We start from the raw sequence: 57015 nt of genomic DNA, 5'->3' as shown, positions 1-57015 counted from the left end.
CAATCGGCGCAGTACAGGGTGGTATTGGAGGTGGAAGAGTCGTACCGTCGCAGCCCGGCGGCACTGGATCATATCTACGTGCGCACTGACTCGGGGGGCACCATTCCGCTTGGCAGCGTGGTGACCGCCACACAGCAATCGGGATTGCTGTCGATCGAGCGGCTGGGTCAGTTTCCGGCCACTACCCTGTCGTTCAATCTGGCGCCTGGCGTAGCGTTGTCGGACGCGGTCGATGCGATTACCCAGGCTCAGGCAGAGCTCGACATGCCCATCACGACTGAAATGAAGTTTCAGGGTGCCGCCCGTGCATTCGAGGCCTCGCTGGCCAGCACATTATGGCTGATGCTCGCCGCCGTGGTGGCCATGTATATCGTTCTGGGCATCCTGTACGAAAGTTATATCCACCCCGTGACGATTCTGTCGACGCTGCCGTCTGCCGCCATCGGAGCCTTGCTGGCATTGCTTCTGACCGGCAAGGCTCTCGACATGATCGGCATCATCGGCATTATCCTTCTGATCGGTATCGTGAAGAAGAACGCGATCATGATGATCGATTTTGCGCTGGATGCAGAGCGTCAGCGAGGGTTGGCGCCGCGCGACGCGATCCATGAGGCGGCCCTGCTGCGTTTTCGTCCTATCCTCATGACCACGTTGGCAGCGCTCTTTGCGGCAATCCCGCTCATGCTCTCGACAGGCGCCGGGTCCGAGTTGCGTCAACCCCTGGGCCTGGTGATGGTGGGCGGACTGGTTTGCAGCCAATTGCTGACTTTATTCACTACACCGGTCATTTACCTGATGTTTGACAGGCTTTCGCGGCGCTATTCGGCCAGTCGTCGCGCGCGCGCCGATGCGCAGCAGGTAGCGCCATGAGATGGCTGACCCTGTTCATCCTGCGGCCGGTAACCACGACCCTGCTGTGCATCGCAATGGTGTTGTCGGGGGTATTGGCGTATAGGCTTTTGCCGGTGGCCCCCTTGCCACAAATTGATTTCCCGATGATTTCGGTCAATGCCCGCATGGCGGGGGCCAGTCCGGAAACCATGGCGTCCAGCGTTGCCATGCCACTGGAACAGGCGCTGGGTTCCATTGCGGGCCTGTCGGAAATGTCGTCGCGAAGTTCGGAGGGTTCGACAAACATCACGCTGATGTTCGACATGGATCGCGACATCAATAGTGCGGCGCGCGATGTTCAGGCTGCCATCAATGAAGCGCGTGCGATGCTCCCTTCGGGATTGCGTAACAACCCCACCTATAACAAGGTGAATCCGAATTCGGCGCCGGTCATGGTACTGGCGCTGACATCAGACATTGCCACACAAGGCCAGCTATACGATCTGGCCTCTACCGTCTTTGCGCAGAAGCTTTCTCAAGTCACGGGCGTGGGCGAGGTGACCGTAGGCGGCAGCTCCTTGCCCGCTGTCCGCATCAGTCTGAATCCCAATGCCCTTAATAGCGCGGGAGTATCGCTGGACGAAGTTCGGGCCGCCCTGTCTGACGCCAACACCTTGCGGCCCAATGGCATTGTCGAAAATGACCGGCATCATTGGCAGATACTGTCGAGCCCGCAGATGACACGCGCGGCCGAATATGCGCCGCTGATCGTAGCCTGGCGGGATGGAGCACCCATTCGCCTGGGTGATGTGGCGAAGGTCGAGGACTCGGTTGAAGAGCTGTACAACGTGGGGTATTTCAATGACAAGCGGGCGGTGCTGCTGATCATTCGCCGCCAGCCCGACGCCAATATCATTGAAACCGTCGACGCCATCCGCGCGCAGCTTCCGATTTTTCAGGCTATGGCGCCGGCCCATGTGACTCTTACTGTGGCGCAGGACCGCACACCCAGCATACGCGCATCGTTACACGAGGCGGAGCTGACCCTGATTATCGCGGTTGTGCTTGTCGTGCTGGTTGTGTTGCTGTTCCTTCGCAACTTCAGGGCCGCGCTGATTCCAAGCGTTGTAGTGCCGGCCTCTCTGATCACGACCTTCGGGCTGATGTGGTGGTTTGGATTCAGTCTGAACACCATTTCGATCATGGCGTTGATCGTGGCAACAGGCTTTGTCGTCGATGATGCCATTGTCGTGCTAGAAAATATCTCGCGGCACATCGAACGCGGCATGTCGCCATTTCGTGCAGCGGTGCGGGGTGTCCGCGAGGTTGGTTTCACCGTAATGGCGATGAGTGTCTCGCTGGTGGCGGTGTTCATTCCCATCCTGTTGATGGGCGACCTGCTGGGACGTCTTTTTCGCGAGTTCGCCGTTACCTTGACTGCAGCGATCATGGTGTCGTTGGTACTGTCGCTGATTCTGACGCCGATGATGTGCTCGCGACTGCTCAAGCGCCAGAATCAGGCAGAGCGCCGGCCGTCAGCATTCAGACGTTTCGTTCAATCACTGGGAGACCGTTTTTGGCGTGGGTACAAGGCATCGCTTGAGTGGGCGCTGCGCCATAGCCGCTTCATGCTGTTGGTGCTTGTGGCAACGATCGGCCTGAATGTGTATTTGTACTCGGTAGTACCCAAAGGGTTTTTTCCTCAGCAGGACACGGGCCAGCTGATGGGTTTTTTCAGGGTCGACCAGGGCACTTCCTTTCAGGCTGCTCAACCCAAGCTTGAAAAATTCCGCCGGATTCTTCTTGAAGACCCGGCCATTGAAAGTGTCACGGCGTTCATGGGCGGGCGAGGCGGTACGACATCCAGCTTCATGATGATCCAGCTCAAACCGCTCGAAGAACGAAAGGTCAGCGCGCTTCAGGTCGTCAATCGACTCCGTCCTCGTTTCAGTAGCGAGCCCGGGGCAAGGCTGACGTTGATTCCAGAGCAGGATCTGCGTGGCGCGGGTCGTCGCGGCTCGGCGTCCTACGATTACACGTTGCTCGCAAGTGATCTGCCGTTGTTGCAGACGTGGGTCACACGATTACGCGCGGCCATGTCCCAGTTGCCGGAACTGGTCGATGTGGAAGACGGGATCGAAGACAGGGCGCAGCGGGTTGAGCTTGTCATAGACCGGGACGCAGCCACTCGGTTGGGAGTGGATATGTCCTTGATTTCGTCTACGCTGAATAATGCGTTCAGTCAGCGTCAGGTGTCGATTATTTATGGTCCGCTGAACCAATACCACGTGGTGATGGCCGTGGACCCAAAGTTCGCCCGTGACATCGAGTCGCTCAAACAAGTGCAAGTAATTACTGCGCAGGGCAACCGCGTGCCGCTCGCTTCTTTCGCGCGATTCGAATCCGGAAACGCGCCGACCAGTGTTCGGCATGAAGGGCTGCTGGCGGCGGAGAACACCTCGTTCAACCTGGCACCGGGGGTTACCCTCGAAGAAGCGGCACAGGCAATCGAGCGGGCAGTAGCGCGTATCGGGCTGCCCAGCGACCAGATCCAGGCAGGGTTCCTGGGTGATGCGCTGGATTTACAGAAAGCTGTAAGGCAGCAGCCCTGGCTGATCCTGGCGGCGTTGGTGACGATGTATATCGTATTGGGCATGTTGTACGAAAGTTATATCCACCCCATTACCATTTTGTCCACATTGCCTTCCGCCGGCATCGGCGCGCTCCTTGCCCTGCAATTGCTGGGTCATGAATTTACCCTGATCGCGCTCATCGGGGTTTTCTTGCTGATTGGCATCGTCAAGAAGAACGCCATCATGATGGTTGACTTTGCGCTGCAGGCTGAACGCCAGCGTGGTCTGTCGACGCGCGACGCCATATTCGAAGCATGTCTGGTGCGCTTCCGGCCCATCATGATGACGACAATTTCCGCCTTGTTCGGAGCACTGCCGCTGATATTCGCGACCGGCGCAGGGGTGGAAATTCGCCAGCCGCTGGGAATCACCATTGCGGGTGGGCTGATTCTGAGCCAGGTGCTTACCTTGTACACGACGCCGGTTGTGTATCTGTATCTGGATCGATTGCGTTTGTGGTCGAAGCGGCGCAGGCAGCCACGCGGTAGCGCCCCGCGAGAATTGACGCAGCAATGAACGGGCGAAAAACAAGGAGTTTTTTGGCGGCTTTCGCTTTGCAAGGGCAAGGAAACGAATGACGGGAAACGATATCACTCTCAAGTTCACCGGGGCGCGGCTTGGCACGGTGCTTTTGTGCGCGGTTTTGGCGGGTTGTGCTGTCGGCCCGGACTATCGCCTTCCAGTCGTTGAGGTGGGTGGCGAGTTCAAGGAAGCAAAAGGCTGGGTACAGGCGCGCCCCAGCGATCATGTGCCTCGACCCGACTGGTGGCGCGATTTTGAAGATGAAGATCTCAACCACTTGATGAGCCGGATGCTGGAGGCGAATCTTTCCATTGCGCAAGCGGAGGCGCGCTATCGGCAAGCCCAGGCGTTGGTGCGCTCAGCGGGCGCGGGATTTTTCCCCACCATCGGCACGTCGGCATCCGCGACACGCTCGGGCGGTGGAGGCGGCAATGCCGGGCAGGGCGCTGCCACCGGGAATCAGTATTCGCTATCGGCGAACGTAAGCTGGGAGGCGGATCTATGGGGCCGGATACGTCGTACGGTTGAAGCGGGCGAGGCCGGTGCGCAGGCCAGTGCGGCCGACCTTGCGAATACGCGTCTCAGCATGCAGTCCACGTTGGCCCAGACGTATTTTCAGCTGCGTGCGTTCGATGCCGAAAAGGCATTGTTCGCCCAGACCGTGGCTGCCTACGAGCGGTCACTCGAGATGACGCAGAATCGCTATGCGGCGGGAATCGCCGCGCAGGTGGATGTGGCATCGGCACGGACCCAGCTCGAAAACGCGCGCACGCAGATGCTTGCGCTGGAGCGGCAGCGGGCGCAGCTTGAACATGCATTGGCTGTCTTGCTTGGGCAGCCTCCGTCGCAGTTTGGTCTGGACGAGGGCAGGATGCCGGGTCTGGTCCCTGTGATACCCGCCGGTCTGCCGTCCCAGTTGCTTGAGCGTCGTCCGGACGTGGCTGCAGCCGAGCGGCGCACGGCGCAGGCAAATGCGCGCATTGGCGTGGCTCAGGCGGCGTGGTTTCCAGACCTGACTTTAAGCACGCAATATGGCTACCGGGGTAGTCAGTGGGCACAGTGGCTCAGTGCACCGTTTCACTTCTGGTCTTTGGGGCCGGCGCTGGCCCTGACGGTGTTCGATGGTGGAGCACGGCGGGCCCAGCTTGAGGAAGCTCGGGCCATTTACGATGAGCAGGTCGCGAATTATCGGCTGACGGTGCTGCAGGCCTTGCAGGAAGTCGAGGATTTCCTGGTCCAGCTTCGGGTGCTGGAACAGGAGCAGGAAACGCAGGGACGTGCTTTGGCCGCAGCGCGTGAATCGCTGGAACTGACGCGAAATCAGTACAACGCGGGCATGATTGATTATCTGAGCGTGGTGCAGGTCGAGGCGACGGCACTTAGCACGGAGCGGGCGGCCCTGTCGCTTCGGCTTAGTCGGCTGTTGGCCTCGGTGCAGTTGATGGTGGCGTTGGGAGGGGGCTGGCAGGTGGATGCGTTGCAAGACGTGCCGCCTGTGCTGCCGTAGTCGAGGTTTGGCAGCGTAGGCGGTTCACGTTGCGAGTCACTCAGCCAGAAACCGGATTCCCGCGATGCCGTGAGCGCCGTGCTGAATAGCAGTGGACAGTGTGCTGGAACTTTGTCCGCCTATGGCATACACGGGCAGGCCGCCTTCGAAGGCAAGGGTGCTGAATCGCGGCCAGCCCAATGGCTCATGGTCGGGATGCGAGGGGGTTTCAAGGACATGGCCAAGTACGGCGAAGTCGGCACCCAGGCTGCGGGCGGATTCCAGTTCGTCTGCGTTATGGGCCGAGACGCCGACGAGTCGTCTGGGGGCGAGGTGGGTGGCGCTGCGCGTAAGCGCGTATTCGCGGCTGTTACGGTCGATGCCCTGGGTGTCGTCGCCGGCTGAATAGAGAATGCCTTCGGGAACCGGGCGATCTTTGTTGAGGATGGCGATGGCATCCTGGGCGCGGAAATGGACGCCGTCGGCCTGGTGCCACCAGGATTCGGGATGGATGCTGTTGACGAGGCAGGGTGAACCAGCCTGGCGGCAGGCATGCAGGACTGCGTCGAAGGCGGCCTTAATTTCAGTGGAGCTTGCCCGGCTTGCCCATTGGGGCTCACGAAATTGCACCAGCATCTTGCCATGGCTCAGGGCGCGTTCAAGTCGCTGCAGGAAGTTTGCGAGGTTGTCGGCATTGCCTATTGAAGTAATGAGGTAACGGTCGGGCAGCTGAAGCCAGCGCAATGGAGGCTCGGTGGCGGGCAGGAGGGGGCCGACGTCTAGCGGACGGTCGGTGCGGACCCAGGCGAGCCGTTGTCCCTCGATGCCGGTGGGGGTGCCTTCCCAACCGGTGACCTTGCAGAAGGACAGTCGCACGATGGTCTTGGGATACTCGTGCACATGCGTTACCCACCGGGCCGATTCGGTTACCTGGATGTCGAGTTCTTCCTTGAGCTCGCGCGAAAGGGCCTCAAGAACGGTTTCGCCGGGTTCGATCTTTCCGCCGGGCAGTTCCCACCAGCCCGACCAGGGTTTGTCGCCGGGTCGTTCGGCCAGCAAGAGCTCATTGTTGGAACGCAGGATCAGGCCGGCGGCAACGTCTACAAACGGTTTAGACATGGCGTGCGGCCCAGTCCCGTGCGAATTGGCGGGCGACGCGGCCGGAGCGGGAGCCGCGCTCAAGGGCCCATTGAAGCGCTTCGACGCGCGATTCCGCGATGCTCTCGGGCGAGCAGCCATGCACTCCCAGCCAGTAATTGACGATGTCGAGGTAGTCGTCTTGCTTGAAGGGATAGAAGGACAGCCACAGGCCGAAGCGCTCTGAAAGAGAGATTTTTTCTTCGACGGTCTCGCCGGGGTGGATTTCGCCATCGGGCTGGTGCTGTGCGGCCAGATTTTCGCTGAGGTACTCGGGCATGAGGTGACGGCGGTTGGACGTGGCGTAGATAAGGACGTTGTCGCCCGCGGCGCTAAGGGAACCGTCCAGCACGGACTTGAGTGCCTTGTAACCGGCTTCGCCTTCTTCGAACGAGAGGTCATCGCAAAAGATGATGAAGCGTTCGGGGCGCTTGCTGATGAGCTCGACGATCTCGTCGAGGTCGGCCAGATCGGATTTGTCGACCTCGATGAGCCGCAGGCCACGGTCGCCGTACGCGGCCAGCATGGCCTTGACGAGGGAGCTCTTGCCGGTGCCACGCGCACCGGTCATCAGCACGTTGTTGGCCGGCTTGCCTTCCAGGAAGTGACGGGTGTTGCGGTCGATGATGGCTTTTTGCCGTTCGATGTGCTGCAGATCGTCCACTTCGATGCGTGAGACTTGCCTGATGGCGTCAAGCCATCCCTTGGAGCCGCGCTTGCGCCAGCGAAAGGCGTGGGCGGTCCAGTCAATTTCGGGCGGCGCGGGGGGCAGCCAGGCTTCCAGTTGCGCCAGCACGCGCTCCGCGCGTTGCACTAGTGTGGTCAGGTCCAGGGCAGTCAAGCGAATCTCCAGGTGTTTCCGGGCAAACCGCTATTATCGCCAATTTCGGCAGTGCGAGCCTGTGGCAAGCACGTATAATCTAGCCTGGCCCGTGCGGTTGCCCGGCATCCGTCAGCGGTCTCATACCCGCCCCTCAGGCTTTTTGTAGCGGACTCCCTTTGAACTTAGCCGATTTGCTTGCGCCCATCTCTGACGACATGAAGGCCGTCGACGCGGTGATCCGGGCGCGTCTGAATTCCGACGTCGTATTAATCCGAACTGTGGGTGATTACATCATCGGTGCCGGGGGCAAGCGCATGCGCCCGGCGCTGCTGTTGATGATCGCCAACGCGCTGGGCTATCAGGGCGAGCGCCATCATCTGCTGGCGGCCGTGGTCGAATTCATTCATACCTCGACCTTGCTCCATGATGATGTGGTCGATGAATCCGATCTGCGACGTGGCCGTAGCACGGCCAATGCGGTGTTTGGCAATGCCGCCAGCGTGCTGGTTGGCGATTATCTTTATTCCCGGTCGTTCGAGATGATGGTCGAGGCCGACTCGATGCGCATCATGCAAGTGCTGTCACAGGCCACTACCATCATTGCCGAAGGCGAGGTGTTGCAACTCCTTAATGTGCACGACCCGGCGGTTTCCATCGAGCGGTATATGCAGGTGGTACGCTACAAGACCGCCAAGCTGTTCGAAGCGGCCTGTCAGGTTGGTGCGATCATCGCGGGGGCCGATAGCGCCCAGGAAGAGGCTGCCGCGGCGTATGGTCGCCATATCGGCACCGCCTTCCAGCTGGTAGACGATGTGCTGGATTACAGCGGCGATGCAGGAAACCTGGGCAAGAACGTAGGTGACGACTTGCGAGAGGGCAAGCCCACGATGCCGCTGATTCGTGCGATGGAAGTGGGCACACAGGTTCAACGCGAGCTGATTGCCGGGGCGATTGAATCGGGCGACGGTGATTTCGACGCTGTTGCACGTGCCATTCACGACACCGATGCGCTTGAATACACCCGTCAGGTCGCTGTGTCGGAAGCGGATATTGCACGCGATGCACTGAAGGCATTTCCGGCCTCCGCACATCACGATTCTTTGTTAAAATTCTGTTCTTTCGCGGTCGAGCGAGATCGCTGAAAATCTTCGGGGTGTAGCTCAGCCTGGTAGAGTACTACGTTCGGGACGTAGGAGTCGCATGTTCGAATCATGTCACCCCGACCACGATATTGTTCAAAAAGCCCTTGTTTTTACAAGGGCTTTTTGTTTTTGCGCCCGGCATGGGCGCACTTTTTGTGGGTGCAACTCCCGCAGGCCGGTGCCCGATGGGCTTAAGGTCTCTGGTCTGGTGTCGTTATGACTTTGTGCCGAGTCTGCGGGCAGGTCTGGGCAAGCGGCACGTTGTTCATTTTCTTTGATTTGGATTGCAGGTGGTTTTAATGTGGAAGCGTTGTCGGGTTGCTATAGTGTTTAGCGTTGCGGTGTTGTTGGCAGCCTGTGGCGGAAAAGGTGTCGACAAGTCGATCGCTACCGACAGCGAGGCCGCCTATCGCAAGACACTCGATGAAGCCTGGGCTGACATGACGGTTGAGCAGCAAAATGCCTATAACTGGGCTGTCAGTACTTACACGCTCGAAGGGCTGATCCAGGCTTACCCAAAGATCACGCCGCGCAAGGTCATTGACGCAGAATCAGACGCTTATATCGCGCTGCACACAAGGAAGATTGCGTCGATTACGGCTGAGATGGCCGCTAATGCCGAGCGGCTGGCAGCGGATGAGCGTCGCCTGAAGGAAGTCTCTGAGGAACTGGCAAAAATCAGGCTCGAGCCGGTAGCCATCAAGGAAGACAAGTACTTAAAACGCCCGAAATTCGAATATGTCGTTCATAACGGCAGTCAGTACGACATCAGTTCCCTGAGCTTTCATGCCTGGTTGTATGTGGATGACGAAGACCACTCGGATCGCAGATGCAGGGTAGCCGAGCATTATCAATCCAGAAATGGTCTGCCACGGGGCGCGTCGATCCAGGGCGATTGGTCAGTTTCCAGATGCAGTTTCTGGGACACACTCGAGGTAAGAAATGCAAAGAAGCTTTCCTTTCGAGTGCAACTTCTGCCTGATAGCGTCAGAAATTACGCCGAGAAAAAGATCTTGCCGGTACTGTCGTCACCCACCCGCCAGGATTATCAGCAGCAAATCAAGTTTTCAGAAGAGGCAATAGCGCAGGCACTGCTGGCCAAGGCATCGCTGGCTCCCGTAGCGCCGGCGTCAGCAGATTAAGCCGAACTCTTCGTAAAGCGGCCCTGCGTTGACGATTTTCTTTGTTGATAAGCACCGGTCTTCCGCCCGCTGCGGGCCTCAGGCTCGCAGCGACCCTTCCTTGACGATCTCCCTGCAGGGATTGAACCCCATCGCGTAGGCCAGATCGCTCGGCCGGTCAATGTCCCACAGGGCAAAGTCGGCCTTCTTGCCAAGCTCGAGGCTTCCGTGCGTATCGTCCATGCCCAAGGCCTTTGCGGCGTGGAGGGTTGTTCCGGTAAGGGCCTCCAGCGGTGTCAGGCGGAATATCGTGCAGGCCATATTCATCGCCAGCAACAGGGAGGTCAATGGAGACGTGCCGGGGTTGCAATCGGTTGAGACAGCCATTGCGACTCCGGCATTGCGCATGGCCTGAACAGGAGGCAGTTGAGTGTCTCGCAGGTAATAGAAGGCCCCCGGAAGCAGTACGGCAACGGTGCCTGCCTGGGCCATGGCTGCGATGCCTTCGGCAGAAAGGTGTTCCAGGTGATCCGCAGAAAGCCCGCCATAGCGTGCGGTGAGTTGCGCCCCGCCTTGGTCGGACAATTGTTCGGCATGAAGCTTGACGGGCAGACCATGTTGCCGGGCAGCCTGAAACACCCTTTCGGTCTGGGCCGGTGTAAACCCGATGTTCTCGCAGAAGGCGTCGACGGCATCCACCAGACCTTGTTCGACCAAGGCGGGCAGCATGACGTTGCAGACTTCGTCAATGTAGGCATCGGCCCGCCCGGCATATTCGGGCGGCAAGGCGTGGGCACCCAGAAAGGTTGTGCGAACGGTTACGCCCAAACGTGCCTGGATTTCGCGAGCTGCACGCAGCATTTTTTCTTCGTTGGCCAGATCAAGGCCATAGCCAGACTTGATTTCCAGGGTTGTAACGCCTTCTGAAATCAGGGCTCGGACCCGTGGCAGGCTTTGGTTCAGCAACGATTCCAGATCGGCCTCGCGCGTGGCACGTACTGTAGAGACAATGCCGCCGCCTTCGCGAGCAATCTGTTCGTAGGGCACGCCATTCAGTCGGGCTTCCCACTCGTTGCTGCGGTTGCCTGCATAAACTATGTGTGTATGACAGTCGATCAGGCCCGGCGTAATCCAGCCACCCTGGCCGTCGTGTTCTTGTGAAACTTGAACACCGGCAGGTAAATCGCTGCGTTTGCCAAGCCAAACGATTTTGCCGTGGCGGGTGGCTATGGCTCCGTCGGTAATTTCGCCGTAGCCCTGGCCATGTTGCATTGTGGCCAGGTGCACGTTGACCCACAGCTTGTCCCAATAATGACCGGTTTGGCTCATAGTTCGCTCGAATGGTTGGCAATGCGTGTCACCAGCCGGGCGGCGACACGCGCACTGCGATGGTCGATATCGAAATCGGGATTCAGTTCGGCGATGTCGGCCAGACGCATCTTGCCCGACGCTGCCACATGATCCGTGATGGCTTCGACGATATCCAAAGGCACGCCTCTGGCCGCAGGGGCGCTGACCCCCGGCGCTACGTAAGCCGGCAGGACGTCCAGGCAGATCGTGAAGTAGAGGTGGTCGACCTTTTCAAGGAAGGCGTCGAGGCGCTCGAGCACGGCAGTGCGTCGAGTGATGTCCATCTCTTCATCCAGAAGCCAATCGACACCCAAGGAGGCTGCACGGTCGAACAGGGCCTGGGTATTGGCGAATTCACTGACGCCCAGGCAGCAGTAGTTGAACGCCCAGCCGCGTTGCCGGCAGCTTTCAGCGATCTGCCGAAAAGGTGTGCCTGAACTGGCGTGCTCAGCCTGACGCAAGTCGAAATGTGCATCGAGATTGAGGATGCCGATTCGCGGAGATGCTTCGTCGCCTGCGCTCAGGTGACGAGCCAGACCTTCGAACGATCCGAATGCAATCTCGTGCCCGCCGCCCAGGGTGATGGGCATATGACCTTTGGCAAGGATACTGGCCAAATGGTCAGAGAGCTGGTCTTGCGCCGGCTCCAGGCCATCGGTGGCATCACTGGATTGCGGAGCGATGTCGCCCGCGTCGAATATGTCGCTGCGCTGGCGCACAGGCATATTGCTCAGCATGGCACGAATGGCGGCAGGCCCCTTGCGGGCTCCGGGCCTGCCGTGGTTGCGCTGTACTCCGGCGTCGCAGGCAAATCCGGTAAGCACCACGCCTGGGGCAGAGTTGTTGTCGAAGGGGCGAACCACTTGATGCCAACGTTGTCCCGTGGGGCCCTCGGCCGCATCGACGCGGCCTTTCCATTGGTTCATGTCAGCAGGAGTATGCATGTCGTCCGTTTGCTTACTTGATCATGGGAAGCTTCAGCCCGAAGCGCTTGGCGCATTCGATGGCGGCTTCATAGCCGGCATCGGCGTGACGCATGACGCCCGAACCGCAGTCGTTGATCAGAACCCGTTCGAGTCGCTTGGCCGCCGCGTCGCTGCCGTCGGCCACGATGACCATGCCGGCATGTTGAGAATAACCCATTCCAACTCCACCGCCGTGGTGGAAGGAAACCCAGCTTGCTCCGCCCGCGGTATTGAGCAGAGCGTTGAGCAAGGGCCAGTCAGAGACCGCGTCGGTGCCGTCGCGCATCGATTCCGTTTCGCGGTTGGGGCTGGCTACCGAGCCGGTGTCGAGGTGGTCGCGGCCAATGACGATTGGAGCCTTGAGCTCGCCGTTGCGAACCATTTCGTTGAAGGCAAGGCCTGCAATGTGGCGTTCGCCCAGACCCAGCCAGCATATGCGCGAGGGCAGGCCCTGGAAAGCGATGCGGTCGCGGGCCATATCCAGCCAGCGGATAACCGATTTGTTTTCGGGGAAAAGCTCTTTGATCTTGGCGTCGGTTTTATAGATGTCCTCGGGGTCGCCGGACAGTGCTACCCAGCGGAAGGGGCCCTTGCCTTCACAGAACAGCGGACGGATGTAGGCGGGCACGAATCCCGGGAAATCGAAGGCGTTGGACACGCCGGCATCGGCGGCAACCTGTCGGATATTGTTGCCGTAGTCGACAGCGGGAATGCCCATCGCGTGGAAGTCGAGCATGGCTTTGACATGAACGGCGCACGATTCGCGTGCGCGCTCGGTCAGTTCAGCGTGTTTCGAGGCGTCTTTGCGTGCAGCCTCCCATTGCTCGACTGTCCAACCCATGGGCAGGTAGCCGTTGACCAGGTCGTGGGCGGAAGTCTGGTCAGTTACCAGGTCGGGTTTCATGCCGCCTTCTTTGGCGCGACGAACCAGCTCGGGCAGAATTTCGGCCGCGTTGCCCAGCAAGGCTATGGAAACCGCTTCCTTGCGTTCGCAATGGTGACGGATCATGGCAAGCGCGTCATCCAGGTCTTTGGCCTGCTTGTCGACATAGCGTGTGCGCAGACGGAAGTCGATTCGGCTTTGCTGGCATTCAATGTTTAGCGACACGGCACCGGCCAGTGTCGCGGCCAAGGGTTGTGCTCCGCCCATTCCGCCCAAGCCGGCGGTAAGGATCCAGCGTCCGGCCCAGTCACCGCCGAAGTGCTGGCGTCCGGCCTCGACGAATGTTTCGTAAGTACCCTGAACAATGCCCTGGCTGCCGATATAGATCCAGCTGCCGGCGGTCATCTGGCCATACATGAACAGGCCCTTGCGATCGAGCTCGTTGAAGTGCTCCCAGTTGGCCCACTGCGGAACCAGATTGGAGTTGGCGATAAGAACCCGGGGCGCGTCCGGATGGGTCTTGAAGACACCGACCGGTTTGCCGGACTGCACCAGCAGGGATTCGTCTTCTTCGAGGTTTTTCAGTTCAGCCAGAATCTGGTCAAAGCATTCCCAGTTACGCGCTGCCCGGCCAATGCCGCCGTACACCACGAGATGTTTGGGGTCTTCGGCGACTTCAGGGTCCAGGTTGTTCTGGATCATGCGGTAGGCGGCTTCGCTGATCCAGTTCTTGCACGTCAGCGTATTGCCGCGGGGGGCGCGGATGGTACGGGAGGCGTCGTAGCGGGGGTCGGCAGCGTGTTGGTCTGTTGCAGTGTTCATTTTCGGTTCCTCTTACTTTCTAGCCCGGGCACGCGGCATAAGGCTGCCGCGCGAGCCCGCAATGAAGTTCGTTAATGCAAGCCCAGATAGGCGGCGGCCAGGTCCGGATCTTTTGCGGCAGCGTCGGCAGTGCCTTGCCATACGGTGCGACCCGATTCCAGGACGCAGACCTGATCCGCCACGCTAAGCGCACGGTCGGTGTTCTGCTCTACCAGAAGGATGGTCATGCCTTCGGAGCGAAGCTGTTGAAGCGCGTCATAGCAAAGATCGATGACCTTGGGCATGAGGCCCAGCGAAAGCTCATCGATCATGATCAGTTTCGGGCGGGTCATGAGAGCGCGGCCTATGGCCAGCATCTGCTGTTCTCCGCCCGACAGGTTGCCGGCCAGCGAATTCAGGCGCTCGCCCAGGCGCGGGAACAGGGTAAGGACCTTATCGCGGTCTTCCTGAAAGTCTGTCTTGGGCCGGATCAGGCCGCCGACGCGAAGGTTGTCCTCAACACTAAGGTCTTTGAAAAGGCGACGGCCTTCGGGCGAGATGGCGATGCCAAGCCGGACCCGGTCGGGCGGTGCCATGGTGCTGATGTCGCGTTTTTCGAACAGGATCGTGCCGCGCTGCAGTTGTACGTGGCCGGCAATGCACATCAGGGTGGAAGACTTGCCTGCACCATTGGCGCCCACCAGCGCGGTAATCGTCGCCGGCTGCAGGATTAACGACAGATCGGACACGGCCTCGAAAGTGCCGTAGCCACAAGTGAGGTTTTTTAATTCAAGCACCTTGTTCCTCCGTGATGTCGGCAGATTTTTCTGCGCCCAGATACGCAGCACGCACTTGGGGTTGCTGCATGACCTCACGCGGAGGGCCGTTGGCGATGTTTCGTCCGTTATCCAATACGACCAGTCTCTGGCAGATGCGCATGACCTCACCCAGATTGTGTTCGATCAGAATGATGGTGACCCCTTGGCGATTGATCTGGGCAATGGTGTCGGCAAGCGTCGTGGCTTCGCGTGAGTTCAGGCCTGCCAGGGGTTCGTCCAGCAGCAGAAGCTTGGGTTCTTGTGCCAGGGCGCGAGCCACCTCCAGACGCTTGAGCACGCCCAGCGGTTGAATTCCGGGCATCTGGTCGGCGTGTTGGGCTATGCCCACCCGCTCCAGCATGCTTCGGGCGATGTCTCGTTCACGGGTGGAGTCAGTGTGCAGCAACGCTTTCAAGGGCGAGCGCGTGTGTGCGCTACCGGCTGCCAGCGCGACGTTGTCCAGCACCGAGATTTCGCGAAAGGGTCGAACCAGCTGCTGGGAGAAGGCCAGGCCGCGGCGTATGCGCTGATGTGTCGGCAAACCTGTCAGGGCCTGATCACCAAGATGAATCGAGCCCGAGTTGGCAGTGACCACGCCGGTAATCGCGCGCATCAGCGTTGTTTTGCCCGCGCCGTTCGGCCCGATCAGTCCGAGCAGTTCGCCTTGCTGAACGTCGAACGACACGTCGTCGACAGCCTTGAGGCCGCCGAACTGCACGGTAATGCCTTTGACGCGTAATAAGGTGTTTGCGGTCATGGGCGTGCTCCTTCAGCTTGCTTGCGGTTACCGCGGCGGCGCATGAGTGCGCGCACCATGCCCGCGACACCACCCGGCGAAAAGCGCATCATCAAGAACAGGACGCCGCCGTAAACCAGCAGCTTGTAGTCGCCGATTACCTGGAACCATGCCGGAAGGGCCGACAGCAAGGCCGCCCCGAAGATCACGCCAGGAACCGAGCCTATGCCGCCGAACACCACCATCGACAGCACGGTGATCGATTCGATGAAGCCAAAGCTTTCCGGCCCTATGTACTTGAAGTGCTGACCGTAAAGCCCGCCAGCCAGGCCGGCGATTGCCGTACCCATGGCAAATGCAGCCAATTTGTACCGCGGTACGTCAATGCCAAGAACCCGCATGGTGTCTTCGTCTTCGGCAATGCCGTTAAACACGCGGCCCATCCATGATTTCTGGATGTAGATGCAGAAAATGGCAACCAGAGCAGCCAGGCCAAGCGAGAACCACATGAACTCCACACGGTCCAGCCCCGATCCCGGAATGCCGGAGATGCCCATTTCGCCGCCCAGCCACTCTTGCTGACGGACGACGCCGACAAACAGGAATACGGCTCCCATCGTGGTAATGGCCAGGAAGTCGGCGCGTACCCGCAGGCTGGTGAGCCCAACGATAATGCCCACTATGCCGGCAAGCAGCATGCCGACGGGCAGGGTGGCAAAAAAGGGTACGCCTGCTTTGCATAGCATGGCCGAGGTATAGGCCCCGATACCCAGAAAGGCAGCGTGACCCAGACTGATCTGGCCACAAAAGCCCGTGATGAGATTGAGGGACAGCGCAAAGATGACGCTGATTCCCATGGCTGTGAGCAAAGAAATTTCGTATGCCATGTGCGTCTCCTAGCGTCGAGCGAAAAGTCCCTGGGGACGGACCATGAGTACGAGAATGAGCAGGGCGAATGCCACCGCATTGCGGTCAAGCCACTGGTCGAGGTAGATGGTGCCAAACGATTCGACGACTCCGAGTACCAGGGCGGCCATCAAGGTGCCGCGGACAGATCCCATACCGCCAAGAACGATAATGGCCAGAGCCTTGTATGAAGGCACGCTGCCCATGGTGGGTTCGACGAGGTTGTTGAGCAAGGCTACCCAGACACCGGCAAAGCCGGCCAGGGCCGAACCGACGAAGAAGTTGAGGTCGCGGACCGTGCGCAGGCGAATGCCGAAAGATTGAGCCATCTGGGGGTCGGAGACGGTTGCCTGACAGGCGATACCAATGCGGGTGTGCGTTTGGAGATATCCCAGGGCGGCAATGATGGCCAGCGAGCTGCCCATGACCATCAGTTCGGCCAGGCTGAAATGAAGCCCGCCGAAGACATGCACGTACTGCTGCAGTGGTGGGGAGTCATAGGTGAGGCCGGCCGCACCAAACAGTATGCGGAACGCTTCTTCAAAGGCGATATACAGCCCAATGGAAGCAATCAGCGCAACGAAGGGGGGCTGATTCAATATGGGTTCGTAGCAGAGGCGATAAATGATCACGCCTACGATGCCGGCGCCAATCATGGCGGCAATACAGGCCAGCGTAAGGCTGCCTGTAGCGTTGGTGGCGATAACGCCGATGTAACCACCCAGTGTAAACAGGGCGGCGTGGGCAATGTGCAGGATGCGCAGCAGTCCGTACACCAGGGTCAGGCCAAGGGCGATGAGGGCGTAGATGCTGCCCTGCACCAGTCCTTGTGCGACGAGCTCGACAAAGAGCATAGCGGCTCCTGGATAGGTCTTATTGAAGGAAGCCGCCCCTGCTGGGGCAGCCTTTTGGCCTTCTTCTTTGGAGAATAAACGCGCCGCCCCGCGCGGCGCGTCATTTAAAGCAACTTACTTGCTGGGAGGTGCAAGAAGCTCGGGATCGTGCAGGACAGAGTGGCGACGGAAAGCGCCATCCTTGACAACCTGTACCTGCAGGTCTTTGCTGACTTCATGCAGATCGTTGAACTTGAGTTCACCGATAGGCATGGTGTAGGTGCCCTCTGCGATGGCGTCGCGCAATGCTTCGCCGCCCTTGCCATTGGTCTTGCGCAGACCTTCGATCAGAATGGCGGTGGCAGTGTAGGTGGATGCGCCCACCATGTCAGCACCAAAGCCGGCCTTTTCGCGGAACTTCTCGAGGAACTCCTTGGTTTCGGCGACATCGGAATCGCGATCCAGCGACGTTACCAACAGCGTTCCTTCAGCGGCCTTGCCGGCGATCTCGATGAACTTTTCGCTGTCGTAGCCTTCTTGGCCGATGATGGGTACTGTTACGCCGGCAGCACGCATTTGCGACACGAGGGGACCGGCGTTGAAGTAATAGCCCGAAGCATAGATGACTTCCGGGTTGTCAGACTTGACCTTGGCGATCAGGGAGCCGAACTGGCGATCTTTGATGTCGTATTCATATTCGCTGACGATGTCCAGGTCGAACTTCTTGGCAGCGTCCTTGAAGCCGCGCGCCAGGGTCTGGCCAAAATCGTTCTTTAGCGTAACGAGCACGACACGCTTTTTGCCCAGCTCATGGACCAGCTTGGCACCACCACGTCCCTGGACTTCGCCCATGGATGAAACGCGGAACATGTAATCGCCGGTTTGCGTGACGCTGGGGTCAATCGAATAGGCAACCACGTAGGGAACCTTGGCCGCCTGGAATATCTGTGCAGCAGGGCGGGTGGCAGCCGAATACGAACCTGATACGGCACCCACGACCTGATCGCGCTCGATCAGCTTGGTGGCAACCGGGGTCGCTTCCTTGGCAGAGGCCTGATCGTCATAAGCGATCAACTGGATTTTCTCTCCGTTGATGCCGCCTTCTGCGTTGGCTTTCTCGACGGCAAGCTGAGCTCCGATATGAGCGGAATTGCCGTCAAAGGCTGCAAAGCCCGTTAGCGGGACATTAAGCCCGATCTTGATATCGGCCATGGCCGAAGGGGCGGCGAAAGCGGCTGAAACAGCCAGGGCCAGCGCCAGCTTGCTGGTGGTTAGAAGACGTTTCATTGTTGTCTCTCCTGTTAGTTGACCACGTCGCTTGAAAGTTGTTAAGTTGTATATACAACTTTATCATACAGAACTCTATCAAATAAGATTGGTTGCATCAATAGTGGTTTACGGAGGCAGCGTGCGCAGCAAGAAACGGGACATTCCCCGCTATCTGGAGATCAAGAACTACCTGATTGCGGGGATCGAAAAGGGCAAATGGAAGGAAGGGGACGTAGTTCCCACTGAAGAGGCTCTGGCCAGGAAGTTTGGCGTCTCGCGAATGACAGTCAACCGCGCGGTCAAGGAGCTGACTGCCGAGCGGGTGCTGACACGTGTGCAAGGCTCGGGCACCTATGTGGCCAAGCAAAAATACCAGGCCACGCTGATTGCGATCAACAGCATTGCGGATGAAGTACGCGAACGCGGTCATGAGCATAGCTGCGAGGTACATCTTCTTGACAGTCTCAAGGCGCAGGATCCGCTTACCCAGAAGTTTGAGGTCGCTGCCGGGCATCCGCTGTTTCATTCGGTGATCGTGCACCTGGACAACGGCGTTCCGATCCAGGTCGAGGACCGATGGGTCAACGCCGTGGTGGGCCCCGACTACCTGGAGCAGGACTTTTCTGTCACTACCGCCAACGAGTACCTGATGATCGTGGCCCCCTTACAGGGTGTACGCTATAGCGTCGAGGCCATGAGTGCGCCTCGGGATATCGCGCGGATGCTGCAGATTCCCGAGGGTGAGCCCTGCCTGGTTCTGAATCGAACCACGTTGTCGGGTGATCAGGTCGCATCGGTGGCGACCATGTGGTATCCCGGCAGCCGCTACCAGCTGGAAGGTACGCTTTGAGCGGCTTTTGGGCTAGGTGGCGATGGTGTCTTCTTTTTTGGCGCGGCGATCGCTGTTTTTGCTTGTATGTAGCGAGATCATGGGCGGCTGGGCTTGTTCTGCGCGCTGCTGCACGAGTCGTGCTTCGGGGGAGAGTGTGTAAGGCTTGACTTTCCAGGTGCGGTACGGAGCAAGAGTTTTATTCGTTGCGGACATTGAGATTCCTGGTTGAACATCCGGTTGTTGAAAACATGGCCGGCGTTACGAAAGCCCTTATCGTTGCACAGGCAGATTGCAATTGTGCGACTGGGTCGAAGTTTGCTGGAAAGCACAAGGGCCACCGTGGCAAACCTGCCCTAGCATGACACATGCATCTACGTTCGCGCATCGGTGATATCCCTTGCAAAACAGCTTCAGTCTTGTGTAAGACTTTTCTTAATTACAGCGTGTACGCCTGATAAAAGATTAGTGTACGTATTATTTGACTAGACATAATGTGGCCTGGTGCGTATACTCATGCCTTTGTTATTTTACGGCATCAGCTGTTTAAACGCTTTTATTCGAGCCTAAGTTCGTTCTATTTCTTGGGCTCTGTCAATTGCCATCGTGCGATGGCTCGGCGGTATCCGTCGATATCAACGGTTCTATGAACCGCACAAACGTACGAATCACGTACGGTCAAGGTACTCAATAAGTACTCGCAGGAGCGTCATGCACGTATACGTGACTGACGCTGCCTTGGTGTGGCCGTCGACAACGTGCCTTTATTGTTGCGGGCCCTGGTGGGCCCGCCCTGCGTTGTGTCGTCCATAGAAAATCAATCATAAAAGGATCTTGTTTCATGCAGGACACAGAGCTATTTCAGTTATCAGGGTTAACGGCCGTATTGCTGCTGGTTGGCTTTTACGCAATTACCTTCTTGATGTCGTTGACCATTCGGCAGAAGCAGGAAAACGTTGACGGCTACATGGTGTCGAACAACGCCATCGGATTCGGCCTGTCGGCGGCGAGCATGATTGCCACCTGGATCTGGGCAGCCTCGTTTTACGCCAGTGCCAGTGCAGGCTATCGATATGGCGTTTCCGGGCCGATCCATTACGGCTTGTGGGGTGCCTTGATGATTCTGTTCATTTATCCGTTTGGCCGCCGGTTCCGGCAACTTGCGCCAAAGGCCCATACCCTGGCCGAAGTCATGCATGCGCGCCACGGAAAGTCCAGTCAACTCATAATGGCCGTGTCCAATCTTGTTGGCAGCTGTATCAGTCTTATGGTGAACTTCACGGCGGCTGGGGCACTGGTTTCCATTCTGAGTCCTCTCAGCTTCGTGCAAGGGGTCCTGATCGCGGGTGTGGGCGTGCTTTCTTACACGATCTGGTCGGGTTTCCGGGCCTCGGTCATGACGGACTTTGCCCAGCTTGCTGCCATGATCGTCTCGGCCGTGGTCATCATTCCCATCATCTTCTTCAATGTGGGGGGTACCGAGATGCTGGCGGCAAATATGTCAACACTGACCGACCAGCAGGCGAGTTTCTTTTCTTCCGAGGCGTTCCTGAATCAGGGTGCGCCGTATCTGGTTGCCGTTCTTGCCTATGCCATTGGGAATCAGACGATCGCGCAACGCTTGTTTGCAGTGCGCGAAGACCTGATCAGGCCGACCTTCATCTCGGCGACCGTGGGCTACGGAGCCATCGTCATCGGGCTGGGAATGCTGGGTCTGCTTGCCTTGTTCGTCGGTCTTGAGCCTGCCGACGGAAATCTCAACAACATCATTCCGCAGATGGCTTCGGCCTATTTGCCACCATTTGCAATTGGTCTGTTCTTCATTCTGGTGATCGGATCATTGTCATCGACGGCAGATTCCGACCTTTCAGCCTTGTCCGCGATTGTGATGACGGATATCTATGGCAAGAACCTGGCCAAAGGACGGCCGGATCCGGCTCGCATGCTTTTCTGGGGTCGCATGACCATGATCGTGGCCACTATGATAGGAATCATATTTGCCAGCCTGCGCATGGATATTCTGGTGATGCTGGTGTTCGTCGGAGCTCTTTGGGGAGCCATCGTGTTCCCGGTCATCATGAGCTTCTACTGGGACCGCATCACCAACAAGGCTTTTACCTGGGCAGTCATCTGCGCCGTCACCGTGTTTACCTTGTTGCGCTTTGAACTTCTGCCCCTGCAGGGTCTTGTGGCCGTCGTATTCGAACTGCTGGCTTCAGTCGGGGGCGGCATCGTCATCGGTCTGATGGCTTTTGGATTCTTTGGAAAAACCGCGGGCCTTGTGATGGGCGGCCTGACGATGCTGGTGCTGGCGCCCTTCAGCGTCGGATTCTTGCGTGATTATGTTGTCTTGCTCAGCTCGCTGACCGCCTACGGCGTAAGTGCCATCGTTTGTGTCGCCATCAGCCTGCGCTCGAACGAGCGTTTTGATTTTGATCTGCTTGACGAAAGGGTCGTGGCTTTTCAGCAATAAATCCTGCAACCGGAGAAAATTTATGAATGCATTGGGATTAAGCGTCTACATTTTGATCTGGCCCGTTATCTCAACGGGTATCCTGATCATGCTCATCGTTGCCCTTATCCGTGACATGCGGGCTGCACGCAGAAGCGGCGAAGAAATGGTCTGAATGTAAATTGGTAAACTTGGTGCTACCCGTAACCTGCTTAGAGCCTTCAAATGCCGCAATATCGTTCCCGTACCTCGACTCACGGCCGTAACATGGCCGGCGCGCGTGCCCTGTGGCGTGCCACCGGCATGAAAGACGACGACTTCAGCAAGCCGATTATCGCTGTCGTCAACTCCTTCACCCAGTTTGTACCCGGTCACGTCCATCTCAAGGACATGGGCCAACTGGTGGCACGCCAGATCGAAGCGGCGGGCGGGGTCGCCAAGGAGTTCAATACCATAGCCGTCGATGACGGCATCGCCATGGGCCATAGCGGCATGCTGTATTCCTTGCCGTCGCGCGAGCTCATCGCCGACTCGGTCGAATACATGGTCAATGCTCATTGTGCGGACGCCATGGTCTGCATTTCCAACTGCGACAAGATCACTCCGGGAATGCTGATGGCCGCCATGCGGCTGAACATTCCGGTGGTTTTTGTGTCAGGCGGGCCCATGGAAGCCGGCAAGGTCATCGACTCGAGCACCAAGAAGATATTGATGAAGCTCGACCTGGTAGATGCCATGGTCAAAGCGGCCGACACACAGGTCAGCGACGCTGAAGTCCAGACCATCGAGCGTAGCGCCTGCCCCACCTGTGGTTCATGTTCAGGGATGTTTACCGCCAACTCCATGAACTGCCTGACCGAAGCCCTGGGATTGGCCCTGCCGGGCAACGGGTCGTTGCTGGCCACACACGCCCTGCGTCAGACCTTGTTTGAAAACGCCGGCAAGCTGGTGGTCGATCTGTGCAAGCGCTACTACGAGCAGAATGACGAATCGGTTCTGCCGCGAAGCATCGCCACGTTTGAAGCCTTTGAAAACGCCATGACCCTTGATGTGGCCATGGGAGGCTCGACGAACACCGTGCTTCACCTGCTTGCAGCGGCACAAGAGGCCGAAGTCGATTTCACCATGGCTGATATCGACCGTATCTCGCGACGCGTACCCTGTCTTAGCAAGGTAGCTCCTGCTACCGAAAAATACCATATGGAAGACGTCCACCGCGCAGGCGGCATCTTCGGCATCCTGGGCGAGCTGGCCCGGGCCGGGCTGCTCAATCTGGACGTTGGCAATGTGCATGCAGGTACGCTGCGTCAGGCCATTGATCAGTGGGACATCAACAGCGGGCATGCAAGCGAAGAGGTCCTTAATTTCTATAAGGCGGCTCCCGGCGGTGTACCGACGCAGGTCGCGTTCAGTCAGAATAAATATTTCGACTCGCTCGACCTCGATCGCAAGAGCGGTTGCGTTCGTTCGCGCGAGAACGCCTATTCGCAAGACGGCGGGCTGGCTGTGCTGTACGGCAATCTTGCGCCCAATGGCTGTATTGTCAAGACCGCCGGTGTCGACGAAAGCATCCTGACCTTCACCGGTACGGCAAAAGTCTACGAGAGCCAGGACACCGCCGTCGAAGGCATTCTTGGCGGCGAAGTCAAGGCAGGGCACGTTGTGATCATTCGCTACGAAGGCCCCAAAGGCGGCCCGGGCATGCAAGAGATGCTGTATCCCACCTCGTATCTCAAATCGATGGGTCTGGGAGCCAGTTCTGCGCTGCTGACTGACGGCCGCTTTTCCGGCGGGTCGTCGGGGCTCGTAATCGGTCATGCTTCTCCCGAAGCTGCCGAAGGCGGAAACATTGGTCTGGTGGAAGACGGCGACACAATTGAAATCGATATTCCGAATCGGCGCATTCATCTTGCCATCAGTGAGCAGGAACTCGCCGACCGCCGCGCCGCCATGGAAGCACGTGGCGACAAGGCCTGGCAGCCCGTAGACCGCGAACGCTACGTGTCGCAGGCTTTGCAGGCCTACGCCGCGCTGGCCACTTCGGCAGATCGCGGCGCCGTTCGCGACGTCAGCCAGCTGCGCAGGCGTTAAAAGCCTGCCGGCACAAGCATGCTGCTGACGCTGCTGAACATAGTATTGCCTGTAGCGTCAGTGGCAGCTTTAGGATTTCTCTTTGGCCGGCGTCAGGCCCGGCCGCCCGACATGGCGTTTATCAATTACGCCAATGTCATGCTGTTTTGTCCCGCGCTCGTCTTTGCAGCGCTGCTGGATAATCCGGTCAATCTTGTCGATAGTTGGCCGCTTGTGGTGGCCGGCGCATTGATTATCGTTGTGCCCGGCCTCTTTTTGGCCCTGGTTCCCAGGCCAGGCCTTGTTCGCCGCGCCTTTTTGCTTTCCGGCATGTTCCGCAACACCGGCAATGTCGGCATTCCCCTGATGATGCTGGCGTACGGAAGAGACCAGCTGGGCGGCATCGTTGTCTTGTTTGTCCTTTCGAATCTCCTGCAGTTTTCCCTGGGACTATATCTGCTGTCGCCCAAGAGCAGTCGATGGATGTGGCTGCGCAACCCGAATATCTGGGCAGCCGTACTGGGTGTCGCGCTGGCTCCGTACCGGGATTCGTTACCGGTCTTTTTGCTGACGGTGGTGGAAATGCTCGGCCATCTCGCCATTCCACTCATGCTTTTCACCCTGGGAGTGCGGATCTCTCAAGACCGCATCCAGCATCTGGGCCTGGCCCTGCGCATCAACGTCGTGTATTTGCTGGCCGGCGCATTGTCCGTGACACTTGTTGTCTGGTTGCTTCCCCTTACTCCCGAATGGACCCGTCTGGTCGTACTGTCGGCCATGTTGCCACCCGCGGTACTGAACTACATGTTGTGCGAGCAGTATCGTGCCGACCCGCAAATCGTGGCCGGTGTCGTGCTATTGGGGAACGTCATGGCACTGGCGACCATTCCTGTTGTGGTCTGGTTGACCCTGACCTGGTGGTAAAGCCACTTTGCAGCGGGTTTTCGCGCCTGTAAGGGGCGCCCTTTCAAAAAGTTACAGCTGGCCCGGAAAAAATCGAACTATAAGGGCTTACCCACATTGCGCGCGCGAAATTATTCCCTTAGTATTTTTTAGCGTATTTAGTAACCACTACATTTTTATTTAGTAGCGGCTACATTTTCGAATTCGCGGGCTCGGAAATTGGCCCGACATATCAACAACAATCCTGCACGCTGCATACTTCAGGAGAAAACCATGAAGTTCTTAAAAATACTGGCCGTTGCTACGGCTTTGTCGGCAACGATGGCCGGAATTTCCGGGTCCGCTCATGCCAAATCCGACGATGTGATTCTCATCGGCGAAATCAACAGCTATAAGGCCCTGCCCGCCAACATGGGCCCCTACAAGAAGGGTTGGGAACTGGCGCAAGAGCAAATCAACGCCGCCGGGGGTGTACTGGGCAAAAGACTTGAAACAATTTTTCGTGATGACAACGCGAACGCCGGGGAGGCCGTCCGGATAGCGGAAGAACTCGTGTCTCGCGAGGGTGTTGATTTTCTGACCGGCGTAACCCTGTCGCACGTGGGCCTGGCTGTAGCTGACTATGCCAAGCAGCGCAAGATATTCTTTTTGGCGTCGGGCCCGCTTTCCGACAAGGTGATCTGGCAAAACGCCAATCGTTACACCTACCGCATGCGTTATGGCACTCACCAGCTTTCAGCGTCGGTGGCACCCGCGGCAGCCGCTCTTAACAAGAAACGCTGGGCACTTATTTACCCCAACTACGAGTACGGCCAGGCTGCTGTGGCCGCCTTCAAGGCAGAACTCAAAAAATTGCAGCCCGATGTTGAATTCGTGGCCGAGCAGGCACCGCCGTTTGGCAAGCTTGATGCGGGCCCGGTTGTGCAGGCTCTGGAAGATGCCAAGCCCGACGCCATTTTCAACGTGTTGTTTGGTCCCGATCTGACCAAATTCGCTCGCGAAGGCAAAACCCGTGGTTTGTTCAAGGATCGTGAAGTCGTAAGCTTGCTCACCGGCGAACCTGAATACCTCGATCCGCTGCGCGGTGACGCGCCCGATGGCTGGATTGTTACTGGCTACCCATACACCAGCATCGATACCCCCGAGCACAATGCGTTCAAGAAGGCGTATGAAGACAAGTATGGCGAGTACCCGCGACTAAATTCGGTCATCGCCTACGCCACCGTGCAGGCGATTGCTGCGGGCATCAAAAAGGCCGGCTCCACCGACACCGAAGCCCTGATCAAGGCGTTCAAGGGGCTGGAGTTCGACACGCCGTTTGGTCCTGCACACTTCCGCGAGATCGACAATCAGTCCACCTTCGGCCTGCACGTGGGTCGCCTGGTCAACGAGGGCCGCAAAGGTTCCATGCCCACTGGCGAGTACATCGATGGCGGCAAGTTGTTGCCTGGCGACGAAGAGGTGAAAGCCCTGCGCCCCGCAGTGGACTGATGTTTTCGTAATTCTGCAAGGGCGTTTGAACGATACAAGAGGCGAGGGCACGGGTGGTGACTCCACCCGTGCCTGCGAACCGCCCTTCCCTTTGAATAGCCCTGATTTCATTATCTTTATTGCGGGTCGTCGTCATGGATATTTCCGGTTTTATCGTACAGCTGCTTAACGGGCTGGCCGGCGCCTCGTCGCTCTTTCTGGTAGCGGCGGGTTTATCTCTTATTTTCGGTGTCACGCGCATCGTCAACTTCGCGCATGGCTCGTTCTACATGGTGGGCATTTATGTTGCCTACTCGCTGGTGTTCGAACTGGAAGAAAGTCTTGGTTTTTGGCCGGCGATATTGCTGGCAGCCATTCTCGTGGGAGTGCTCGGCGCTCTGATCGAAATTCTTCTTCTGCGCCGCATCTATCATGCACCAGAGCTTTTTCAGTTATTGGCCACCTTTGCTGTGGCTCTGATCCTGCGCGACGTTGTCCTTTGGTACTGGGGTCCCGAAGAGCTGCTTGGGCCGCGGGCGCCTGGTCTTGAAGGGGCGGTCGAGATTCTGGGGCGCCAGTTTCCAACTTACGATCTTTTCCTGATCGCCGCAGGGCCGGTGGTGCTGGGCTTGCTGTGGCTGCTGCTCACGCGTACCCATTGGGGCACGCTGGTTCGTGCCGCCACACAAGACCGCGCCATGGTCAGCGCCCTGGGCGTAAACCAGGCATGGCTGTTTACAGCAGTGTTTGCGCTGGGCGCTGCGCTGGCAGCATTGGGCGGCGCGTTGCAGTTGCCGCGCGAGCCGGCCAACCTTGAAATGGACATTCACATCATTGGTGCCGCCTTTGTCATTGTCGTGGTAGGCGGCATGGGGTCGATCCCAGGTGCCTATGTAGCTGCACTGCTGATCGCCGAACTCAAGGCACTGTGCGTGTGGCTGGGTGTCGTTGAAATTCTGGGCGTTACCGTGTCGTTTACCAAGCTGACGCTTGTGGTCGAATTCATTGTGATGGCGGTGGTACTCATATTGCGGCCATGGGGCTTGTTCGGCCGGCCCCAACGACCAGGTCACAAAAACAGCGCAGGTGAAAAGCCTCTTATCCCGGCAAGCGCGCGCTTCAAGATCGGCGCCGGCTTGTTCGTCGCGATACTGCTGGCCTTGCCTGTGCTGACAATCGACTCGCCCTACGTCACTGTATTGCTGATCGACTTGCTGGTGGCATCGCTGTTTGCAGTCAGTTTGCACTTCATCATGGGGCCCGGTGGAATGCACTCTTTCGGTCATGCCGCCTACTTTGGCCTGGGCGCCTATGGTGCAGCGCTGCTCGTAAAGCAGTTGGGCTTGCCCATGGAAGCGGCCCTGATCGTGGCCCCGTTTGTTGCGGCGGTGGGCGCGTTCATATACGGATGGTTCTGTGTCCGTCTTTCGGGCGTGTACCTGGCAATGCTGACGCTTGCGGTGGCGCAGATAACCTGGGGCATTGTCTTCCAGTGGGACGATGTTACGGGCGGCAGCAACGGCATGACCGGTATCTGGCCGGCTCAGTGGCTTGCAGATAAGACCACGTATTACTACCTGACCCTGATTCTCGTGATCGCCGGTATCTTGTGGCTGCGGCGTGTGCTGTTCTCGCCGTTTGGTTATGCCATGCGCGCCGGACGCGATTCCTTCCTGCGCGCCGATGCCATCGGCATCAACGTCAAGCGCATTCACTGGTACGGCTTTATCCTGGCAGGCATGGTGGCCGGCCTGGCGGGTGCCTTGTTTGCGTTCTCCAAAGGCAGCATTGCGCCCGAAACCCTGCATGTCAACAAGTCGATTGACGGTCTGGTCATGGTGCTTCTGGGTGGCATGCAAACGCTGGTCGGCCCCATAGTCGGTGCCGTATCGTTTACCTGGCTGCACGATACCGTTGCGCGCAGTACCGATTTCTGGCGCGCCATGCTGGGCGGAATCATTTTGCTGCTGGTCCTGCTGTTCCCGCAGGGCATTGCGGGCACGCTCAAGCAGGTTTACGACGCATTCCTCAATCGTAGAACCCAGCACGTCGGCGCTAAAGGGGCATCGCTATGAGTCTGTTGAAAGTTTCCCGTCTCGGAAAATCCTTTGGTGGCGTCAAGGCCGTGGACGAAATCAGTTTCGACCTGGCCCCGGGCGAGCTGCTGGCACTTATTGGCCCCAACGGGGCGGGCAAGTCCACTACCTTCAATATGGTCAACGGCCAGCTTCGCGCCGATCGCGGTTCAATCAAGCTAGACGGACACGAGCTTGTCGGCCTGCCGCCGCGTGATATCTGGAAGCTTGGAGTGGGCCGCACATTTCAGATCGCTGAAACGTTCTCGTCCTTTACCGTGGTCGAGAACGTGCAGCTGGCCCTGCTGTCAGCCGACAACAAGCTGCTTTCCACGTGGCGTCGGGCCGCAGGTCATAAACGCGACGAGGCCATAGAGCTGCTGGACAAGGTGGGCATGGCGCAACAGGCCGATCGTCCCTGTGCCGATCTGGCTTACGGCGATGTGAAGCGCGTTGAGCTGGCCATTGCCATCGCCAACAATCCCAAGCTTTTGCTGATGGATGAGCCCACTGCGGGCATGGCACCGAAAGAGCGCAACGAGCTGATGGCGCTGACAAAGCAATTGGTGGTCGAACGTAATATGGCGGTGCTGTTTACCGAACACAGCATGGATGTGGTCTTTGCTTACGCCGATCGCATGATTGTGCTGGCCCGCGGCCGGCTGATCGCAGAGGGCAAGCCGCTTGAAATTCGTGATCACCCGCGCGTGCAGGAAGTCTATTTCGGCACGGGCAAGACATTCGAGAAGAAATCGCCTCAGAAGGAGCCTGTTTGATGACCACGGCGACGCAGACATTGCTGGATGCCAGAGGCCTTCGTGCCTGGTATGGCGCCGCCCAAATTTTGTACGATCTGGATCTTCAGGTGCAGGCGGGCGAAGTCGTAGCACTGATGGGCCGCAACGGCGCCGGAAAATCCACCACCCTGAAGGCCCTGATGGGCATGCTGGACAAGCGCCGCGGCACCATCAAGTTCATGGGCCACGATATTTCTCGTAGCGAGCCTTATCACGCCGCGCGTCTGGGCCTGGCTTTTGTTCCTGAGGACCGGCGCGTGTTTACCGACCTTACCGTCATGGAGAATCTGGCGGTAGGGCGGCAGCCGCCGCGTTCATCCCAATTGCCAGGTGGTGCTGCCGAATGGACACCCGAACGCCTGTTCAAGCTGTTTCCCAACCTTGGCGAAATGCCGCAACGCCTTGGCGGGCGCATGAGCGGAGGCGAACAGCAGATGCTTACCGTAGCTCGCGCATTAATGGGCAACCCGTACCTGGTGTTGCTTGATGAACCTTCCGAGGGCGTAGCGCCGGTAATCGTCGAGCAAATGGTGAACATGATTCTCGAACTCAAGGCCAGCGGCGTCAGCATTTTGCTTTCCGAGCAAAACATGCATTTTGCCGAGCTGGTCTCTGACCGCGCTTACGTGCTTGAAAAAGGTCAGATCCGCTACCACGCCACCATGGAAGAGCTGGCCAATAACGAAGAGGTCCGTCGAGCTTACCTGACCGTTTGAACAGGGGGCCGCATTATGCGGCCCTGCCGCAGCCTCCGCCGGCCAGCAGGCAAAAGCCGCATAACAGACGGTTTATGCGCCAGTGGCATCCGGTTGTTTCTTCAGAACGGAATCCAGAAGCAAATCGCTGATGTAGGCGGCCCAGTCGTCGATCGTCTTGCCATCCATGAGATCGAGATTCAGAAACGCCGAGAACGTGTACCGATTGGAGACGTAAAAGTAACCCAGGGCGGTAATTGCCATATACAGCCTGCGACTGTTTACCCCTTCGCGAAACAGGCCCTTGTCCACGCCGCGCTGAATGACATCTTCCAGAATCGACATGATCGGACGCGCGTACTTATCTGCCGTACGGGACTTTCGGATGTGCTTGCCCTTTTGGAGGTTCTCGGTGCCCAGGAGCACGATCACCTCGGGATTCTGAAGGTAATAGCGAAACGGAAACTCGATGATCTTGCGCAACGCCCCGACCGGGTCTTCTGTGTCCAGTTCGAGGTTTCTCTCTGCTTCGAAAATGTCTTTGTACGCGGCTTCAAGGACGGTTACGAACAACCTCTCTTTGCTGCCAAAGTAATAGTAAATAAGGCTGTCGTACGACTTCGCCGCCCGGGATATTTGTTCGACGCGTGCACCTTCGTAGCCGTCTCTGGAAAAAATCTTTTTGGCTGCACGCAGAATGTTTTCGCGCGTGACTTTTGCCGAACGCGGACGTGACTTGCGTTTTGCATGTGTTTCAACCGTGGCATCGTTTGCATGTGGGCTGCCGGAAGTGTCGGGGTCGCGGTCGGAGGAGGGCATGTCTGTGTCGAAGGTGGCATGTTTTTATGTCGGATTCAGTTGCCGGCCGATCTTGTTGCAAGGAGCGGCAACTGTTTCCACCAGCGCGGAAAAAGCCATTGCCACCACGATGATCATTCAGTATATTATACGTTAATTTAGTGAGTACTACATAAACTATTGCTAAAGAATTTCCCCTTTGCAATTATTTTTGGCCTGTTGTTCACAGGCGCTACACCGGAGACAGACATGGCTGAGTATGTATTGAACACCTGGTACCCCATTGCTTGGTCGCGGGACATTTCCTACGAGCTGGCCAAGCGTCGCATCGTGGGCAAGGATGTGGTGTTGTATAGGGCCAGCAACGGTCAGGTGGTGGCTCATCTGGACGTATGCCCGCACCGCATGGCGCCCCTTTCCATGGGACGACTGAAAGGTGATTCGATCGAATGCGGCTACCACGGAATGACCTTTGACTGCTCGGGTGCCTGCATCCGCATTCCCGGGCAACGCATTGTGGGCAGCCCCTCTGTCGAGACATACCCCACGCACGAAAACATGGGCCTCGTGTGGATCTGGATGGGGGACCCGGCCAAGGCCGACACGTCGCTGGTATATGACCTGCCCCAGTATCACGACCCCGAATGGAGCTCTGCCGAAGGCGACGCCCTGGAAATTCGCTGCCATTACCTGAACCTGTGCGACAACCTTTGCGACCCTGCGCACGTAAGCTTTGTGCATCTCAGTACCCTGGGCACCCCCGCAGGTGAAGACGTGCCCGTACAAATGAAGCAAACGCCGCAAGGGCTGGTTACCTGGCGCTGGATCAACGATGCACCCGCCATCCCGCTGTTTCAAAAGTTCGGTAATTTCACCACTAACGTCGATCGTTGGCATTATTACCACTACACGGCTCCCAGCATTGCGGTAATCGATTTTGGCAGCGCCCCTACAGGTACTGGTGCGCCCGAGGGCAATCGCGACAACTGCATTCAGATCTATGCCTGTCATTTCATGACTCCGGTCGACGAAAACACCACCATTGATCACTGGCTGCACGTCAAGAACTTCAAGGCTGACGAAGAAACCAACAAGAAATTGTCCGCCGAGTTTCGTGTGGCGTTCAACGAAGACAAGGTCATTCTTGAGGCTATTCACCAGAACGAATTGCGCTCGGTGAACCCCACCCCTGTTCGTCTGGCCATCGATGCTTCGCCCATGCGCATGCGCAAAATGGTCGCGGATTGGATCAAGGCGGAACGCAACGAGGCAGCGGCGGCCAACCGGCCCGAGCCGACTCACGCCTGATAGATCTCTGCACGCAAGTGGCAGATATGTGGCAGGGCTTTCTGATGCGGGAGTAGAATGATTTCAGACTACTTTCAAAGAGGCCCTCATGCCGCAAGAAAAACGTCGTTTGCGCTCGTCGCACATCACGCAGGGGGCCGAACGCGCCCCCAACCGTTCGATGTTCTATGCCCTGGGCTACACCGAGCAAGACTTCGACAAGCCCATGGTTGGTATCGCCAACGGGCACAGCACCATCACCCCGTGCAATAGTGGCCTGCAGAAGCTGGCTGACGCGGCGGTGGCAGCCATTGCAGCCGAAGGTGGCAATCCTCAAACCTTCGGCACGCCCACAATTTCCGACGCCATGGCGATGGGCACCGAGGGCATGAAGTATTCCCTGGTTTCGCGCGAAGTCATTGCAGATTGCGTCGAAACCTGTGTCCAGGGCCAGTGGATGGACGGGGTGCTGGTGATTGGCGGTTGCGACAAGAACATGCCCGGCGGAATGATGGGCATGCTTCGTGCGAATGTGCCGGGCATTTTTGTGTACGGCGGCACCATTCTCCCCGGCAGGCTCGACGGCAAGGATCTGAATATCGTCAGTGTTTTTGAGGCGGTGGGTGAGAACGCTGCGGGGCGGCTTGGCAACAGCGAGCTCAAGCGTATCGAACTTCACGCCATTCCCGGACCTGGGTCGTGCGGCGGCATGTATACGGCCAACACCATGAGCTCGGCGTTCGAGGCACTGGGCATGAGCCTGCCTTACTCGTCTACCATGGCAAATGTGCACGACGAAAAACTTGAATCGGCGGCCGAGTCCGCGCGCGTGCTGATGCGTGCGATAAAGAACGACATCAAGCCTCGCGATATCGTCACTCGTGAATCGATCGAGAACGCGGTCAGTGTCATCATGGCCATTGGTGGGTCGACAAATGCAGTACTGCATTTTCTGGCGATTGCACATGCAGCAGGTGTGAAATGGACCATCGACGACTTCGAGCGCGTGCGCAAGAAGGTGCCGGTAATCTGCGATCTAAAGCCAAGCGGCAGATATCTGGCCGTTGATTTTCACCGGGCGGGTGGCGTGCCCCAGGTGATGAGGCTGCTGCTGGATGCGGGTTTGCTGCATGGCGACTGCATGACAATCAGTGGTCGCACTGTGGCCGAACAGTTACAGGGGGTGCCTGCCGAGCTTTCGTCTGATCAAGAGGTGATACGTTCGTTGAATAACGCCTTGTATGCAGAGGGGCATCTGGCCATACTGAAGGGTAACCTGGCTCCCGAGGGGTGTGTTGCAAAGATCACCGGACTCAAGACCCCTGTCATGACCGGACCAGCCCGTGTGTTCGATGACGAACAATCTGCCCTTGCCGCCATATTGGCCAAAAAAATCAAGGCCGGCGATGTCATGGTGCTTCGGTATCTTGGGCCGAAGGGTGGGCCCGGCATGCCCGAAATGTTGGCGCCAACGGGCGCATTGATTGGTGAAGGCCTGGGCGAATCGGTGGGCCTCATCACTGACGGGCGGTTTTCGGGTGGAACCTGGGGCATGGTGGTAGGTCATGTCGCCCCCGAAGCCGCCGTCGGCGGCAACATTGCGCTGGTCCAAGAGGGTGACTCCATCACCATAGATGCACATCAGCAGCTTCTGGAGCTGCACGTGCCCGATAGCGAACTTGCCCATCGTCGCGAATCGTGGAGCCCGCCGGCCCCACGATATACGCGCGGCGTGCAGGCCAAGTTTGCGCAGAATTGCTCCAGCGCCAGCACTGGTGCGGTGCTTGATAACTATTGATGTTGTCAGATCCGATTCGACCCGGGGGGGTCACCGGATCATCTGAAAACATTGGTCGTTATCGGGTCAGAAGTTAAAACAAGCCGTCGCTGCTGGAACAGCGACGGCTTGTTTTTTCTGGACTGGCACTCCACCTTTCGGCCTGCCTGGAGCGGGCGGCCGGCCCCGGCCCAGGCTTGACTTTGCGTGACCGCCTTAGAAGGGATAGTGGCGAGGCGTGGTTTGAACCGAGATCCAGCGCAGTTCGGTGAACTCGTGGATGCCGGCCTTTCCGCCGAAACGTCCGAATCCGCTGGCCTTGACGCCTCCGAAGGGCATCTGGGCTTCGTCGTGAACAGTTGGGCCGTTTACATGGCAGATACCGGACTGGATGCGCGCAGCTACCTGCCAGGCGCGGGCGGAGTCCTGGCCGAAGACGGCAGCGGACAGGCCATAATCGTTGTCGTTGGCGACGGCAATGGCTTCTTCGACACCGTTGACACGTACGATTCCCTTGACAGGGCCGAACGACTCGTCGCTGTATATCTTCATGTCTGAGGTGACGTTGTCGATAAGGGTGGCGGGGATAAGCGTGTTTTCGGCTTTACCGCCGCAAAGCAATTTGCCGCCTTTTGCCAGTGCATCATCGATCAGGGCGTTGCACCGCTCGACTGTGGCCATGTCAACCACCGATCCCAGCACGACAGGACCCTTGCGCGGGTCGCCCAGAGGCAGGTTCTTGGCTTTTTCGGTAAGGCGCGATACGAATTCGTCGGCAATTTTTTCGTCGACGATGATTCGCTCGGTGGACATGCAGATCTGGCCGGAGTTGGCAAATGCTCCGAAAGCGGCAGCATTGACGGCGTCGTCGATATTGGCGTCGTCCAGCACGACCAGCGGTGCCTTGCCTCCCAGTTCGAGCACGGATGGCTTGAGGTATTTGGCGCAAGTGCCGGCGATGATCTTGCCCACGCGGGTGGAGCCGGTGAAATTGACGCGGCGGACTGCGGGATGCGCAATCATGGCCTCAACGATCTCTCCGGCGTCGGCGGGGGCGTTGGTGATGAAGTTGACAACGCCCTCGGGGAAACCGGCTTCGATCAGGGCTTCAATGATAAGGCCGTGTGTGGCCGGGCAGATTTCAGAGCCCTTGAGCACCACAGTGTTGCCACATGCCAGCGGGGTGGCAACTGCACGAACACCCAGGATGACAGGAGCGTTCCATGGCGCCATTCCCAGCACAACACCGGCTGGCTGGCGTACACCCATGGACACGCTGCCCGGAACGTCGGACGGAATGATTTCGCCATGAATTTGAGTCGTAAGTGAACCCGCTTCAACAAACATGCTGGCCGCAAGCTGCACGTTGAACGATGCCCACATCGCCGATGCGCCCGTTTCGTTGGCGACGGCTTCGACGAATTCTTTTTCTTTGGCCATCAGTGCTTCGCCGGCCTTGATGAGCAGTGAGCGGCGCTGGGTCGGGCCCATGGCGGCCCAGGCAGGAAATGCCTTGGAGGCGGCTTCGACGGCAGCGACGGCATCTTCAACTGTGGCGGCCGGGGCTGTCGTGGCGACTTTTCCGTCAAGCGGATTGCAACGCTCAAAGGTGGCGCCATTGCTGGCGGCCTTCTTCTGGCCGTTTATAAGCAGGGAAATCGAAGACATTATTTTCTCCAGGGCTAAGTAGGTTGTTTGGAATCGGCCGCTTATGTTTCACAGGCATCGATATCGGGCGGCCGGAAGCCTGCGCTCGCACGTGCGGGAAGGTTCGGCAGGCGAGGACGTTGGTCTTGCATCTGGTAATAATAGCCAAAGCATACCCCAGGTGCGAGGTATTTCAGCGAGCTGAATGTATTAAAGAGGCAGACAGCTACGTTGCTTTCTGCCTCGGAACTGGTGCTGCCGCCAGGCAAGGTGCGGTTCGTCAGCCGCCCATGATCTGGCGCTCCTTTATGAGTTTGCCAAAGCGTTCTGCGTCATCGACGGCTTTTTGGTGGAACTCGTCGGGAGTCATGGGTGCAGGCTCAGCGCCGATCACAGCCAGGGTTTTCCTGAAATCCTCGGATTCGACAATCTTGTTGATTTCGGTGTTCATTTTCTGGATGATTTCGGGCGGCGTTCCGGCCGGGGCGTAGAACCCGAAGTATGTATCAGCATCGAAGTTGGTCAGCCCGGCTTCGTGCAGGGTGGGTACATCGGGAAAGCGTGTTGAACGTTGCATGCTGCCGATTGCTAGCAATTTCAGTTTGCCGGCTTCGACACTGGCCAGGCCGATTCCGGGGTCGAACATGAAATCGATCTGCCCTCCCAACAGGTCGCGCATGGCCGGCGCAGCGCCCCGATACGGTATGTGTACCGCATCAACCCCGGCCATCTCCTTGAAGAGCTCGCCTGCCAGGTGGGGCGATGAGCCATTGCCAGGTGATCCGAAGTCGAGTTCGCCCGGGTGCTTCTTGAGGTAATCGATGAATTCCTGGACGGTATTTGCCGGAATGTCAGGTTTGGTTTCGAGGAACACCAGGACTCGGGCGGCGGCGGCTACCGGCACCAGGTCCTTCATGGGGTCAAACGTCATGTTGTTGTAGATCAGCGGATTGACTGACACCATGCCGCCCGAAGACATCAGAAAGGTGTAGCCGTCAGGTTTGGATTTGGCGGCGGCGTCGCCGCCGATGTTCCCGCCGGCCCCTCCCTTGTTTTCGACCACGAACGATTGTCCCAGTACCTCGCTCAGAGGCTGGGTGATGGCGCGAGCAATACGGTCGGCGGCGCCGCCGGCGGGGAAGTTGACGATGACGGTAACGGGTTTTTCGGGCCACTGCTGGGCCGATGCGCTGAGGGGGCTTAGCGCCAAAGCCGCAGAGCTGAGGGCGGCCAGGGCCATGCCGCGTGCAAGTAAGCTGCGTCGACGAAATGAAGTAGCGGTGTTCATGCTTGTCTCCCTTAGGGTTATGAGTGCTGCAACTTCAGGACGTATTGCTGGGTTCGTCCCTTATATGGCTGATTCCTTATATGGCTGATTTTTGGCCAGTTAATCCGGGATGAATCATGCGACTCGAACTTCGACCAGTATTGGCCCCTCGGATTGCAGTGCCTGTTTCAGGGTGGGGGCCAGTTGGGCGGGATCTTCGACCCGCACGGCAGGGCAGCCATACCCGCTTGCCAGTGTCACGAAATCCAGTCCGGGCAGTTCGGACCCCTGCAGGGTGTCGCCCGGCTTGAAGCCGAAGGTGTGGGCAAATTCTTGCAGTGCTGCGTAGCGTTGGTTGTTGATGATGATGAACGTGATGGGAAGCTGCAGCTGAACTGCGTTCCATAGCGCCTGTATTGAATACATGCTCGAGCCATCGCCCACCAGACCGATGATACGCTGGCCGGGCTTGCCCAACGCCACCCCCACCGCAGCCGCCAACCCGAAGCCCAGACCGCCGCTTGCCATGGTGTAGAAGGTTTCCTTGCGGTATATGGGCATGTAACGGTGCATGACAGGCCGGGCGCTGGGCGACTCTTCGACGATGACAGTGCCGGGGTCGCGCACTTCGTCCAAAGTCTGAAGCAAGTACGCAACCGGCATTGGTTGGTCCGGCTGCGCACGCGGTGCTTTATCCCGTCGCGGTGGAGAGGGTCGCTGGGGAGGTGTGGAGGCCTGTAACAAGGCCGCGACTCCGGCCTTGATGCCGCAAACCATGGCCGTACCCACGGGTGCCCAGGCGGCGATGGAGGGGTCGTCCGTGATCTGAGCCAGGTCGGCGCCCGGCGGAAGATGGGGCCCCGCGCCTTCAACATGGTAGGTAAAAGCCGGCGCACCAATAACCAGGATGGCGTCATGGCCTCCTAGTGCGCCCACGATTTTTTCGCGCTCGGCGGCCAGATAGCCGGCGAAGAGGGGGTGGTCTCCTGGAAAGCCGCAACGTGCCGACATCGGCGCAATCCAGACGCGGGCGTTGTGCTGTTCGGCCAGCTGCACGGTTTCATCCCAGGCGTCACTGCGATCGACTCCGGTGCCCACGACAAACGCGGGCCGTTCAGCCGAATCGAGCAGTTCGACGACCTGAGCCAGTACATCGGGCTGCGGGAGGCTTGTGGTGCTGACTGTACGGACGCCAGCCATGCCTTCGCATGGCCGGTTCCAGTCGTCGGCAGGAATCGACACCATGACCGGACCGCAGGGTTCCTGCATGGCCATGTAGTACGCGCGCGCAATGGCTTGTGGAACGTCTTCGGCTCGGGCCGGCTCAACGCTGTACTTGACATAGGGCATGGGAAGAAGCGTGGCGTCAGCCGACGACAGGAAGGGGTCGTAAGGCAATATCGCGCGCGCTTGCTGGCCGGCGGTAATGACCAGTGGCGTGGCATTCTTGTAGGCAGTAAAGATGGCGCCCATGGCGTTACCCACACCCGCGGCCGAATGCAGGTTCACGAACGCCGCCCGGCGAGTGGCTTGGGCATAGCCGTCCGCCATGCCCACCACAACCGCTTCCTGCAAGCCCAGCTGGTAACTGAAATCGTCGGGGAAATTAACGAACAGCGCCAGTTCGGTAGAGCCGGGGTTGCCAAAGATTGTGGTCATCTTCAGAGACCGCAACAGCTGGATGACGGCATCGCGCACAGTGGCCGGTGGACTGCATTGGCCAGGTTCGGCAGGTAGGGCGGATGGACCTGACATGACACTTTCCTAATCAAGGGTGGCAGGAAAAGGTGGATTGCACCTCGGCTACCGATTGATTATGTGGCTGTGTCGGTCATAATCCAATAATATAAAAATAATAAGGGATATTAGATAAATGAATATCAAGTCCATTGACCTGAACCTGTTGCGCCTGTTCGATGCCATTTACCGCAGACGCAACATCAGTCGCGCAGCCGAATCCCTTGACATGAGTCAGCCGGCAGCCAGTCAAGGACTTGCGCGTCTGCGCGCGGCGCTGGACGACCCCTTGTTCGTACGCCACTCATCCGGCGTGCGGCCCACGCCGCGAGCGGATCGGCTTGCTGTTGTCGTGGCGAAAGCGCTGAACGACCTGGAACATGCCTTGTCTGAAGCGGCCTCGTTCGATCCTGCCGTGTCGCGACGCGTGTTTCATATTCACATGAGCGATATCGGGGAGGGGCGTTTTCTGCCGGACCTGCTGGTGGCTTTGCGGGAAAGGGCGCCCGGTGTGCGGGTGGATACTCGCCCCATGGCTCCAGCCGAGATCACCGCTGCCCTGGATAATGCGACCCTTGATTTTGCATTTGGCTTTCTGCCGCAGGTGCGTGACACGCGACATGTCAAGTTGCTGGACGACCGCTACATAGTTTTACTGCGCAGTGGCAATCCGTTCCTGAAGGGGCGCGACCACATCGGGATTGCAGACCTGCGCAAGCTTGAATTCGTCGCCGTGCGTACGCATCGCGACACATTGCGTATTCTGCATTTGCTCGGCCTTGAAGACCGGCTGCGGCTGACTACCGAGCACTTCACCATATTGCCTTCAATTGTCAGGGCCACTGACCTTGGCGTGGTCATGCCCCGCAATATTGCCCGTACATTTATCCAGGGCGGGCCTTACGTCATTATCGAGCCCGAGTTTCCCCTGCGTGACTTCACGGTGTCATTGCACTGGAGCAAGCGGTTCGAATCCGATCCGGCAATTCAATGGTTCAAGGATCTGGTGGTAGAGATTTTCGCCGATTGAGAAATATCAATGCACGGTGTCGCGGAAAACACTACGATTCGTATCAAAATCAGAATCAGCTTCGGAGCTTTACCATGTTCTTCCACAACACCACCTTGCTGTTGCTTGTCGTTTTAGGCGTCATTGCAACATTTATCGGGTTCGGGCTGCGCGACAGAAACGTCGGGCTCGTGCTTTTGGGGGTTGGTTTTCTGGCTATCGTATATGCCGTCATCACTAAGGCCATCGCGCTTTTCGGCTGATTCTGAATAAGTGTCACTGCGGTTCAGGCGGGGATTTACCGGGGATAAACCCTGCTTTTTTTTGATGTAAAAATCTAAAAAATTAGACTAATATCGAAATTTATACATGGGGCGGTCACGGTCAGGCGTTGCTTCCCTGGTTAAAAACACTCATAGGAGTTGTACTGTGCAAGCTCAGACCTCAACGGCGAACGTCACCGTCGACAAAGACAAAGTCACCAAATACGGGTGGAAAGCCCTGGCAGGCTCGGCTGTAGGCTATGCCATGGATGGATTCGACCTGCTGATCCTGGGTTTCATGCTGGCAGCCATTTCATCGGATTTGCTGTTGAGTCCCAGCCAGGCGGGGTCGCTGGTGACCTGGACGCTTGTGGGAGCAGTGGCCGGCGGCATTATCTTCGGAACCCTCAGCGATTACTACGGACGAGTCCGGGTATTGACCTGGACCATTGTTCTTTTCGCCGTGTTTACCGGCTTGTGTGCGTTTGCCCAGGGGTACTGGGATCTGCTCATCTATCGCACCATTGCCGGACTAGGCCTGGGTGGTGAATTCGGGATCGGCATGGCACTGGCAGCCGAAGCGTGGCCCGCCAAGCATCGGGCTCGTGTGTCGTCGTATGTGGCGCTGGGCTGGCAGGCGGGGGTTTTGGGTGCGGCGCTTCTGACTCCCTTGCTGCTGCCTCACATCGGCTGGCGTGGCATGTTCCTCGTCGGCATTATTCCGGCGTTTATTGCCTGGTACATTCGAAACCGTTTGCACGAACCAGAAGTGTTCGTTCGCAAGGCCAAAGAAAAAGGCGCCTTGGGCCGGTCGTTCAAGTTGCTGGTCAAAGACCGTGCCACCACGAAAGTCAGCATTGGCATCATCATTCTGTGCGGGGTGCAGAATTTCGGGTACTTCGGCATCATGATCTGGATGCCCAGCTATCTGTCTACCGAACTGGGTTTCAGCCTGACGAAATCCGCCATGTGGACGTCCGTCACCATTCTGGGCATGGCCATCGGTATCTGGGTGTTTGGCCAGCTTGCTGATCGCATCGGGCGCAAGCCAAGCTTTCTGCTGTTTCAGGCGGGTGCGGTGGTCATGGTTCTGTACTACTCGCAACTCACCGATCCGGCCACCATGCTGTGGGCGGGAGCCGTCATGGGTATGTTCGTCAATGGCATGTTGGGCGGCTACGGCGCCCTGATTTCCGAAGCCTATCCCACCTCCGCACGCGCCACGGCCCAGAATGTGCTGTTCAACATCGGTCGCGGTATTGGCGGCTTTGGTCCGGTAGTGATTGGCGCGCTTGCCATGACCTATTCTTTCCACGTGGCCATCGCCCTGTTGGCGTCCATCTACGTTCTGGACATGCTGGCGACGATCTTCCTGATTCCGGAGCTCAAGGGTGTCGAGCTTGAATGAGTGTCAGGATTCACTGGGTGACCGTGGCGGTCACCCGTATGCACAGGGGGCGCAATGACGCACGAAGAAGGCTTTCAGCGAAACGCGGATAGCGTTGCCTCGCACCGCTGCGAGGTCATCGAGCATCGCTGGGTCAACGACCGCTACAAGTATTTGCGCTTGCGCGCACCATCCGCGCTGGGTTCGGTTACGCGAGCGGGGCAGTTTTATCAGTTGCGATGCCCGATTAGCGACGACATGCAACCTTTCCTGCTAAGGCCCATGAGCGTGTATGGCATGGGGCCCGCGCCCGATGAGCTGGAGTTTCTTTATAACGTGACCGGTCTGGGAACGCGTGCGGTGTCTGTCCTGCCCGTTGGTGCTAGCATGGATATCGTCGGGCCGCTTGGCAACACCTTCCGGCTTGAGGAGAGCTTCAAGCGTATTCTGGTTGTGGCCCGGGGTGTAGGCCTGGCAACCATGGCGCCGCTGGTTCAGAAGGCGGCCGCGCATCAAATAGCCATCACCGCAGTCATGTCCGCGCGAGAGCCCAAAGACCTGATGCGCGACGAATTCCTGAGGGGTGTCGCGGCCGATGTTCATTGCGTGTACGACAGCGATGGCACATCCGGGGTCGAAGCTGTGGAAGCACTTATCCGCAAGGAACTCGCAGCGCGTCATCATGACGCCGTGTACACCTGCGGATCGCACCGGCTGCTGATGTTGCTCCAGCGGATATTGGCCGATCATCCCGAGCTCATCGGCCAGGTGGCAATGGAACAAAGAATGGCGTGTGGCATGGGGGTCTGCCTGTCATGCGTGCGTCTGTTTGATACCGCCGGGGGTGACAAGCAGTTTCTGCGGGTATGCCGTGAAGGGCCCGTATTTTCCATCCGCGATGTCGTGGGGGAGGTGGAATTTGGCTAACCTCAACGTCAGGGTCGGTGACCTGTCTCTTCGCAATCCGGTCATGCCGGCTTCGGGGTGCTTCGCAATCGAATATGCCGAAGCCCTTGACTTCAATAATCTGGGCGCGCTGGTCATAAAAAGTGTGTCACCCAAGACACGCGCCGGCAATCCCACGCCACGCGTATCCGAAACGACGGGTGGCATGCTCAATTCCATCGGCATCCCCAGCAAGGGGCTCGATTATTATCGTCGTGAAGTCCTGCCGCCATATACACGCTACGACACGCCTGTGGTGGTGTCAATTTCGGCTGACACTGTCGATGAGTTCGCCCAGGCGGTCGCCGAAATGTCGCTGCCGGAAGTGGCTGTCATCGAAGCGAATATTTCATGCCCGAATCTCGAGGCAGACGGCATGGCTTTCGCTATGGATCCCGACACTACCTACAAGGCGGTAAGCGCCATTCGCCGTAATACCAATCATCCGTTCTGGGCAAAGCTGACCCCCAATGCGTCCAACGTCGCGGTGGTTGCCAAGGCCGCTGAAGAGGCCGGCGCCGACGGCATTGTCATGGGCAACACGATTCTGGGCATGTCAATCGATGTGCGCACCCGCAAGCCCAGTCTTGGCAATGTCATGGGCGGCTTGTCGGGCCCTGCCATCAAGCCCGTAGCGGTCCGCATGGTGCATCAATGCTATCGCAGTGTGCACATTCCCATTATTGGATGTGGTGGTATCCGTTGTGCCGAAGATGTCGTCGAATTCATGCTTGCCGGTGCTTCTGCAGTGCAGGTGGGTACGGCATCGTTTATTGATCCAGGCATCATGCAAAAGATTATCGATGGCCTTCATGCCTATTGCGAAGAAATGGGCGTCGAAGCCATCGGCGATCTGACGGGTCAAGTCAAACTCGATCGACAGTTGACCGACCGCTGGCTGCGCTTTGCGCAGCAGTCGGGATAATCCTGTCAGAGGACGTCATGGACATGATGCAGTTCCGCGATCTGGCGGAGAAAATTTTTGACGACATCCGCGAGATGTCTTTTGACGGAGTCGGGGTCACCCGCGAAAGTTACGGCTCCGGAGAATCGGCTGCCGGCGACTACCTGACGAAGCTGGCAGAATCCGAGGGTCTGGTGGTCGAGGTGGATCGCGCCGCGAACATCATGTTCAGCTTGCGGGATATCCCGGCGGACGAGCCGGCAATCTGGGTGGGTTCGCACATGGACTCCGTTCCTCAAGGCGGCAATTACGACGGTCTCGCAGGAATTGTGGCTGGTCTTTTATGCCTCGTCGCCAGACAGCGAAATGGCGATAAACAGGCTCCTCCCTTGCGTGTTGCCGCGTTTCGGGGCGAAGAAAGTGCCTGGTTCGGCAAGGCGTACATGGGTTCCAGTGCGCTGTTGGGCAAGCTGAGCCAGGCTGATCTCGACCTTACGCACCGAAGTACCGGTGAAACCCTGGCCCAGTATATGGAAAGAGCAGGCGCCGACGTACCGGCCATCCGCGAGCAGACTGTCCTGACAGACCTCAACAGCATCCGGGCATATCTTGAACTGCATATCGAGCAGGGGCCCGTGATGGTTGCCCGCGAACTTCCCGTTGCCGTTGTGTCTGGAATTCGCGGTAATATTCGCCACAATCGCATTGAGTGTCTGGGTGACGCGCAGCATTCCGGGGTGGTACCACGCTGGTTGCGGCACGATGCCATGTTTGCTGTTTCAGATCTGATCATGCGTCTGGACGAACACTGGCGTGTTCTGCTGGAGCGAGGCACCGATCTGGTGGTCACCGTAGGTGTGGTGCAGACCGATCCTGCCGAACATTCGATTTCACGAATTCCCGGCCGTGTCACTTTCAGCTTTGAGGTTCGCAGCAAAAGCACTGACACGCTCGAAGCCTTTTACCAACTGATGCGTGCAGAAAGTGCGGCGATCAGCAAAGAAAGAGGCGTGAAGTTCGAATTTGATCGACGAGTATTCAGCGAACCGGCTACTATGGACCCTCAAATTTGCGAAATTTTGTCCAAAGCCAGTGAAAATTGCGGCGCGCCCTACGAAGTAATTCCCAGTGGCGCGGGGCACGACGCGTCGCTGTTTGCCAATATCGGCATACCCAGTGGCATGCTGTTCGTGCGTAACCAGAACGGTTCCCACAACCCTCACGAAGCGATGGATATCGAAGATTTCATGTTGGGCGTCCAGGTCTTGTCGGACGCCCTTTACCTATTTACCTGAGGGCTTTTGTAATTATGAGTGCATTTCGCATCGAGCGCGACCTGCTAGGCGAGCGCGAAGTACCTGTCGATGCCTATTACGGGGTTCATACGCTGCGCGCGTGTGAGAATTTTCAGATTTCGGGAACGCCGGTGTCGGTCTTTCCGGAACTGGTGGTGGCGCTTGCTTCGGTAAAGCAGGCTGCAGCCGAAGCCAATGCCCAACTGGGCCTGCTCGCGACCAAGAAATCCGAGGCAATCAAGGCGGCATGTACCGAAATCCGCCAGGGCGCACTGCATGAGCAGTTCGTGGTGGATGTCATTCAGGGTGGGGCAGGTACCTCGACCAACATGAATGCCAACGAGGTCATCTGCAACCGGGCACTCGAAATCCTGGGCTACGAACGTGGGCAGTACAAATATCTGCACCCGAACGAAGACGTCAACATGGCGCAAAGTACCAATGACGTCTACCCGACCGCATTGCGTATTGCCACTTTGTTCTTTATGGACGGCATGCTTGCGGCCATGCGTCATTTGCGAGAAACGTTTGACGCAAAGGCGGTTGAGTTTTCGCCCTTGTTGAAGATCGGGCGCACCCAGTTGCAGGACGCCGTGCCCATGACCCTGGGCCAGGAGTTCTCTACATACGCCTTGATGATCGAAGAAGACATCATTCGTCTGGATGAGGCCAAACGGCTCATCAGCGAAATCAACCTCGGGGCGACCGCGATAGGCACCGGCATCACGGCCCACCCTGATTATGCCGCCAAGGCGCTGGCATCCCTGAATCGCATCACGGGCCTGTCGCTGCATACCGCGCCCAATCTTATTGAAGCCACTCAAGATTGCGGCGGATTCGTTCAACTGTCTGGCATTCTTAAGCGGATCGCCGTAAAGCTATCGAAAATTTGCAACGATCTACGATTGCTTTCCAGCGGTCCGCGTGCCGGCTTTGGCGAAATCAATCTGCCGGCCATGCAGGCAGGGTCTTCCATCATGCCGGGCAAGGTCAATCCCGTCATTCCCGAAGTCGTCAACCAGATCGCTTTCGAAGTAATCGGCAACGACCTGACCATAACCATGGCTGCCGAAGCAGGACAGCTTCAGCTCAACGCATTCGAGCCCATTATTGCCAACGCGCTGTTCCGTAGCTTCAAGCATCTCACCAGCGGCTGCCTTACGCTGGCCGACCGTTGCGTACGTGGAATTACCGCTAATCCCGACCGGCTCAAAGAGAACCTCGATCGCTCGATTTCACTGGTAACCGCGCTCAATCCCTTTATCGGGTACGAGGCCGCCACCGCTGTGGCGGCCGAAGCCTATGCCAACGGAACCACAGTGCGAGAGGTCATCCTCAGTCGTCAACTCATGACGGAAGAAGAACTCGATGACGCGCTGCGTCACGAAGTTCTGACCCAGCCCCGCGTGTACGAAATCGTCAACCGGGCCAAGCCTCATCAGCCCGACGATGGTGACGCGGTCAGCTAAAAAACCGGAAAGTCGCATGATCAAGGAGAAACCGTGACCCTCAAGCACACGTCCGATTCAGACTCCAGGACTGTTGCGGCTGCCTTGCTCGACGCCGGCTGCGTTACCGCCCGTACGGATGAGCCGTTTCGGCTTCCTTCGGGGTGGGCCAGTCCGGTCTATATCGATTGTCGACGGCTGATCTCGTTTCCTGCGTTGCGTCGCGACCTGATCCGGCGCGCGCAGGCCGTGTTGTCAGCCGCCGGCGCGTTGGACAATGTACAGTCTGTGGTGGGCGGAGAGGCCAGCGGTATTGCACTGGCCGCCTGGCTGGCCGACGCGCTCGACCTTCCGCTGCAGTATGTTCGCAAGAAGCCGGCCGGCCAAAGCCAGATCGAAGGTGTGCTTGAACCGGGTTCCAAGGTGCTGCTGGTTGACGACATGATGGCTGGCGGACAATCCAAGTTGCGGTTTTGTCAGGCGTTGGCCGCGGGTGGCGCGCATGTTGAAGATTTATTCATAGTCTTCGATTACGCTACCTTCCCCACGGAAGAACTGCTGGATCCGCTGGGCGTCAGGGTTCATGCCCTGGCCACCTGGCACGACATCTGGCAGGTGGCGTCCGAGCGCAACGATTTCTCGCCTGAGGTCATCGATGAGCTGGCCGAGTTTTTACGCGATCCCACCGCCTGGTCGCGCGATCGTGGCGGTCGTGCCAGCTATCACGATATTTCCCCATGAGTTCCCGTCGTCCGTTCAAGTCTTCCATCGATTATGTTTCGCTGGGCAACCGGCTGCGCGCGTATCGGTTGGGCGCCGGCATGCAGGCAGACGAGGTCGCCCGGAAGCTCGAGGTGTCGCGAGCCGTCGTCTATCGCATGGAAAAGGGCGAAATCGTAAAGATCGAGATGCTCGAGCGGGTGGCGCATATGCTCGACACTTCGCTGGCTTCCTTGCTTGGTGTTGAAATCGAGTATTACTCGAATGCCATCGGGCTGTTCGAGCGCATGAGGCAGCTTGAGCAGAAGTCGGATCGGATTTTTGCGCATTTCGAGCCGGTATCGCTGTTGCTTACGACTGACAACTATCTTGAGCATATGCGCCTGATGTTGCTCGAGGCATCTCCCGGCGATGCCGGCCCCGTTCTCAAGGAAAAGGAAGTAGATGAGCTGATCCGCCTCATCGCCGAGCGCAAGGCCACTTTCGAGCAACGCAAGCCCCACCTTATCAGTCTGGTAGGGTTGCGCGAGCTTGAACGTTTCCTGCATGTGGGTCTGGTAGGGCGGATGGATCTGCCCGCCAGAACACGCAAGGCGCGGCAGAAGGCGGCGCGCGCCGAGGTGGAGCATATGGCCGAACTGATGGAAAGCGAGCCCTTGCACGTTCAGATCGGTTTGGTAGACGAGACCATGCCCGCCTCGACCTTTCAGGCTTTCACCATGGGGCGCAAGAAGGCGGTTGCAGTCAGTCCTTTCCGTCTGGGCGAACTTCCCAATGTTCGCAATGGCATTGCCACCGTCACAGAGTCATCGCAAGCCCTTCGTATGTATGAAAACCTGATCTCCCGGTTATGGCGCCAGGCCCACCGCGGAAAATCGGGTGCTCGCCGGCTAAGGCAATTGCTTGCAGAGACTTGATCGCTCGTGCCAGGCAGCAGGCGATCAAGAGGTTTATTATTTGGGATATGGGCGCATATTTGCCCATTTGTCCCGTTAGTTCTGATGGAGTCTGCATCTCATGACGTTCAAAGAAATTACCGAACGCTTCGCACGTTCTGAGTCCGGTAGTGATTCGTTCAAGCTCTTTTATAAAGAGGCGTTCGAACTCATGAAATCCGACCCCGAGAACGCGGGCCTGTATTTTGTTGTCGGCGTGGCCGCCCAGACTTACGTCATCAAGTACGAGGATCAGGCCGTTGACCCCGAATTCGCCGATCGGGCAAAGGCGACGCTCGAAGGATTCAATCAGCGGCTGCTCGAAGCCCTTGGCATGGAGCCGCTCGAGCGACTGAAGGTGCTTGGGCAGGTTGCCGTGGAGTACGAATGGGAGGTAGATGCCTTCTAAACAGGCCGCTTGAATGATGGTGTGCTGGTGACCGTCTTGCGACGGCACAAACTTTGCTATGCTCTGCCATCCGAATCTCAGGAACACAGTAATGAGCAACAACGATACGAAGTCACTACGCACCCTAATGGGGCGGGCAGGCCTCCTTTCGGCCGCATTGTCGGTGTGCCTGTCAGCCCTGCCGCAGGCCCAGGCACAAACAACGCTAAACCAGAATTACTCCACCGCAGCGCCCGGTCAGGGGTTTTCCCTGCAGTACGGCTACCACTCGAGTTACGAGCGCTACGGTCTGGCCTACGAGACCGCGCCCCTTTGGAGCCACGCCTTTGGCAATGACAGCCGCGTCGACCTGACTGTCGAGCTTGGCGCTGCCTACTGGAAGGCCGACCGCGATCCTGACACCATGTGGCAGATCGCCGCGATACCCATGCTTCGCTGGTGGCCGGGCAACACGTATTATCTGGAACTGGGTGTTGGCCCATCGCTGCTTAGCCGCGCCAGCTTTGCAGGTAGGGAGCTGAGCACACGGTTTCAGTTCACCTCGCATATTGGCGGTGGTTTTGTCGTGAACAAGGTGCATCGCTTCGGCTTGCGTTATACCCATGTCTCGAACGCCAGCATCAAAACCCCCAACCCCGGGCTTGATTTGATCGAAGCCTCTTACACGTATCATTTTTAAGCGCCGTAATGCCCCGTGCGCGCTTAAGTCGACGCGCACGGCGTTTTCCGGTCCGACTGCAGTTGGACTGAATGTGATCTTCCGCCCGAAACATCCAGATGTGGTGGTTACGAGCGTGCCAGCACCGTCCGCACGGGGCGCTCGCCTGACGCCTTGCCCGTAATGGGCGGGTTTGGAAGCATGGCATCCCCCGGCTCAATAATGAAGTGCCGCTCCAGCGAGTACCAGGTACCTGTTACGGCAGGGTCTGGCGCCGGTTCGGTGTGGCACTCGTAATCTGCGACCAGAGCGCGGGTTACACCAAACTGAACATCGGTTTCAAGATGCGGGTCGTCCGAGGAATACACCTGAGAAAACTGGGTCTTGTAGCCGGGCTTGTAAATCATGAAGTGAATGTGCGCAGGGCGCATATTGTGTCGGCCCTGTGCGCGAAGCAGTTCGCCTGCCACACCTGAAACAGGTATGGGATAGCCTTGTGGCTTGATGGTACGAAACCAGATGTGGCCTTGGTCATCGGTGGTGAACTTGCCCCGCAAATTCATATCAGCCTGCGTGGGGTCCTGGTTTTCGTAAAAGCCCTCGCCGGAGGCCTGCCAGACGTCGACTTCGGCACCTGCAACGGGTTTGCCGTCGCGATCGCGCACCCAGGCGTCCACAAATACTGGCTCGCCGGCGGTTTCCGACCGCAAGATCGAGCCTCCGTTCTCTACCGAAGGCGAATTCATACGCCAGAACGGGCCCATGAGGTTGGCAGTAGTTTCGGTTTGCCCCTGATCGCCATTATTGAGAAGGCATACCAGAGATGAAAGGCCCAGAGAGCCGGCTACCAGCACCACCTCGTTATGTGAAGGCGTCGTAAGTTGCCCCAGCTTGGCAATATAGCCACAGATCTTGTGGAATTCGGCTTCGGTCAGCCTGGTTTCCCGGGCAAAGTCGTGCAAATGGCGGACGGCGGCCGATAACAATTCCTTGAACCGTGGGTCGGATGCGCGTGCAACCTCTTCCAGTACTGCTTTGGTCACATCGTCTTGTGAACCGATGATCATGCATTTCTCCGGGGGTGAGTGTTGGCCTAGCCGCCATGGTAAATGAGGGGGGATGGTTGAGTACAGAGCTGCAGGCGTTAGAACCCGTGAGTGATGCCCACGCCTGCCGTCCAGTTGCGACCCGGCGCGGGCTCAAAATATCGACCTTGCCCCGCGTTGACTATCAGCGAGCCCATGTAGCGACGGTCAAGCAGGTTGTCCACGCGGGCGAACAGCTCAATTTTCCATGTGTCCACCTTCCAGACATGACCGGCAAAAATAGAGGCGGTGAAATACCCTGCCGCCGCCGCAGAGTTCGCGTCATTGGCCATGACCCGTCCGACAACACGACTTTCCAGGCCGGCCCGCCATCCGGTCGGCGGCTCCCAGCTTATCGACGCGTAGGCATTCTGCCTGGCGACTCCCGGGATGCGATTGCCCGACTGTATGACGTCGCCTCCGGGGAAGTCGGCAGCAAGGTCGTCCGTGTATCGTGCATCCAGCCAGGTATACGAGAGCATCCATTTTCCGCGCTGCTTCCAGCTACCTGACCAGCCCAGCTCGAAACCGGTTCTTCGGCTGCGTCCGGCGTTTCGGTAGCTGCTCCTGCCGTCCTGGGAACGGGCCGCCACAATTTCATTGTCACTGCGGGTCTGAAACACGGCGGCGGCAAGCATGCTGTTTTCGAGGCGTACCTTGGCGCCGGTCTCGATACTGGTACTGGTAGAGGGAGCTAGTTCCAGGTTGAGCCCAGGTGTGGCATCGGGTCGATACGAAATTTCATTGAAGGTCGGTGTCTCGAAGCCTTTGCCTGCGGTCAGGTAGAGGTTGATGTTCTCGGTGGCACGAAACTGTATGGCGCCGACCGGGAGCAGCTTGCGATAGCGGACGCTGCCGCCGTCGTCGCCATTGCCGGCAGCTATGTAATGGTCCACAGAGCGGAATCGTATGTCGCTATGTCGGGCACCCGCCTCCAGCAACCATCGCTCGGTCAATTCCCACGATGCCTGTAAATACGGATCAGTACTGCGCAGCTTGTTGACTTCGTCGCGCCGCTTTGCGCCCTTGACGCCCAACTCTTCACCCACGAAGTTTTCATATCCCTGTCGGTTTTCGACAAGCGTATCGAAGGCGAGTCCGGCGGCCAGGGTAAACGGGCGCCCCGACAATCGAAGACGGGTGGTCCAGCGCATGTCCACGCCGGAGTAGTCGCGAGTCAGGTCCACGACCCCGCCCGAATGACCCGGTGGCAGCTGAGCTTGTCTTGGAATGCCCAGGAACTGCAGGGTCTTTCGTTTGCCAAAATAGGCGCTCAAGCGCAGCTCGTTGTCGGGGTTGGGGAGGAATTTCTGTACGATGCCGGCTTGTGTCTGTCGAACGGACTTGCGCGTGTCGTAGGCCAGCGCGTTTGGAGCGGCTTGGCGAGGGGCGCTCATCGCTTCGTCGTAGGTCAGCCCCTGTGGGTCGTCAGCCCGCAGGTCGACCCAGTTCGCCACGATTCTCAGCGAATGGCGGTCATTCACCTGGAAATCCAGGCGAGCATTGCTGGTGTCCTTGCGTGCGGCGCTTTGAGTGCGGTAGCCGTCAGTCTGGTAGCGGTTTACGCTAAGAAGATAGCGAAACGACTCGTCGGCAGTGGCGCCATCCGCAACTATCCCGAGTTTTCGCTGATTTTCGCTGCCGGCGGTAAATGTGGCGCCAAGTGAAGCTGGTGCATCGCCAGGGCGGGTGAATACCTGAACGACGCCACCAGACGAATTGCCATACAGCGCCGAAAAGGGTCCCCGAAGTACTTCAATGTGGTCGACCGAAGCAATGTCGATATTCGAAGTCTGTCCCTGGCCGTCGGGCATCGTCGCCGGTATGCCGTCGACGTATAGCCGCACACCCCGCACGCCGAAAGTGGAGCGGGCCCCGAAACCCCGAATCGACAACTGCAGGTCTTGCGCGTAGTTATGACGATTGCGTATAAGCAGTCCCGGCACGTGTTCGAGACGCTCTGAAAGGTCGACCTGCATCGATGCATTGCGAAGTTGTTCGCCCTCTATCAGGTCGATCGACGCAGGCGTACTGAAAATCGGACTGTTCACAAGCCCGGCGGAGACTTCGACAGGGGCTAGCGTGACGGCCTCGTTGGCTGCTGATGCCGCCACGCTGTGTGCCGACGCCCAGAGACATGCCAGCACGATCAGACGGCTTGTCCTCATCGTTCGCGGCGTGCACTGTCGGCGGCAATTCAGATTCACTGGCCGGTGTACAGCTGATAGACGACCGTGTCCAGGCTGGAAACACCATTGGCCTTGAATTTTTCTTCATCCTGCAGAATGTCCAGCCGCTCCACTTCACGTGCCTGGGTACGGTCCTTGAACAGGGCCTGTATCTCGGCGTCGGGCACCGAGAACGGCGGCCCACTCATTTGTTCTTGCGGGTAGTCCAAGGTAATCAGCAGACCTTTGCAGCCCTCAGGCAGCTGGTTGTATACGTGATCGACATAGTCAGCTCGCATCGACTCGGGAAGTGCGATGAGTGCGGCCCGATCGTATACCCCGCGGCAATTGGACAGGGTTTGCGCAGTCACGTTGAAGATATCCCCACAGATGATCTCGATATCGCCGGCCACATAGTGACGTCCCTGACTGGAGTCATGTGTCAGCGGGGTAAGGTTGTGCTCATCGAAGAACTGCTGAACCGCCAGCGGAGACAGCTCCACCCCCAATACGCGATAGCCTTGAGCGGCCAGCCAGGCCATGTCCAGCGATTTGCCGCATAGGGGTACCAGTACTTGTGAACCGGTCGGGATCTGCAAGTCGGCCCAGTGCCTGCGGAGCAGGGGCATGACCTGATCCTGATGAAAATTGGTTCGCCCCTCTTGCCAACGTCCCAGCCAGAATTCCGGGTCCATAGTCACGACTCCTTTTAATATTGACGGTAAGCGGGCCATTTTAGACAACGGCAATGTGCCGCAACCCCTATGTTAGTATCACCATCGCGATCATTCAGTTGGTATTGTCATGTTCAGATGGCTGGCGGGCCGGGGCGCGCGCAAGCGTGAGGTCGAGCGCACACTGGCCGGCATCGATCCCCAAGACTGGCGCCGTGCAGTACAGGCGCTGCCGTTTCTTGCCGGCTTGTCGGTCGACGAAGATGCAGCATTGCGAGCACGAACCGCCTGGCTTTTGGCAAGCAAGTCGTTCAGTGGTGCCGGCGGACTCGAGGTCGACAATGACATGATGATGTCCATCGCCATTCAGGCCTCGCTTCCAATCTTGAATCTGGACACCCGCCTGTACGAGGGGTGGACACAGATCATTGTTTACCCCGGTGGTTTTCTGATTCCGCGTAGCGAGCAGGATGAAGCGGGGGTCGTGCACGAATACATGATGGAGGCATCCGGCGAAGCCTGGGAAGGTGGCCCGGTAATTTTGTCGTGGGATGACTTGTCGCGCAAGGATAGCGAAGGTGTGAACGTGGTTATTCATGAGTTTGCGCACAAGCTCGACCTGTACGCCGATGATGCCGATGGCATGCCGAGTTTGGGTGCGCATCCCCACATCAGGCCGGCGCACTGGCGCCAGGTTCTGGAAGAATCGTTTGAGGGCTTCAACCTGGCGCTTGAGCGGGTTGAGGCGACGATTCCCGATCATGTTGATCCTGAATCGGAAGAAGCGGCACCCTGGTACGACGCACTACCTCTGGATCCCTACGCCGCGACGGATCACGCCGAATTTTTTGCTGTCAGTTCGGAAGCTTTCTTCGTTCAACCACAGCCTTTGGCCGAAGCCATGCCCGACTGGTACGCCCTTTTGTCTACCTATTATCGGCAGGATCCGCTGGTCAGGCTGGCCGGCACAATCTCCTGAGCGCACGTCAGGTCAATTTCCCTGTTTCAGAACTGACTTCTGCTAACAGTTGTGGGCAAGGCTCTTGCTGAATCGTTTATGGCAAAACCAAACAGGAGATCACCGCCATGAACAGATATTTTTTGCTCGCCGCTTCTGTCTCTCTTGCAGGCATGCTTGCTGCATGCTCGTCGCCGCATGAAATGACGACGCGCGATGGTCAGACCATCGTTACCAGCGACCGTCCCGACGTGGACGATGACAAGGATTTCATCACTTACGAGCGCGATGGTAACGAAACTCGCATCAATAAGTCCGAAGTGCGCGACATACGCGAGATAGATTGAGTGGTGTGGCTCGGCGTTCGTCGAGTTGCGCCAGATACAAAAAAAGCGCCGATGGCGCTTTTTTTTGCGAACCATGGTTCGAATTAGTCTTGACGACTGGTGACTTCGACCAGGTGATAACCGAACTGAGTCTTGACCGGACCCTGTACTTCACCGACCGGAGCACTGAATACCACTTGATCAAATTCGGGGACCATCTGGCCACGACCGAAGGTGCCCAGGTTGCCGCCGTCGCGGCTGGAGGGGCAGCTGGAATTTTCCTTGGCAACCTCGCCGAAGTCTGCGCCGTTCTGGATGGCGGTCTTGAGCTCGTTGGCTTTTTCTTCGGTACTGACAAGGATGTGACGGGCTGAGGCTTGAGCCATGTTAGTTTGCTCCTGAAATCGTTGATGGAGTGTGGAAAGCGCAAGAGCTGACCAATGTCTTGACAGAGTAACGCACTTTGCCGAAGGGGTGTGTGCCGGCTTAATTTGGTTTCATGCGTTTACATCGCGCCAATCGACTTGCCAGGCTCCTGACAGGACATTTTGCAGCCACAGCGTACAGGTGAGAGTCTTCGCATCGGTTACCTGGCCTTCGCGACATTGCTGCACAAGCTCTTCAACCGGCAGGGTGATGACGTCGAGAAATTCGTCACTATCCAGCTGCTGTCGACCCTGGATCAGGCCTTTTGCAAAAAATATGTGAATGATTTCGGTTGAATAGGCAATGGCCAGATGAAGGTGGCCGGCGTAGGCCCATTGGCTTGCGGTATAGCCGGTTTCTTCCAGAAGTTCTCGGCGCGCGCAGTCGAAAGGGTCTTCGCCCGGGTCGAGCTTGCCTGCAGGAAATTCCGTCATGATCATGCCTACCGGGTAGCGGTATTGTCGCTCCATCAATACGCGTCCGTCGTCCAATAGCGGAATGACGACAACGGCTCCAGGGTGAACTACATACTCGCGTTGGCTGCTTCTGCCATTGGGCAGGCGAACTACGTCGCGGCGCACCTCGAGGAAGTTGCCGTCGTATACGGTTTCGGTCTGAACCTGGGTTTCGATCAGATGCAAAGAGGCTTCGTCGGCCATATCAGAGAGACGCAAAATTGGAGAACGGCCTAGATTAACATTCAGCGGGGCAGGCTACTGGCCTGTTGAAGCTGGCTGACCCCTAATGCTGCGACCCCAGGTAGGCGCGCTGGACCGCCGGGTCGTCGCGCAACTGGGAGGCGCTGCCTTCGCCCACAATGCGTCCGGTTTCTATAAGGTATCCGCGGTCTGAAATCGCCAGGCTCAGGTTGGCGTTCTGTTCTACCATCAGCACTCCGACTCCAAGCTCGCGTATGCGTTCGATCGCCCGGAACAGTTCCTGACACATCAAGGGTGAAAGCCCCAGGGACGGTTCGTCGAGCAGCAGGATCTTGGGGGCCGACATAATCGCACGTCCCACTGCGACCATTTGCTGTTCACCGCCACTCATGGTGCCCACACGCTGGTCAAGCCGTTCGCCAAGACGGGGAAACAATTCGATGACCCGCGCCAGGTTCTGGGTTTCGGTGGCGCGTGCGCGCTTGTTCAGCGCTCCGAGCTTGAGATTGTCGCGCACAGTTAGCTCAACAAAGACGCCGCGACCTTCGGGCACGACCGCCAGGCCATGCTCGACAAGATGATGCGGCGCCAGACTGAACAGGTCGGTGCCCTCGAGCGTCGCGGAGGCGCCGGCTTGAGGCCGCAACATGCCGCCAAGGGCTCGCAACATGGAAGATTTGCCGGCGCCATTGGCACCCAGCATGACGACGATCTCTTTTTGTTCAACTCGCAAGGCGACGTTATCCAGCGCCAGATGCTTGCCGTATCGGACCGACAACTGTTTGACTTCAAGCATGGGGGGCTCCAAGGTAAGCGGTAATGACTTCTTCTTGGGAAAGAACTTGCGAGGTCTCGCCTTCGGCAAGCTTGGCGCCTGCAAACATCACGACACAACGGTCGCAAAGTGAACGGACGGCGTCCATGACATGCTCGATGAGAATCACGGTAAGACCTTGGGCACGCAATTGCCGGATGAGTTCTATGCCAACTTGGAGTTCGGTGGGATTGAGCCCCGCCAGCCATTCGTCCAGAAGTAAGAGCTTTGGCTGGAGGGCCAAGGCGCGAGCCAGTTCAAGACGTTTCTGGTCGATGTAGGTCATGTCACCGGCCGGGATATCGGCAGCGTGGCGCAGGCCGACCAGCTCAAGCAGCTGCAAGGCCTCGCGAGCAGCGTCGCTGCCAAACGAGGGTTCGGCCCGAAAGGCCATGCCGGCCTGTACATTTTCACTGCAGGTCATGCCTCCCAATACACGGACGAGCTGGAAGGTGCGGGCCACGCCCAGTCGGGCGATTTTGTACGAAGGCAGGCCGACCAGTTCGTGGGACCCCAGGCGGACGCTACCTGAATCGGCCTTTAATGCGCCCGACACCAGGTTCATGGCAGTGGTCTTGCCGGACCCGTTTGGACCAAGCAGGCCCAGGACCTCACCTTGCTGGACGCTAAAGCTGAGTCCATCCACTGCCTTCAGGCCGCCAAACGACTTTCGCAGGTTTTCTATGGTTAGCAAGGTCATGTCGCAGCCTTTGTCGATGGTTTGCGCCGTCGCGGACGCACACCCTTGCGCAGGACGTCGGCAATGCCGTTTGGCACAAGGTAGACGATGATGAGGAAAGCCGCACCAAGCAAGATAGAGAAGTGGTTTGGAAACTTGGCCGACAGTACTTCGAAGAGCGCCGTCAGGGGAATGACACCGGCAAGCGGGCCCAGGATATGGCCGACACCCCCCAGCAACGCCATGATGAGCACCTGAAAGGACACGGTGGGATTGAACACGATACCCGGATCAATGTATGTCCAGCGTGGCGACATGATGGCACCGACCAGGGTCATGAAGGTGGCGCTGATGACAAACAGCGAAACCTTTGCCTTGGTGGTATTCATGCCCAGGTGGCGGGCCACGAGTTCATCTTCGCCAATGACCCGAAGCGCCAGGCCAAGTCGTGAGCGCTGGATGATCCAGGCAGTCAGAAGAACTAGAGCCAGTAAGGCCACCAGTTGCCAATAGATTTGTTCCTGGGTGATATCCAGGAAAATATATCGGCCAATGACGCGTGTGATATTGACTTCATACCAGGTAACCAGCTGACGAATGAGCTCTGCCAGGCCAAACGTGAATATGACAAAGTGCACGCCGGACAGTCGCAAGGTGGACAGGCCCACGACTAGTGCCAGAACGATGCCGATGAGGCCGGCCACCCCAAGTACGGCAAACCAGGGCAGGGTTTCGGACAGAACCGCCACCGTGTAGGCGCCGATGCCAAAGAAAGCGGTAGTGGCCAGCGAGATATACCGCGTGGGCCCGGAGAAGAGCGTCCAGGCAGTAGCCAGGACGCCGTACTGAAGGACGTTGATCGAATAAGAGATGAAGTAGGCGCTTTGAAAGAAAAATGGCAGCGCCGCCACGATTGCCAAGGCGATGGCAACCAGGATAAAGCCAGGGGAAAGCGCGGATTGCTTCATCGGGTAGCCCTCCCGAAAATGCCTTGTGGGCGCAGAAGCAACACAAGCAGAAAGATGGTGAAAGTGGCCGCCATGGTCAGGCCCGGATCGATAAACCGCGACACCAGGGTTTCAACAATGCCCAGCAGCATGCCGGCAAGCAGGCAGCCCAGGACATTGCCGACTCCGCCCATGATGACAATGACCAGGGCCTTCATGGTGAACGCAACGCCCATTGAGGCGCTG

General features: G+C 58.1%; 52 protein-coding genes, 1 tRNA gene and 1 pseudogene (1 of these 54 only partly in view). 30 read left to right on the top strand and 24 right to left on the bottom strand.

Annotation, left to right across the window (positions count from 1 at the left end; all coding sequences use genetic code 11):
- The 3 genes in view from Q1J88_RS00880 to Q1J88_RS00870 are tightly spaced (at most 58 nt apart) and all read left to right on the top strand, a layout consistent with a single transcriptional unit that may run on beyond the window.
- Positions 1-870: the 3' end of an MdtB/MuxB family multidrug efflux RND transporter permease subunit gene (locus tag Q1J88_RS00880; protein ID WP_301115506.1), read on the top strand. 2238 nt of this gene lie to the left of the window's left edge; the window shows 870 of its 3108 coding nt (coding positions 2239-3108); its start codon lies beyond the left edge, outside the window; it ends in the stop codon at positions 868-870.
- Positions 867-3980, top strand: a complete 3114-nt coding sequence (locus Q1J88_RS00875) for an efflux RND transporter permease subunit (protein WP_301115505.1) — start codon at positions 867-869, stop codon at positions 3978-3980. Before Q1J88_RS00880 ends, Q1J88_RS00875 begins: the two co-directional genes overlap by 4 nt.
- A 58-nt stretch (positions 3981-4038) precedes the next feature.
- On the top strand, positions 4039-5493 hold the full coding sequence (locus Q1J88_RS00870) for an efflux transporter outer membrane subunit (protein WP_301115504.1): 1455 nt from the start codon (positions 4039-4041) through the stop codon (positions 5491-5493).
- Between the two features lie 36 nt (positions 5494-5529).
- Here the strand turns inward: Q1J88_RS00870 and Q1J88_RS00865 are convergent, their stop codons facing one another.
- Positions 5530-6591: a thiamine phosphate synthase gene (locus tag Q1J88_RS00865; protein ID WP_301115503.1), complete on the bottom strand. Its 1062-nt coding sequence runs from the start codon at positions 6589-6591 to the stop codon at positions 5530-5532.
- The gene (locus Q1J88_RS00860) at positions 6584-7450 is read right to left on the bottom strand and encodes an ATP-binding protein (protein WP_301115502.1); all 867 of its coding nucleotides are present in this window, start codon (positions 7448-7450) and stop codon (positions 6584-6586) included. The genes Q1J88_RS00865 and Q1J88_RS00860 overlap by 8 nt, the downstream gene beginning before the upstream one ends.
- A 158-nt stretch (positions 7451-7608) precedes the next feature.
- On the opposite strand from Q1J88_RS00860, the gene Q1J88_RS00855 reads away from it, so the two are divergent.
- From Q1J88_RS00855 to Q1J88_RS00845, 3 genes are all read left to right on the top strand, one after another.
- Positions 7609-8574, top strand: coding sequence for a polyprenyl synthetase family protein (locus Q1J88_RS00855; protein ID WP_301115501.1), 966 nt, complete (start codon positions 7609-7611; stop codon positions 8572-8574).
- A 7-nt stretch (positions 8575-8581) separates the two neighbouring features.
- A tRNA-Pro gene (locus Q1J88_RS00850) sits at positions 8582-8658 on the top strand.
- A gap of 242 nt (positions 8659-8900) precedes the next feature.
- Positions 8901-9716 carry a hypothetical protein gene (locus Q1J88_RS00845; RefSeq protein ID WP_301115500.1) on the top strand — a complete coding sequence of 272 codons (816 nt, stop codon included), beginning with the start codon at positions 8901-8903 and terminating at the stop codon, positions 9714-9716.
- A 78-nt stretch (positions 9717-9794) separates the two neighbouring features.
- Here Q1J88_RS00845 and hutI read toward each other — a convergent pair whose 3' ends face one another.
- From hutI to Q1J88_RS00805, 8 genes are all read right to left on the bottom strand, one after another.
- Entirely contained in the window at positions 9795-11024 is a 1230-nt protein-coding gene (hutI, locus tag Q1J88_RS00840; protein ID WP_301115499.1) for an imidazolonepropionase, read from the bottom strand.
- On the bottom strand, positions 11021-11989 hold the full coding sequence (gene hutG, locus Q1J88_RS00835; protein ID WP_301115498.1) for a formimidoylglutamase: 969 nt from the start codon (positions 11987-11989) through the stop codon (positions 11021-11023). Before hutG ends, hutI begins: the two co-directional genes overlap by 4 nt.
- A gap of 13 nt (positions 11990-12002) precedes the next feature.
- Positions 12003-13715: a urocanate hydratase gene (gene hutU, locus Q1J88_RS00830; protein WP_301115497.1), complete on the bottom strand. Its 1713-nt coding sequence runs from the start codon at positions 13713-13715 to the stop codon at positions 12003-12005.
- Between the two features lie 71 nt (positions 13716-13786).
- On the bottom strand, positions 13787-14491 hold the full coding sequence (locus Q1J88_RS00825; RefSeq protein ID WP_301115496.1) for an ABC transporter ATP-binding protein: 705 nt from the start codon (positions 14489-14491) through the stop codon (positions 13787-13789).
- Positions 14484-15269: an ABC transporter ATP-binding protein gene (locus Q1J88_RS00820; protein WP_301115495.1), complete on the bottom strand. Its 786-nt coding sequence runs from the start codon at positions 15267-15269 to the stop codon at positions 14484-14486. The genes Q1J88_RS00825 and Q1J88_RS00820 overlap by 8 nt, the downstream gene beginning before the upstream one ends.
- Entirely contained in the window at positions 15266-16135 is an 870-nt protein-coding gene (locus Q1J88_RS00815) for a branched-chain amino acid ABC transporter permease (protein WP_301115494.1), read from the bottom strand. The genes Q1J88_RS00820 and Q1J88_RS00815 overlap by 4 nt, the downstream gene beginning before the upstream one ends.
- Positions 16136-16144: 9 nt before the next feature.
- Positions 16145-17008, bottom strand: a complete 864-nt coding sequence (locus Q1J88_RS00810) for a branched-chain amino acid ABC transporter permease (RefSeq protein WP_301115493.1) — start codon at positions 17006-17008, stop codon at positions 16145-16147.
- Positions 17009-17122: 114 nt separating this feature from the next.
- Positions 17123-18274 carry an ABC transporter substrate-binding protein gene (locus tag Q1J88_RS00805; protein WP_301115492.1) on the bottom strand — a complete coding sequence of 384 codons (1152 nt, stop codon included), beginning with the start codon at positions 18272-18274 and terminating at the stop codon, positions 17123-17125.
- Positions 18275-18416: 142 nt separating this feature from the next.
- Here Q1J88_RS00805 and hutC point away from each other — a divergent pair, with 142 nt between their 5' ends.
- Complete coding sequence (hutC, locus tag Q1J88_RS00800; protein ID WP_301115582.1) at positions 18417-19106, top strand: histidine utilization repressor; 690 nt, start codon at positions 18417-18419, stop codon at positions 19104-19106.
- A gap of 12 nt (positions 19107-19118) precedes the next feature.
- On the opposite strand, the gene Q1J88_RS00795 is transcribed toward hutC, so the two are convergent.
- Positions 19119-19301 carry a hypothetical protein gene (locus Q1J88_RS00795; protein ID WP_301115491.1) on the bottom strand — a complete coding sequence of 61 codons (183 nt, stop codon included), beginning with the start codon at positions 19299-19301 and terminating at the stop codon, positions 19119-19121.
- A 625-nt stretch (positions 19302-19926) separates the two neighbouring features.
- On the opposite strand from Q1J88_RS00795, the gene Q1J88_RS00790 reads away from it, so the two are divergent.
- From Q1J88_RS00790 to Q1J88_RS00755, 8 genes are all read left to right on the top strand, one after another.
- The gene (locus Q1J88_RS00790) at positions 19927-21558 is read left to right on the top strand and encodes a sodium:solute symporter family protein (RefSeq protein WP_301115490.1); all 1632 of its coding nucleotides are present in this window, start codon (positions 19927-19929) and stop codon (positions 21556-21558) included.
- Positions 21559-21580: 22 nt separating this feature from the next.
- Complete coding sequence (locus Q1J88_RS00785) at positions 21581-21712, top strand: putative transporter small subunit (protein ID WP_301115489.1); 132 nt, start codon at positions 21581-21583, stop codon at positions 21710-21712.
- A 50-nt stretch (positions 21713-21762) separates the two neighbouring features.
- Positions 21763-23628 carry a dihydroxy-acid dehydratase gene (gene ilvD / locus Q1J88_RS00780; RefSeq protein WP_301115488.1) on the top strand — a complete coding sequence of 622 codons (1866 nt, stop codon included), beginning with the start codon at positions 21763-21765 and terminating at the stop codon, positions 23626-23628.
- Positions 23629-23646: 18 nt separating this feature from the next.
- Positions 23647-24531, top strand: coding sequence for an AEC family transporter (locus Q1J88_RS00775; RefSeq protein WP_301115487.1), 885 nt, complete (start codon positions 23647-23649; stop codon positions 24529-24531).
- A 300-nt stretch (positions 24532-24831) separates the two neighbouring features.
- Entirely contained in the window at positions 24832-26001 is a 1170-nt protein-coding gene (locus Q1J88_RS00770) for an ABC transporter substrate-binding protein (protein ID WP_301115581.1), read from the top strand.
- 134 nt (positions 26002-26135) lie between these two features.
- Entirely contained in the window at positions 26136-28055 is a 1920-nt protein-coding gene (locus Q1J88_RS00765) for an ABC transporter permease (RefSeq protein WP_301115486.1), read from the top strand.
- The gene (locus Q1J88_RS00760) at positions 28052-28831 is read left to right on the top strand and encodes an ABC transporter ATP-binding protein (protein WP_301115485.1); all 780 of its coding nucleotides are present in this window, start codon (positions 28052-28054) and stop codon (positions 28829-28831) included. Before Q1J88_RS00765 ends, Q1J88_RS00760 begins: the two co-directional genes overlap by 4 nt.
- Positions 28831-29568, top strand: a complete 738-nt coding sequence (locus Q1J88_RS00755; protein ID WP_301115484.1) for an ABC transporter ATP-binding protein — start codon at positions 28831-28833, stop codon at positions 29566-29568. The genes Q1J88_RS00760 and Q1J88_RS00755 overlap by 1 nt, the downstream gene beginning before the upstream one ends.
- Before the next feature lie 72 nt (positions 29569-29640).
- Here the strand turns inward: Q1J88_RS00755 and Q1J88_RS00750 are convergent, their stop codons facing one another.
- Complete coding sequence (locus tag Q1J88_RS00750; protein ID WP_301115483.1) at positions 29641-30366, bottom strand: TetR family transcriptional regulator; 726 nt, start codon at positions 30364-30366, stop codon at positions 29641-29643.
- Positions 30367-30594: 228 nt separating this feature from the next.
- On the opposite strand from Q1J88_RS00750, the gene Q1J88_RS00745 reads away from it, so the two are divergent.
- Together Q1J88_RS00745 and ilvD (Q1J88_RS00740) are read left to right on the top strand one after the other, a co-directional pair.
- Positions 30595-31653 carry an aromatic ring-hydroxylating dioxygenase subunit alpha gene (locus Q1J88_RS00745; RefSeq protein ID WP_301115482.1) on the top strand — a complete coding sequence of 353 codons (1059 nt, stop codon included), beginning with the start codon at positions 30595-30597 and terminating at the stop codon, positions 31651-31653.
- Positions 31654-31741: 88 nt separating this feature from the next.
- The gene (gene ilvD / locus Q1J88_RS00740) at positions 31742-33430 is read left to right on the top strand and encodes a dihydroxy-acid dehydratase (protein ID WP_301115481.1); all 1689 of its coding nucleotides are present in this window, start codon (positions 31742-31744) and stop codon (positions 33428-33430) included.
- 195 nt (positions 33431-33625) lie between these two features.
- On the opposite strand, the gene Q1J88_RS00735 is transcribed toward ilvD (Q1J88_RS00740), so the two are convergent.
- The 3 genes from Q1J88_RS00735 to mdlC form a co-directional block, all read right to left on the bottom strand.
- Positions 33626-35077, bottom strand: coding sequence for an aldehyde dehydrogenase (locus Q1J88_RS00735; RefSeq protein WP_301115480.1), 1452 nt, complete (start codon positions 35075-35077; stop codon positions 33626-33628).
- A 259-nt stretch (positions 35078-35336) separates the two neighbouring features.
- A complete protein-coding gene (locus Q1J88_RS00730) occupies positions 35337-36344 on the bottom strand; it encodes a tripartite tricarboxylate transporter substrate binding protein (RefSeq protein WP_301115479.1) in 1008 nt (335 codons plus the stop codon).
- Between the two features lie 114 nt (positions 36345-36458).
- On the bottom strand, positions 36459-38078 hold the full coding sequence (gene mdlC / locus Q1J88_RS00725) for a benzoylformate decarboxylase (protein WP_301115478.1): 1620 nt from the start codon (positions 38076-38078) through the stop codon (positions 36459-36461).
- A 118-nt stretch (positions 38079-38196) separates the two neighbouring features.
- Between mdlC and Q1J88_RS00720 the strand changes: the two genes are divergently transcribed.
- The 11 genes from Q1J88_RS00720 to Q1J88_RS00670 all read left to right on the top strand — a co-directional run bounded on the left by Q1J88_RS00720 (position 38197) and on the right by Q1J88_RS00670 (position 48054).
- Positions 38197-39090 carry a LysR family transcriptional regulator gene (locus Q1J88_RS00720; protein WP_301115477.1) on the top strand — a complete coding sequence of 298 codons (894 nt, stop codon included), beginning with the start codon at positions 38197-38199 and terminating at the stop codon, positions 39088-39090.
- A gap of 74 nt (positions 39091-39164) precedes the next feature.
- A complete protein-coding gene (locus Q1J88_RS00715; RefSeq protein WP_301115476.1) occupies positions 39165-39332 on the top strand; it encodes a hypothetical protein in 168 nt (55 codons plus the stop codon).
- A gap of 265 nt (positions 39333-39597) precedes the next feature.
- The gene (locus Q1J88_RS00710; RefSeq protein ID WP_324216208.1) at positions 39598-40740 is read left to right on the top strand and encodes an MFS transporter; all 1143 of its coding nucleotides are present in this window, start codon (positions 39598-39600) and stop codon (positions 40738-40740) included.
- A gap of 54 nt (positions 40741-40794) precedes the next feature.
- On the top strand, positions 40795-41646 hold the full coding sequence (locus Q1J88_RS00705) for a dihydroorotate dehydrogenase electron transfer subunit (protein WP_301115474.1): 852 nt from the start codon (positions 40795-40797) through the stop codon (positions 41644-41646).
- Positions 41639-42589, top strand: a complete 951-nt coding sequence (locus Q1J88_RS00700; protein WP_301115473.1) for a dihydroorotate dehydrogenase — start codon at positions 41639-41641, stop codon at positions 42587-42589. Before Q1J88_RS00705 ends, Q1J88_RS00700 begins: the two co-directional genes overlap by 8 nt.
- 17 nt (positions 42590-42606) lie before the next feature.
- A complete protein-coding gene (locus Q1J88_RS00695) occupies positions 42607-43863 on the top strand; it encodes an allantoate amidohydrolase (protein WP_301115472.1) in 1257 nt (418 codons plus the stop codon).
- Positions 43864-43877: 14 nt separating this feature from the next.
- The gene (locus tag Q1J88_RS00690; RefSeq protein ID WP_301115471.1) at positions 43878-45332 is read left to right on the top strand and encodes an aspartate ammonia-lyase; all 1455 of its coding nucleotides are present in this window, start codon (positions 43878-43880) and stop codon (positions 45330-45332) included.
- Between the two features lie 33 nt (positions 45333-45365).
- A complete protein-coding gene (locus tag Q1J88_RS00685) occupies positions 45366-46052 on the top strand; it encodes a phosphoribosyltransferase family protein (protein WP_301115470.1) in 687 nt (228 codons plus the stop codon).
- Positions 46049-46948: a helix-turn-helix transcriptional regulator gene (locus Q1J88_RS00680; RefSeq protein ID WP_301115469.1), complete on the top strand. Its 900-nt coding sequence runs from the start codon at positions 46049-46051 to the stop codon at positions 46946-46948. Before Q1J88_RS00685 ends, Q1J88_RS00680 begins: the two co-directional genes overlap by 4 nt.
- Positions 46949-47048: 100 nt before the next feature.
- Complete coding sequence (locus Q1J88_RS00675; RefSeq protein WP_301115468.1) at positions 47049-47375, top strand: hypothetical protein; 327 nt, start codon at positions 47049-47051, stop codon at positions 47373-47375.
- 91 nt (positions 47376-47466) lie between these two features.
- Positions 47467-48054 (top strand): acyloxyacyl hydrolase, encoded by a 588-nt coding sequence (locus Q1J88_RS00670; protein WP_301115467.1) that lies wholly within the window; start codon positions 47467-47469, stop codon positions 48052-48054.
- 107 nt (positions 48055-48161) lie between these two features.
- Here Q1J88_RS00670 and Q1J88_RS00665 read toward each other — a convergent pair whose 3' ends face one another.
- The 3 genes from Q1J88_RS00665 to Q1J88_RS00655 all read right to left on the bottom strand — a co-directional run bounded on the left by Q1J88_RS00665 (position 48162) and on the right by Q1J88_RS00655 (position 51981).
- Positions 48162-49100, bottom strand: a complete 939-nt coding sequence (locus tag Q1J88_RS00665; RefSeq protein WP_301115466.1) for a dioxygenase — start codon at positions 49098-49100, stop codon at positions 48162-48164.
- 77 nt (positions 49101-49177) lie between these two features.
- Positions 49178-51286: a TonB-dependent receptor gene (locus Q1J88_RS00660; RefSeq protein ID WP_301115465.1), complete on the bottom strand. Its 2109-nt coding sequence runs from the start codon at positions 51284-51286 to the stop codon at positions 49178-49180.
- 35 nt (positions 51287-51321) lie between these two features.
- A complete protein-coding gene (locus Q1J88_RS00655) occupies positions 51322-51981 on the bottom strand; it encodes a thiopurine S-methyltransferase (protein WP_301115464.1) in 660 nt (219 codons plus the stop codon).
- A gap of 109 nt (positions 51982-52090) precedes the next feature.
- Here Q1J88_RS00655 and Q1J88_RS00650 point away from each other — a divergent pair, with 109 nt between their 5' ends.
- Together Q1J88_RS00650 and Q1J88_RS00645 are read left to right on the top strand one after the other, a co-directional pair.
- Complete coding sequence (locus tag Q1J88_RS00650) at positions 52091-52939, top strand: M90 family metallopeptidase (RefSeq protein WP_301115463.1); 849 nt, start codon at positions 52091-52093, stop codon at positions 52937-52939.
- 107 nt (positions 52940-53046) lie between these two features.
- Positions 53047-53265, top strand: coding sequence for a YgdI/YgdR family lipoprotein (locus Q1J88_RS00645; protein ID WP_301115462.1), 219 nt, complete (start codon positions 53047-53049; stop codon positions 53263-53265).
- Positions 53266-53348: 83 nt separating this feature from the next.
- Here Q1J88_RS00645 and Q1J88_RS00640 read toward each other — a convergent pair whose 3' ends face one another.
- The 6 genes and pseudogenes from Q1J88_RS00640 to Q1J88_RS00615 form a co-directional block, all read right to left on the bottom strand.
- Positions 53349-53696, bottom strand: coding sequence for a peptidylprolyl isomerase (locus tag Q1J88_RS00640; RefSeq protein WP_301115580.1), 348 nt, complete (start codon positions 53694-53696; stop codon positions 53349-53351).
- Positions 53697-53741: 45 nt separating this feature from the next.
- On the bottom strand, positions 53742-54329 hold the full coding sequence (locus Q1J88_RS00635; RefSeq protein ID WP_301115579.1) for an NUDIX hydrolase: 588 nt from the start codon (positions 54327-54329) through the stop codon (positions 53742-53744).
- 82 nt (positions 54330-54411) lie between these two features.
- Positions 54412-55125 carry an ABC transporter ATP-binding protein gene (locus Q1J88_RS00630; protein ID WP_301115461.1) on the bottom strand — a complete coding sequence of 238 codons (714 nt, stop codon included), beginning with the start codon at positions 55123-55125 and terminating at the stop codon, positions 54412-54414.
- Positions 55118-55843, bottom strand: coding sequence for an ABC transporter ATP-binding protein (locus tag Q1J88_RS00625; RefSeq protein WP_301115460.1), 726 nt, complete (start codon positions 55841-55843; stop codon positions 55118-55120). The genes Q1J88_RS00630 and Q1J88_RS00625 overlap by 8 nt, the downstream gene beginning before the upstream one ends.
- On the bottom strand, positions 55840-56790 hold the full coding sequence (locus Q1J88_RS00620) for a branched-chain amino acid ABC transporter permease (protein ID WP_301115459.1): 951 nt from the start codon (positions 56788-56790) through the stop codon (positions 55840-55842). The genes Q1J88_RS00625 and Q1J88_RS00620 overlap by 4 nt, the downstream gene beginning before the upstream one ends.
- Positions 56787-57015, bottom strand: a pseudogene (locus Q1J88_RS00615) (branched-chain amino acid ABC transporter permease); the annotation flags it as partial. The pseudogene Q1J88_RS00615 and the gene Q1J88_RS00620, both read right to left, overlap by 4 nt.

Origin of the sequence: Pusillimonas sp. (assembly GCF_029263785.1) — a bacterium.
In the GTDB taxonomy this organism is placed as follows: domain Bacteria; phylum Pseudomonadota; class Gammaproteobacteria; order Burkholderiales; family Burkholderiaceae_B; genus Pusillimonas.
This window is presented reverse-complemented; position numbering and strand designations above follow the sequence as displayed.

Excerpts from the sequence above, each read along its gene's own strand:
- Q1J88_RS00625 (WP_301115460.1), bottom strand. The coding sequence starts at position 55,843 with ATGACCTTGCTAACCATAGAAAACCTGCGAAAGTCGTTTGGCGGCCTG.
- Q1J88_RS00750 (WP_301115483.1), bottom strand. The coding sequence starts at position 30,366 with ATGCCCTCCTCCGACCGCGACCCCGACACTTCCGGCAGCCCACATGCA.
- Q1J88_RS00630 (WP_301115461.1), bottom strand. The coding sequence starts at position 55,125 with ATGCTTGAAGTCAAACAGTTGTCGGTCCGATACGGCAAGCATCTGGCG.
- Q1J88_RS00690 (WP_301115471.1), top strand. The coding sequence starts at position 43,878 with ATGAGTGCATTTCGCATCGAGCGCGACCTGCTAGGCGAGCGCGAAGTA.
- Q1J88_RS00790 (WP_301115490.1), top strand. The coding sequence starts at position 19,927 with ATGCAGGACACAGAGCTATTTCAGTTATCAGGGTTAACGGCCGTATTG.
- Q1J88_RS00765 (WP_301115486.1), top strand. The coding sequence starts at position 26,136 with ATGGATATTTCCGGTTTTATCGTACAGCTGCTTAACGGGCTGGCCGGC.
- Q1J88_RS00785 (WP_301115489.1), top strand. The coding sequence starts at position 21,581 with ATGAATGCATTGGGATTAAGCGTCTACATTTTGATCTGGCCCGTTATC.
- Q1J88_RS00635 (WP_301115579.1), bottom strand. The coding sequence starts at position 54,329 with ATGGCCGACGAAGCCTCTTTGCATCTGATCGAAACCCAGGTTCAGACC.
- hutU (WP_301115497.1), bottom strand. The coding sequence starts at position 13,715 with ATGAACACTGCAACAGACCAACACGCTGCCGACCCCCGCTACGACGCC.
- ilvD (WP_301115488.1), top strand. The coding sequence starts at position 21,763 with ATGCCGCAATATCGTTCCCGTACCTCGACTCACGGCCGTAACATGGCC.
- hutG (WP_301115498.1), bottom strand. The coding sequence starts at position 11,989 with ATGCATACTCCTGCTGACATGAACCAATGGAAAGGCCGCGTCGATGCG.
- Q1J88_RS00715 (WP_301115476.1), top strand. The coding sequence starts at position 39,165 with ATGTTCTTCCACAACACCACCTTGCTGTTGCTTGTCGTTTTAGGCGTC.
- Q1J88_RS00705 (WP_301115474.1), top strand. The coding sequence starts at position 40,795 with ATGACGCACGAAGAAGGCTTTCAGCGAAACGCGGATAGCGTTGCCTCG.
- Q1J88_RS00730 (WP_301115479.1), bottom strand. The coding sequence starts at position 36,344 with ATGAACACCGCTACTTCATTTCGTCGACGCAGCTTACTTGCACGCGGC.
- Q1J88_RS00760 (WP_301115485.1), top strand. The coding sequence starts at position 28,052 with ATGAGTCTGTTGAAAGTTTCCCGTCTCGGAAAATCCTTTGGTGGCGTC.
- Q1J88_RS00875 (WP_301115505.1), top strand. The coding sequence starts at position 867 with ATGAGATGGCTGACCCTGTTCATCCTGCGGCCGGTAACCACGACCCTG.
- Q1J88_RS00755 (WP_301115484.1), top strand. The coding sequence starts at position 28,831 with ATGACCACGGCGACGCAGACATTGCTGGATGCCAGAGGCCTTCGTGCC.
- Q1J88_RS00720 (WP_301115477.1), top strand. The coding sequence starts at position 38,197 with ATGAATATCAAGTCCATTGACCTGAACCTGTTGCGCCTGTTCGATGCC.
- ilvD (WP_301115481.1), top strand. The coding sequence starts at position 31,742 with ATGCCGCAAGAAAAACGTCGTTTGCGCTCGTCGCACATCACGCAGGGG.
- Q1J88_RS00805 (WP_301115492.1), bottom strand. The coding sequence starts at position 18,274 with ATGAAACGTCTTCTAACCACCAGCAAGCTGGCGCTGGCCCTGGCTGTT.
- Q1J88_RS00645 (WP_301115462.1), top strand. The coding sequence starts at position 53,047 with ATGAACAGATATTTTTTGCTCGCCGCTTCTGTCTCTCTTGCAGGCATG.
- mdlC (WP_301115478.1), bottom strand. The coding sequence starts at position 38,078 with ATGTCAGGTCCATCCGCCCTACCTGCCGAACCTGGCCAATGCAGTCCA.
- Q1J88_RS00695 (WP_301115472.1), top strand. The coding sequence starts at position 42,607 with ATGGACATGATGCAGTTCCGCGATCTGGCGGAGAAAATTTTTGACGAC.
- Q1J88_RS00815 (WP_301115494.1), bottom strand. The coding sequence starts at position 16,135 with ATGGCATACGAAATTTCTTTGCTCACAGCCATGGGAATCAGCGTCATC.
- Q1J88_RS00680 (WP_301115469.1), top strand. The coding sequence starts at position 46,049 with ATGAGTTCCCGTCGTCCGTTCAAGTCTTCCATCGATTATGTTTCGCTG.
- Q1J88_RS00675 (WP_301115468.1), top strand. The coding sequence starts at position 47,049 with ATGACGTTCAAAGAAATTACCGAACGCTTCGCACGTTCTGAGTCCGGT.
- Q1J88_RS00745 (WP_301115482.1), top strand. The coding sequence starts at position 30,595 with ATGGCTGAGTATGTATTGAACACCTGGTACCCCATTGCTTGGTCGCGG.
- Q1J88_RS00665 (WP_301115466.1), bottom strand. The coding sequence starts at position 49,100 with ATGATCATCGGTTCACAAGACGATGTGACCAAAGCAGTACTGGAAGAG.
- Q1J88_RS00820 (WP_301115495.1), bottom strand. The coding sequence starts at position 15,269 with ATGACCGCAAACACCTTATTACGCGTCAAAGGCATTACCGTGCAGTTC.
- Q1J88_RS00810 (WP_301115493.1), bottom strand. The coding sequence starts at position 17,008 with ATGCTCTTTGTCGAGCTCGTCGCACAAGGACTGGTGCAGGGCAGCATC.
- Q1J88_RS00795 (WP_301115491.1), bottom strand. The coding sequence starts at position 19,301 with ATGTCCGCAACGAATAAAACTCTTGCTCCGTACCGCACCTGGAAAGTC.
- Q1J88_RS00650 (WP_301115463.1), top strand. The coding sequence starts at position 52,091 with ATGTTCAGATGGCTGGCGGGCCGGGGCGCGCGCAAGCGTGAGGTCGAG.
- Q1J88_RS00870 (WP_301115504.1), top strand. The coding sequence starts at position 4,039 with ATGACGGGAAACGATATCACTCTCAAGTTCACCGGGGCGCGGCTTGGC.
- Q1J88_RS00770 (WP_301115581.1), top strand. The coding sequence starts at position 24,832 with ATGGCCGGAATTTCCGGGTCCGCTCATGCCAAATCCGACGATGTGATT.
- Q1J88_RS00735 (WP_301115480.1), bottom strand. The coding sequence starts at position 35,077 with ATGTCTTCGATTTCCCTGCTTATAAACGGCCAGAAGAAGGCCGCCAGC.
- Q1J88_RS00620 (WP_301115459.1), bottom strand. The coding sequence starts at position 56,790 with ATGAAGCAATCCGCGCTTTCCCCTGGCTTTATCCTGGTTGCCATCGCC.
- Q1J88_RS00775 (WP_301115487.1), top strand. The coding sequence starts at position 23,647 with ATGCTGCTGACGCTGCTGAACATAGTATTGCCTGTAGCGTCAGTGGCA.
- Q1J88_RS00710 (WP_324216208.1), top strand. The coding sequence starts at position 39,598 with ATGGATGGATTCGACCTGCTGATCCTGGGTTTCATGCTGGCAGCCATT.
- Q1J88_RS00670 (WP_301115467.1), top strand. The coding sequence starts at position 47,467 with ATGAGCAACAACGATACGAAGTCACTACGCACCCTAATGGGGCGGGCA.
- Q1J88_RS00660 (WP_301115465.1), bottom strand. The coding sequence starts at position 51,286 with ATGAGGACAAGCCGTCTGATCGTGCTGGCATGTCTCTGGGCGTCGGCA.
- Q1J88_RS00865 (WP_301115503.1), bottom strand. The coding sequence starts at position 6,591 with ATGTCTAAACCGTTTGTAGACGTTGCCGCCGGCCTGATCCTGCGTTCC.
- Q1J88_RS00655 (WP_301115464.1), bottom strand. The coding sequence starts at position 51,981 with ATGGACCCGGAATTCTGGCTGGGACGTTGGCAAGAGGGGCGAACCAAT.
- hutI (WP_301115499.1), bottom strand. The coding sequence starts at position 11,024 with ATGAGCCAAACCGGTCATTATTGGGACAAGCTGTGGGTCAACGTGCAC.